This window comes from Microbacterium sp. LWO12-1.2, assembly GCF_040675875.1.
GTDB lineage: Bacteria > Actinomycetota > Actinomycetes > Actinomycetales > Microbacteriaceae > Microbacterium.
On sequence record NZ_JBEGII010000001.1, the window covers coordinates 3,888,611 to 3,944,156 of the forward strand.

The 55,546-nt window shown below is 67.9% G+C and carries 53 protein-coding genes and 4 tRNA genes (2 of these 57 cut by a window edge); 30 read left to right on the plus strand and 27 right to left on the minus strand.

All coding sequences use genetic code 11. From position 1 onward, the window contains the following. Positions 1 to 346, minus strand: the 5' portion of a protein-coding gene (locus tag MRBLWO12_RS18520) for a sugar transferase (protein ID WP_363558157.1). Its footprint begins 1,187 nt before the window's first position; only the first 346 of its 1,533 coding nucleotides appear in the window; its start codon is at positions 344 to 346; the stop codon falls past the left edge of the window. Between the two features lie 357 nt (positions 347 to 703). Here MRBLWO12_RS18520 and MRBLWO12_RS18525 point away from each other — a divergent pair, with 357 nt between their 5' ends. From MRBLWO12_RS18525 to MRBLWO12_RS18540, 4 genes are all read left to right on the plus strand, one after another. After that, positions 704 to 1,849: a low temperature requirement protein A gene (locus MRBLWO12_RS18525; RefSeq protein WP_363558660.1), complete on the plus strand. Its 1,146-nt coding sequence runs from the start codon at positions 704 to 706 to the stop codon at positions 1,847 to 1,849. 86 nt (positions 1,850 to 1,935) lie between these two features. Continuing rightward, a complete protein-coding gene (locus MRBLWO12_RS18530; RefSeq protein WP_363558159.1) occupies positions 1,936 to 2,889 on the plus strand; it encodes an intradiol ring-cleavage dioxygenase in 954 nt (317 codons plus the stop codon). Positions 2,890 to 3,091: 202 nt separating this feature from the next. Beyond that, positions 3,092 to 3,379: a hypothetical protein gene (locus MRBLWO12_RS18535; protein ID WP_363558161.1), complete on the plus strand. Its 288-nt coding sequence runs from the start codon at positions 3,092 to 3,094 to the stop codon at positions 3,377 to 3,379. A gap of 332 nt (positions 3,380 to 3,711) precedes the next feature. After that, positions 3,712 to 4,743 (plus strand): fatty acid desaturase family protein, encoded by a 1,032-nt coding sequence (locus MRBLWO12_RS18540; protein ID WP_414685498.1) that lies wholly within the window; start codon positions 3,712 to 3,714, stop codon positions 4,741 to 4,743. Positions 4,744 to 4,840: 97 nt separating this feature from the next. Here MRBLWO12_RS18540 and MRBLWO12_RS18545 read toward each other — a convergent pair whose 3' ends face one another. The 6 genes from MRBLWO12_RS18545 to MRBLWO12_RS18570 all read right to left on the minus strand — a co-directional run bounded on the left by MRBLWO12_RS18545 (position 4,841) and on the right by MRBLWO12_RS18570 (position 10,554). After that, the gene (locus tag MRBLWO12_RS18545; protein ID WP_363558163.1) at positions 4,841 to 5,464 is read right to left on the minus strand and encodes a response regulator transcription factor; all 624 of its coding nucleotides are present in this window, start codon (positions 5,462 to 5,464) and stop codon (positions 4,841 to 4,843) included. Further along, complete coding sequence (locus MRBLWO12_RS18550) at positions 5,461 to 6,639, minus strand: sensor histidine kinase (RefSeq protein ID WP_363558165.1); 1,179 nt, start codon at positions 6,637 to 6,639, stop codon at positions 5,461 to 5,463. The genes MRBLWO12_RS18545 and MRBLWO12_RS18550 overlap by 4 nt, the downstream gene beginning before the upstream one ends. Positions 6,640 to 6,690: 51 nt before the next feature. Next, on the minus strand, positions 6,691 to 7,530 hold the full coding sequence (locus tag MRBLWO12_RS18555) for an ABC transporter permease (RefSeq protein WP_363558167.1): 840 nt from the start codon (positions 7,528 to 7,530) through the stop codon (positions 6,691 to 6,693). A 2-nt stretch (positions 7,531 to 7,532) separates the two neighbouring features. Then, a complete protein-coding gene (locus tag MRBLWO12_RS18560; protein WP_363558169.1) occupies positions 7,533 to 8,471 on the minus strand; it encodes an ABC transporter ATP-binding protein in 939 nt (312 codons plus the stop codon). A 140-nt stretch (positions 8,472 to 8,611) separates the two neighbouring features. Next, positions 8,612 to 9,988, minus strand: coding sequence for a DivIVA domain-containing protein (locus tag MRBLWO12_RS18565; protein ID WP_363558171.1), 1,377 nt, complete (start codon positions 9,986 to 9,988; stop codon positions 8,612 to 8,614). 260 nt (positions 9,989 to 10,248) lie between these two features. Continuing rightward, on the minus strand, positions 10,249 to 10,554 hold the full coding sequence (locus tag MRBLWO12_RS18570; protein WP_363558173.1) for a hypothetical protein: 306 nt from the start codon (positions 10,552 to 10,554) through the stop codon (positions 10,249 to 10,251). A 113-nt stretch (positions 10,555 to 10,667) separates the two neighbouring features. Between MRBLWO12_RS18570 and MRBLWO12_RS18575 the strand changes: the two genes are divergently transcribed. Both MRBLWO12_RS18575 and MRBLWO12_RS18580 read left to right on the plus strand, forming a co-directional pair. Continuing rightward, on the plus strand, positions 10,668 to 10,976 hold the full coding sequence (locus MRBLWO12_RS18575; RefSeq protein ID WP_363558175.1) for a hypothetical protein: 309 nt from the start codon (positions 10,668 to 10,670) through the stop codon (positions 10,974 to 10,976). 132 nt (positions 10,977 to 11,108) lie between these two features. Beyond that, the gene (locus MRBLWO12_RS18580; protein WP_363558177.1) at positions 11,109 to 12,428 is read left to right on the plus strand and encodes a VCBS repeat domain-containing M23 family metallopeptidase; all 1,320 of its coding nucleotides are present in this window, start codon (positions 11,109 to 11,111) and stop codon (positions 12,426 to 12,428) included. A gap of 10 nt (positions 12,429 to 12,438) precedes the next feature. Here MRBLWO12_RS18580 and MRBLWO12_RS18585 read toward each other — a convergent pair whose 3' ends face one another. After that, a complete protein-coding gene (locus MRBLWO12_RS18585) occupies positions 12,439 to 13,359 on the minus strand; it encodes an AEC family transporter (RefSeq protein ID WP_363558179.1) in 921 nt (306 codons plus the stop codon). 114 nt (positions 13,360 to 13,473) lie between these two features. On the opposite strand from MRBLWO12_RS18585, the gene MRBLWO12_RS18590 reads away from it, so the two are divergent. Next, a complete protein-coding gene (locus MRBLWO12_RS18590) occupies positions 13,474 to 13,956 on the plus strand; it encodes a hypothetical protein (protein WP_363558181.1) in 483 nt (160 codons plus the stop codon). Positions 13,957 to 13,976: 20 nt separating this feature from the next. On the opposite strand, the gene MRBLWO12_RS18595 is transcribed toward MRBLWO12_RS18590, so the two are convergent. From MRBLWO12_RS18595 to MRBLWO12_RS18625, 7 genes are all read right to left on the minus strand, one after another. Beyond that, entirely contained in the window at positions 13,977 to 14,594 is a 618-nt protein-coding gene (locus MRBLWO12_RS18595) for a TetR/AcrR family transcriptional regulator (protein ID WP_363558183.1), read from the minus strand. 27 nt (positions 14,595 to 14,621) lie between these two features. After that, entirely contained in the window at positions 14,622 to 16,802 is a 2,181-nt protein-coding gene (locus MRBLWO12_RS18600; RefSeq protein WP_363558185.1) for a YhgE/Pip domain-containing protein, read from the minus strand. After that, positions 16,799 to 19,684 carry a YhgE/Pip domain-containing protein gene (locus tag MRBLWO12_RS18605; RefSeq protein WP_363558187.1) on the minus strand — a complete coding sequence of 962 codons (2,886 nt, stop codon included), beginning with the start codon at positions 19,682 to 19,684 and terminating at the stop codon, positions 16,799 to 16,801. The genes MRBLWO12_RS18600 and MRBLWO12_RS18605 overlap by 4 nt, the downstream gene beginning before the upstream one ends. 98 nt (positions 19,685 to 19,782) lie before the next feature. Beyond that, a complete protein-coding gene (locus MRBLWO12_RS18610) occupies positions 19,783 to 20,088 on the minus strand; it encodes an NIPSNAP family protein (protein ID WP_363558189.1) in 306 nt (101 codons plus the stop codon). Positions 20,089 to 20,211: 123 nt separating this feature from the next. Then, positions 20,212 to 20,284, minus strand: a tRNA-Phe gene (locus MRBLWO12_RS18615). A 69-nt stretch (positions 20,285 to 20,353) separates the two neighbouring features. Next, a tRNA-Asp gene (locus MRBLWO12_RS18620) sits at positions 20,354 to 20,427 on the minus strand. 28 nt (positions 20,428 to 20,455) lie between these two features. Next, positions 20,456 to 20,528 (minus strand) — tRNA-Glu (locus MRBLWO12_RS18625). Positions 20,529 to 20,737: 209 nt separating this feature from the next. Between MRBLWO12_RS18625 and MRBLWO12_RS18630 the strand changes: the two genes are divergently transcribed. Then, complete coding sequence (locus MRBLWO12_RS18630; protein WP_363558191.1) at positions 20,738 to 22,099, plus strand: M23 family metallopeptidase; 1,362 nt, start codon at positions 20,738 to 20,740, stop codon at positions 22,097 to 22,099. Positions 22,100 to 22,257: 158 nt separating this feature from the next. Here the strand turns inward: MRBLWO12_RS18630 and MRBLWO12_RS18635 are convergent, their stop codons facing one another. Continuing rightward, positions 22,258 to 22,749: an inorganic diphosphatase gene (locus tag MRBLWO12_RS18635; RefSeq protein WP_021198726.1), complete on the minus strand. Its 492-nt coding sequence runs from the start codon at positions 22,747 to 22,749 to the stop codon at positions 22,258 to 22,260. Positions 22,750 to 22,832: 83 nt separating this feature from the next. Beyond that, positions 22,833 to 23,498 (minus strand): TMEM175 family protein, encoded by a 666-nt coding sequence (locus tag MRBLWO12_RS18640; protein WP_363558193.1) that lies wholly within the window; start codon positions 23,496 to 23,498, stop codon positions 22,833 to 22,835. Between the two features lie 75 nt (positions 23,499 to 23,573). On the opposite strand from MRBLWO12_RS18640, the gene tilS reads away from it, so the two are divergent. After that, positions 23,574 to 24,572, plus strand: coding sequence for a tRNA lysidine(34) synthetase TilS (tilS, locus tag MRBLWO12_RS18645; protein ID WP_363558195.1), 999 nt, complete (start codon positions 23,574 to 23,576; stop codon positions 24,570 to 24,572). Positions 24,573 to 24,684: 112 nt separating this feature from the next. Here the strand turns inward: tilS and MRBLWO12_RS18650 are convergent, their stop codons facing one another. Then, complete coding sequence (locus MRBLWO12_RS18650; RefSeq protein ID WP_363558197.1) at positions 24,685 to 25,278, minus strand: DUF937 domain-containing protein; 594 nt, start codon at positions 25,276 to 25,278, stop codon at positions 24,685 to 24,687. Positions 25,279 to 25,416: 138 nt separating this feature from the next. On the opposite strand from MRBLWO12_RS18650, the gene hpt reads away from it, so the two are divergent. From hpt to MRBLWO12_RS18700, 10 genes are all read left to right on the plus strand, one after another. Then, a complete protein-coding gene (hpt, locus tag MRBLWO12_RS18655; RefSeq protein ID WP_141874361.1) occupies positions 25,417 to 25,968 on the plus strand; it encodes a hypoxanthine phosphoribosyltransferase in 552 nt (183 codons plus the stop codon). A 192-nt stretch (positions 25,969 to 26,160) separates the two neighbouring features. Further along, positions 26,161 to 28,161 (plus strand): ATP-dependent zinc metalloprotease FtsH, encoded by a 2,001-nt coding sequence (ftsH, locus tag MRBLWO12_RS18660; protein WP_363558199.1) that lies wholly within the window; start codon positions 26,161 to 26,163, stop codon positions 28,159 to 28,161. A gap of 2 nt (positions 28,162 to 28,163) precedes the next feature. Further along, the gene (folE, locus tag MRBLWO12_RS18665; RefSeq protein ID WP_363558201.1) at positions 28,164 to 28,784 is read left to right on the plus strand and encodes a GTP cyclohydrolase I; all 621 of its coding nucleotides are present in this window, start codon (positions 28,164 to 28,166) and stop codon (positions 28,782 to 28,784) included. Beyond that, positions 28,781 to 29,602, plus strand: coding sequence for a dihydropteroate synthase (folP, locus tag MRBLWO12_RS18670; RefSeq protein ID WP_363558203.1), 822 nt, complete (start codon positions 28,781 to 28,783; stop codon positions 29,600 to 29,602). The genes folE and folP overlap by 4 nt, the downstream gene beginning before the upstream one ends. 166 nt (positions 29,603 to 29,768) lie before the next feature. After that, positions 29,769 to 30,164, plus strand: coding sequence for a dihydroneopterin aldolase (gene folB, locus MRBLWO12_RS18675; protein WP_363558205.1), 396 nt, complete (start codon positions 29,769 to 29,771; stop codon positions 30,162 to 30,164). Further along, the gene (gene folK / locus MRBLWO12_RS18680; RefSeq protein WP_363558207.1) at positions 30,161 to 30,700 is read left to right on the plus strand and encodes a 2-amino-4-hydroxy-6-hydroxymethyldihydropteridine diphosphokinase; all 540 of its coding nucleotides are present in this window, start codon (positions 30,161 to 30,163) and stop codon (positions 30,698 to 30,700) included. The genes folB and folK overlap by 4 nt, the downstream gene beginning before the upstream one ends. After that, positions 30,697 to 31,179, plus strand: a complete 483-nt coding sequence (locus tag MRBLWO12_RS18685; RefSeq protein WP_363558209.1) for a DUF3180 domain-containing protein — start codon at positions 30,697 to 30,699, stop codon at positions 31,177 to 31,179. The genes folK and MRBLWO12_RS18685 overlap by 4 nt, the downstream gene beginning before the upstream one ends. Further along, entirely contained in the window at positions 31,130 to 31,711 is a 582-nt protein-coding gene (locus MRBLWO12_RS18690) for a PH domain-containing protein (RefSeq protein WP_363558211.1), read from the plus strand. The genes MRBLWO12_RS18685 and MRBLWO12_RS18690 overlap by 50 nt, the downstream gene beginning before the upstream one ends. After that, complete coding sequence (locus MRBLWO12_RS18695) at positions 31,708 to 33,606, plus strand: PH domain-containing protein (protein WP_363558213.1); 1,899 nt, start codon at positions 31,708 to 31,710, stop codon at positions 33,604 to 33,606. Before MRBLWO12_RS18690 ends, MRBLWO12_RS18695 begins: the two co-directional genes overlap by 4 nt. Positions 33,607 to 33,610: 4 nt before the next feature. Next, on the plus strand, positions 33,611 to 34,303 hold the full coding sequence (locus tag MRBLWO12_RS18700) for a DUF2520 domain-containing protein (protein ID WP_363558215.1): 693 nt from the start codon (positions 33,611 to 33,613) through the stop codon (positions 34,301 to 34,303). Between the two features lie 45 nt (positions 34,304 to 34,348). Here the strand turns inward: MRBLWO12_RS18700 and MRBLWO12_RS18705 are convergent, their stop codons facing one another. After that, the gene (locus MRBLWO12_RS18705; RefSeq protein ID WP_363558217.1) at positions 34,349 to 36,211 is read right to left on the minus strand and encodes a DUF2207 domain-containing protein; all 1,863 of its coding nucleotides are present in this window, start codon (positions 36,209 to 36,211) and stop codon (positions 34,349 to 34,351) included. Between the two features lie 81 nt (positions 36,212 to 36,292). Here MRBLWO12_RS18705 and lysS point away from each other — a divergent pair, with 81 nt between their 5' ends. Beyond that, the gene (gene lysS / locus MRBLWO12_RS18710) at positions 36,293 to 37,834 is read left to right on the plus strand and encodes a lysine--tRNA ligase (protein WP_363558219.1); all 1,542 of its coding nucleotides are present in this window, start codon (positions 36,293 to 36,295) and stop codon (positions 37,832 to 37,834) included. Here the strand turns inward: lysS and MRBLWO12_RS18715 are convergent. Then, positions 37,827 to 38,960, minus strand: a complete 1,134-nt coding sequence (locus tag MRBLWO12_RS18715; protein WP_363558221.1) for a DUF4192 family protein — start codon at positions 38,958 to 38,960, stop codon at positions 37,827 to 37,829. The two genes, lysS and MRBLWO12_RS18715, sit on opposite strands and share 8 nt — an antisense overlap. Before the next feature lie 124 nt (positions 38,961 to 39,084). Between MRBLWO12_RS18715 and MRBLWO12_RS18720 the strand changes: the two genes are divergently transcribed. Then, the gene (locus MRBLWO12_RS18720) at positions 39,085 to 39,258 is read left to right on the plus strand and encodes a hypothetical protein (protein ID WP_247629042.1); all 174 of its coding nucleotides are present in this window, start codon (positions 39,085 to 39,087) and stop codon (positions 39,256 to 39,258) included. 91 nt (positions 39,259 to 39,349) lie between these two features. After that, the gene (cls, locus tag MRBLWO12_RS18725) at positions 39,350 to 40,810 is read left to right on the plus strand and encodes a cardiolipin synthase (RefSeq protein ID WP_363558223.1); all 1,461 of its coding nucleotides are present in this window, start codon (positions 39,350 to 39,352) and stop codon (positions 40,808 to 40,810) included. 94 nt (positions 40,811 to 40,904) lie between these two features. On the opposite strand, the gene MRBLWO12_RS18730 is transcribed toward cls, so the two are convergent. The 4 genes from MRBLWO12_RS18730 to MRBLWO12_RS18745 form a co-directional block, all read right to left on the minus strand. Further along, positions 40,905 to 42,236 carry an ABC transporter substrate-binding protein gene (locus MRBLWO12_RS18730; RefSeq protein ID WP_363558225.1) on the minus strand — a complete coding sequence of 444 codons (1,332 nt, stop codon included), beginning with the start codon at positions 42,234 to 42,236 and terminating at the stop codon, positions 40,905 to 40,907. Positions 42,237 to 42,301: 65 nt separating this feature from the next. Further along, positions 42,302 to 43,198, minus strand: a complete 897-nt coding sequence (locus tag MRBLWO12_RS18735) for a carbohydrate ABC transporter permease (protein WP_363558227.1) — start codon at positions 43,196 to 43,198, stop codon at positions 42,302 to 42,304. Continuing rightward, complete coding sequence (locus MRBLWO12_RS18740) at positions 43,195 to 44,121, minus strand: carbohydrate ABC transporter permease (RefSeq protein WP_363558229.1); 927 nt, start codon at positions 44,119 to 44,121, stop codon at positions 43,195 to 43,197. The genes MRBLWO12_RS18735 and MRBLWO12_RS18740 overlap by 4 nt, the downstream gene beginning before the upstream one ends. Further along, positions 44,118 to 46,133 carry a beta-galactosidase gene (locus MRBLWO12_RS18745; RefSeq protein ID WP_363558231.1) on the minus strand — a complete coding sequence of 672 codons (2,016 nt, stop codon included), beginning with the start codon at positions 46,131 to 46,133 and terminating at the stop codon, positions 44,118 to 44,120. Before MRBLWO12_RS18745 ends, MRBLWO12_RS18740 begins: the two co-directional genes overlap by 4 nt. Positions 46,134 to 46,279: 146 nt before the next feature. Between MRBLWO12_RS18745 and MRBLWO12_RS18750 the strand changes: the two genes are divergently transcribed. After that, positions 46,280 to 47,296 (plus strand): LacI family DNA-binding transcriptional regulator, encoded by a 1,017-nt coding sequence (locus MRBLWO12_RS18750; RefSeq protein ID WP_363558233.1) that lies wholly within the window; start codon positions 46,280 to 46,282, stop codon positions 47,294 to 47,296. Positions 47,297 to 47,334: 38 nt separating this feature from the next. Next, complete coding sequence (locus tag MRBLWO12_RS18755; protein WP_363558235.1) at positions 47,335 to 48,066, plus strand: hypothetical protein; 732 nt, start codon at positions 47,335 to 47,337, stop codon at positions 48,064 to 48,066. A gap of 15 nt (positions 48,067 to 48,081) precedes the next feature. Here MRBLWO12_RS18755 and MRBLWO12_RS18760 read toward each other — a convergent pair whose 3' ends face one another. After that, positions 48,082 to 49,080: a diacylglycerol/lipid kinase family protein gene (locus MRBLWO12_RS18760; protein ID WP_363558237.1), complete on the minus strand. Its 999-nt coding sequence runs from the start codon at positions 49,078 to 49,080 to the stop codon at positions 48,082 to 48,084. A 70-nt stretch (positions 49,081 to 49,150) separates the two neighbouring features. Between MRBLWO12_RS18760 and MRBLWO12_RS18765 the strand changes: the two genes are divergently transcribed. Beyond that, positions 49,151 to 49,690 carry an RNA polymerase sigma factor gene (locus MRBLWO12_RS18765; protein WP_363558239.1) on the plus strand — a complete coding sequence of 180 codons (540 nt, stop codon included), beginning with the start codon at positions 49,151 to 49,153 and terminating at the stop codon, positions 49,688 to 49,690. Positions 49,691 to 49,724: 34 nt separating this feature from the next. Here MRBLWO12_RS18765 and MRBLWO12_RS18770 read toward each other — a convergent pair whose 3' ends face one another. After that, positions 49,725 to 50,105 (minus strand): YybH family protein, encoded by a 381-nt coding sequence (locus MRBLWO12_RS18770; protein WP_363558241.1) that lies wholly within the window; start codon positions 50,103 to 50,105, stop codon positions 49,725 to 49,727. A 137-nt stretch (positions 50,106 to 50,242) separates the two neighbouring features. Here MRBLWO12_RS18770 and serS point away from each other — a divergent pair, with 137 nt between their 5' ends. The 4 genes from serS to MRBLWO12_RS18790 all read left to right on the plus strand — a co-directional run bounded on the left by serS (position 50,243) and on the right by MRBLWO12_RS18790 (position 53,812). Beyond that, positions 50,243 to 51,565 carry a serine--tRNA ligase gene (gene serS, locus MRBLWO12_RS18775; protein ID WP_363558243.1) on the plus strand — a complete coding sequence of 441 codons (1,323 nt, stop codon included), beginning with the start codon at positions 50,243 to 50,245 and terminating at the stop codon, positions 51,563 to 51,565. After that, positions 51,562 to 52,383, plus strand: a complete 822-nt coding sequence (locus MRBLWO12_RS18780; RefSeq protein ID WP_363558245.1) for an HAD family hydrolase — start codon at positions 51,562 to 51,564, stop codon at positions 52,381 to 52,383. Before serS ends, MRBLWO12_RS18780 begins: the two co-directional genes overlap by 4 nt. 43 nt (positions 52,384 to 52,426) lie before the next feature. After that, positions 52,427 to 52,511, plus strand: a tRNA-Ser gene (locus tag MRBLWO12_RS18785). A gap of 50 nt (positions 52,512 to 52,561) precedes the next feature. Beyond that, positions 52,562 to 53,812 carry an LCP family protein gene (locus tag MRBLWO12_RS18790; protein WP_363558247.1) on the plus strand — a complete coding sequence of 417 codons (1,251 nt, stop codon included), beginning with the start codon at positions 52,562 to 52,564 and terminating at the stop codon, positions 53,810 to 53,812. 12 nt (positions 53,813 to 53,824) lie between these two features. Here MRBLWO12_RS18790 and MRBLWO12_RS18795 read toward each other — a convergent pair whose 3' ends face one another. Next, positions 53,825 to 54,406: a TetR/AcrR family transcriptional regulator gene (locus tag MRBLWO12_RS18795; RefSeq protein WP_363558249.1), complete on the minus strand. Its 582-nt coding sequence runs from the start codon at positions 54,404 to 54,406 to the stop codon at positions 53,825 to 53,827. Positions 54,407 to 54,500: 94 nt separating this feature from the next. On the opposite strand from MRBLWO12_RS18795, the gene MRBLWO12_RS18800 reads away from it, so the two are divergent. Further along, positions 54,501 to 55,546, plus strand: the beginning of a protein-coding gene (locus MRBLWO12_RS18800) for a glycoside hydrolase family 3 C-terminal domain-containing protein (RefSeq protein WP_363558251.1). 1,243 nt of this gene lie beyond the right edge of the window; 1,046 of the gene's 2,289 nt are visible here — the first part of the coding sequence; its start codon is at positions 54,501 to 54,503; its stop codon lies beyond the right edge, outside the window.

Sequence of the window (55,546 nt, forward strand, 5' to 3'; positions counted from 1 at the left end):
TGGCACTCGCACGGAAGAGCGCGGCGTCCCGCGTGTGGAGTGCGCTGAGCATGAGGTACCAGAGCGCGGCGAGGGGGACGCCGGCACGCAGGACCTCAGGCACGGCGACGCCGCTGATCAGCTGGACGGTCGCGGTCAGGCCGACGGCGAACAGGATGACAGCTGCATCCGTGACTCGCAGTCTGATCCGATAGCGACGCTCCCACTGACGGCGTCGTTCCAACGTTGCGGAGGCGCGCGGCGTGACCACGGTGCGCGTCACCGACTTGGTGGCTCTCGGTGCGGCGACCGGCACAAAGCCGGATCCCGTGCGAGTGATGCTCAGGGCATCCTCGACGGAGGTCATGCCCCGGCCCCGAAAGCCGTTGATGTACGCAGAATTCCCCAGTGCGACATGGTTTCCCCAGTGTTTCCCCAGACCGCGAGCAAAACGCTTGCGGCGTTCGTCCGCATTCCCGACCCCTCGGGTTCCCGCTGCCATCTCCGTGATCCCACACCACGGATTGCGATCGCCGTCCCACACGGCGGTGCTTGCAGCGGGCACTGCAGACTCTCGACAGCATAGCGGAACGTTCGCGCGGAGGGAAGATATTTCGTGCGTGTGGATCAATCGGGGGTCAGAGGACTTGTCGCTGTCGACCGCGGGTCTATTCTGGCCCCCGTGATCGACAACACCGCACCCGCGCGTTTCCGGCTCCGACGCATGCTGCCGCGCGATCCTGCACAGCCGCATCGGCCCGCCAGCATGCTCGAGCTGTTCTTCGACCTCGTGTTCGTCGTGGCGGTGAGCATCGCCTCGGCGCAACTGCATCACGCCCTCAGCCATGGGGACTTCGTGCATGGCATCGCCTCGTACGCGATGATCTTCTTCGCGATCTGGTGGGCGTGGATGAACTTCACCTGGTTCGCGACGTCCTTCGACACCGACGACTGGTTGTACCGGGTGACGACGATCGTGCAGATGGGCGGCGTGCTGGTGATGGCCGCCGGCATCCCGGATGCGTTCGAGCACGGCAACTTCACGATCCCGGTCCTCGGGTACATCGTGATGAGGGTGGCCATGATCGCGCAGTGGCTGCGGGCTTCGCGCTCGGCGGGCGCGCTGCGCGCCGCCACGCGCCGCTATGCATTCGGGATCGCGGCGGTGCAGGTGCTCTGGGTTCTGTTCCTCCTTGTTCCCGGCGGGCCGCTGCAGATCGCCGCGTTCGTCGCGTTCGCACTGATCGAGATCAGCGTCCCGGTCTTCGCGGAGCGCCGGCAGCAGACGCCGTGGCATCCTCATCACATCACCGAGCGCTACGGCCTGTTCACCTTGATCGTCCTCGGCGAGAGTCTGCTCGCATCGGCGAACGCGATCGTCGATGCGTTGAAGGACGTCGAGTCCCTCGGGCCGCTCATCGCGATCTCCGTGCTCACCCTGGTCGTCACCGCGTGTCTGTGGTGGATCTACTTCTGGCCGCCGCACCACCGTGCGATCACCACGTTCCGTCGATCGCTGCGCTATGGATACACCCACTACTTCGTGTTCGCGGCGGCGGCGGCGTTCTCCGCAGGTATCGAGGTCGAGATCGACGTGCTCACCGGTGAGAGCGAGCTGTCGAGCGCGGCGGCGTCCTTCTCGGTCACGATCCCGATCGCGATCTTCCTTCTCGGCGTCTGGTGGATCGCCATCCGCGAGAACGCGGATCGTCTGGTGAACACGGTCGTCCCGATCGGGGCGCTCATCGTGCTGCTCGATCCCGTGCTCCCTCTTCCCGTGGCTCTCACCGCCGTCATCCTCGTCGGGATCGTGGTGGTGCTCGTCATCCGCCCGCCCGTCGTGAAGGAGAAGCAGGCCTTCGACTCATAGGCGACGCACAGAGCTCGCAAAGACTCTTGATCGGCCGCGCGGTCACCATGGGGAACACCTCGACGGTTCGCGAAAGGAGCCACATCATGAGCCACATCCCCGAACCGGTCCAGACTCCCGACGGGCCGACCTATGAAGGTCGTCTCCTCGACAGGGCCGGAGAAGAAGTCGTCGACCAGGGCGCGGCATTCGACATCCGCACGCTGATCACCAGGCGCGGGATGCTGAGTCTCGCGGGCATCGGACTCGGTGCGGTCGTCCTCGCCGCATGCGCGCCGGCGTCTTCGACCGATACGGGGGCGACGGCGACCCCCACTGCGAAGGCTTCGACGACCCCGTCGACCGCGACCGTCGACGGGGAGATCCCCGACGAGACCGCCGGCCCGTATCCCGGGGACGGCTCCAACGGTCCCGACGTGCTCGAGGACTCCGGCATCGTGCGCGCCGACATTCGCTCCTCGATCGACGGAGCCGCCAGCGCGGATGGCGTGCCGCTGACCTTCGAGCTCCAGATCCTGGACCTGGAGGGCGGAGGCGTCCCGTTCGAGGGCGTCGCGGTCTACGCCTGGCACTGCACGGCTCAGGGAGAGTACTCGATGTACTCCGAAGGACTCGAGAACGTCACCTACCTTCGTGGCGTGCAGGTGGCTGATGCGGACGGCAGAGTGGCGTTCACGTCGATATTCCCCGGTTGCTACTCGGGACGCTGGCCGCACATCCACTTCGAGGTGTACCCCGACCTGGCCTCGATCACCGACTCGTCGACCGCCATCGCCACCTCGCAACTCGCGCTCCCCGAAGCGGCGTGCAGCGAGGTGTACGCGCAGTCCGGCTACGACGGATCGACGCGCAACCTCGATGCCATCACACTCGCGAGCGACAACGTGTTCGGAGACGACTCCGCCGCGCTCCAGCTGGCGGCCGTGACAGGCGATGCCGCGAGCGGATATGCGGCCGTGCTCGTCGTGGGCGTGGACACGTCCACGACACCGACCGCAGGAGCGGCGCCCGGCGGTGGCGGGAAGGGGCCCGCGAACTGAGGCGAGGGCCGGGACCTGCCCGCCGCCCGCGCGATCTGTTAGACTCTCTGATGCAACGTGAGTGATTCGCCCCTCTCGGCCGTCACGTCGCCACTGATCAGGGCCATTACGGACCGCGCACGTCGATGCGCGCGGGATCCGCCCTCGATCTCACATCAGCGAGGCGCCGACGTGCGCCCGCCCCACAGCAATGAGCATGACCATGAGTATTACGACCTTCCCTCCTACCGACCCGTTGACCTGGAAGCAGGCCGACACCGATGTGCACGTCGCGACCCGCAACGGCGAATTCGCCGGCTTCGTGGAGTTCGACGGCTCCGCCCACCTCGTGCGCGACGAGCGCGGCACCGACCTCGGCTCGTTCGAGACTCTCGACGACGCCCAGGACGCCCTCGAGAACACCCAGCAGTCCCGCGCCGCGTGGCGTCGAGGGATGCCGCTGAGCCTGCCCCTGGCATTCCGCCGCGGGCTGCGGCGCGCTCGCGCCTGACCCCGCTCCGACGCCCGTCGTTCCGCCGGACGAGTCTGTCCGCTGTTTCGTGCGGGCAGGCGGAGGGGATGCTGCCGCCCGGGCGTGTCGAGGCATGAGGCGGTCCTGACGCGGCCATGGTGCAGGACCCCGAAAACACCTCCGTCGTATTCCGTTCGGCGCATGTGGCCGGGGCTACTCTGAGTTAAGCGTTGGGCGTCCGCCTTGGGCTTTCACAGCCGCAGGGCTCCGATCGACGGGAGAACATCATCTCCACTTCACAGGTCGAAAAGACCGCAGCAACGCTGGGACCGGTACGCCAGACGTACGCCGGCAACGCAGACTTCCCCCCGATGGCGCAGGCCTACAAGCAGGTCTCTCAGGTCGTCCGAGAGATGGGACTGCTCCAGCGCGCGAGCGGGTTCTACATCTGGGTCTCCATCGCCATCGCGGTGGCTCTCGCCGGCTGCATCGCCGGCTTCATCCTGCTCGGCGACAGCTGGTTCCAGCTGCTCATCGCCGCAGCCCTCGGCATCGTCTTCACGCAGATCGCCTTCCTGACGCACGAGGCGGCGCACCGCCAGATCCTCAGCTCAGGGCCAGCCAACTTCCGCCTCGCGCGCATCCTCGCCGCCAGCATCGGCATGAGCTACTCCTGGTGGGACTCCAAGCACACCAAACACCACGGCAACCCGAACCAGGTGGGCAAGGACCCCGACATCGAGGTCGACACGATCTCGTTCCTCGAGGAGGATGCGGCGAAGTCCCGCGGCATCATCCGTCTCATCACCCGCAAGCAGGGGTGGCTGTTCTTCCCGCTCCTCACGCTCGAGGGACTGAACCTCCACTACCTCGGCCTCAAGCACCTGACGACCAAGAAGAACGTCAAGGGACGCTGGATCGAGCTGAGCATCATCGCCGCACGTTTCATCATCATCCTCGTGCCGGTGTTCATGATCCTTCCGCTCGGAATGGCTTTCGCCTTCATGGGCGTGCAGATGGCGGTCTTCGGCGTGTACATGGGTGCGTCCTTCGCTCCGAACCACAAGGGCATGCCGATCATCGATCCGAACGCCCGCCTGGACTTCTTCTCGAAGCAGGTCCGCACCTCGCGCAACGTCAGCGGCGGCTGGTGGGTGACCTCGTTCATGGGCGGTCTCAACTACCAGGTCGAGCACCACCTGTTCCCGAACATGCCGCGCCCGAACCTGTCGAAGGCGCGCGAGGTCGTGCGCGACTACTGCATCGCGAACGATGTGCCCTACACCGAGACCAACCTCATCCGGTCGTACGCGATCGTGATCCAGTACCTCAACCGGGTCGGCCTCTCCGCCGGTGCGGACCCGTTCGACTGCCCGGCCGTCTCGCAGTTCGGTCGCGCGTAGTCATCACGCTCTTACCCGAATCGCCCGGATCCTCTTCGCGAGGAACCGGGCGATTCGCTGTTCCGGGGCGGTTCTCCCGGCGACGCGACGCCGCGTCCTAGAGCAGCCCCCACTCCATCGCGAGGGTGACGGCGCGGGTGCGGTCCGACACTTCGAGCTTCTCGAACGCATGCAGAAGGTGCGTCTTCACGGTCGCCTCCCCGATGAAGAGCTCCTTGGCGATCTGCGGGTTGCTGCGGCCCGCGGCGACGAGTCGGAGCACGTCGAGTTCACGGGGGCTCAGCTGCGGTCGGGCGGGCCGTTCCCTCCGCATCCGCGTGACCAACGTGGCTGCGATCGAGGGCGCGAGCACCGTGTGCCCTTCCGCGACCGAGCGGATCCCGGCGACGATCTCCTCCTGGGGCGCCGCCTTCAGCAGGTACCCGCTGGCTCCCGCCTCGATCGCGCCGAGGATGTCGTCGTCGCTCTCATAGGTGGTGAGCACGAGCACGCGCACGCCGGGAAGCTCCTGGGTGATCCGCGATGTGGCCTCCGCGCCGGTCAACGTCGGCATCCGCAGGTCCATCAGCACGACGTCGGGGCGCAGCGCCGTGGCGAGTTCGACCGCTTCGAGTCCGTCGGATGCTTCGCCGACGACCTGCAGCTCCTCGTCGAGCGACAGCAGACCGACGATCCCGGAGCGCACGATCGGGTGGTCGTCCGCGACGAGGACACGGATCATGACACCTCCTGCAGCATGGGGAGAGGCACGCGGACCGTGAGTGTGGTGCCGCAGACCTCGCCGTCGGTCACATCCAGGGTGCCGCCGACGAGCCCGACACGGTCACGCATGCCCGCGAGTCCGAAGCCATCGCCGTGGCCCAGACGCACACCGCCGAGGCCCCGCCCGTCGTCGCTCACGACGAGCACCGCATCTTCGCCCACCAGCAGGGTGACGGAGGCGGAGACGGCGGCGGCATGCTTGCGGACGTTCGCCAGTCCCTCCTGGGCGCAGCGCAGCAGCACGACCTGGATGTCGCGCGGTACTGGCTGCACGGACGTCGTCACCGCGACCGGCAGCCCGGTCTCCCTGCTGAATCGCTCGCCGAGCCTGCGCAACGCTTCGGAGAGCGAGCCGGACGGGTCGGCGGCCGGTGACTCCACGACGACCAGGGCTCTGGCCTCTCGCAGGGCGTCGCGCGCCGCTTCCTCGATCAGGGCGACGGTGTCTGCGGAGCCGTCGAGCCGCCCGCGCTCCGCGAGCATCACGATGCTGGTGAGGCTCTGGGCGATCGTGTCGTGCACGTCCCTCGCGAGGCGCGCTCGTTCGGCCGTTGCACCGGCTTCGCGACTCGCCGCCTCGAGCCCCGCCTGCGCTGCGGTGAGATCGGCGAGCAGGCGCTGGCGCTCCGTGCCCCATTCGGCGATCCGTGTGATCCACAGCCCCAGGGCGAGGCTGAACGCCGCGGACAGCCCGGCGGTGGTGATACCGGCGAGCACGAGTTCCGGCGCGAAACCACCCCAGAACGAGTAGGCGAAGGCGATGACCGTCGCGTTCACGAGCGTGACGATGATCGACTGGGCGGTCGATCGGGACGTCATCCAGATGAGGGGCAGCACCAGCGTCTGCAGCAGGAGCATGTTCGGCTCGATCGACGTGCCGAACGCCATCAGCGCGATCAGGGCGACCTGGATCACCGCCGAGGCGAGTGGGGAGGGGTCCGGCGCCTCGCGGAAGCTCACGTAGCGGCGGGCGCCGAACGCGTAGACCGCGACGAGGCCGCAGGCGGTGGCGACCAGCATCCAGGGCGAGGCGGCGCTGCGCGAGGGCAGGGTGAACGCGAGTACCAGGATCACGACGAAGAGCGCGGTGGTCGCGAGGTCCCAGCCCAGATGTTCCTTGCGGACGGTGCTCATGACGACCACTCTCGCATCATCGTGGCGGTGCTGCTCGTGACGGAGTCGTGCTCACCCGTCGCGGCGGATCCAGCGGAACGTGATCCGACTCAGTATCAGCCCCGCCACGAGCCACACCAGCAGCATCACGGCGATGAGCCCGATGTCCCACGATCCGCTCGTCTCGGCCGTGCGGAACGAGTCGGGCAGGAAGACGGAGCGCATGCCCTGGGCGATCCACTTCACCGGGAGGACGCCGGCCGCGTTCTGCAGCCATTCCGGCAGCATCGAGAACGCGATGTAGACACCGGAGACGAACTGGATCAGCAACACGATCGGGATGACGACCGCCGCAGAGGACTTCCCGGACCGCGGCACCGCGGACAGCGCGATCCCGAGGAGCGTGCAGGCGATCAGGCCGAGTGCGAAGATCCACGCGAATCGCGCCCATGCGGCGGGGTCCGTGGGGAGCTCCACCCCGTACACGACGACGGCGACGGCGATCAGCAGTGCGATCTGCAGGATGGCAGTGACGAAGACCTCGCCGATCTTCCCGATGAAGTAGGTGACGGGGGAGATCGGTGTTCCCCCGAGCCGCTTCAGGGTGCCGTCGCTCTTCTCCATCGCGATCTCGAGGGCGGGGCCCTGCACGCCGGAGAGCAGGATGCCACCCGCGATCAGTCCGGGAAGGTAGTACGTCGCCATGCTGATCTTGTCCGGCCCTTCACCGACGTCACCCGTGAAGATCGTCGCGAACACGACGTACATCAACGTGGGGAACAGGAACGTGAAGAAGACCTGGTCGCCGGCGCGGAAGTACTGGCGCAGCTCGAAGCGGATCCGACGCACGCCGAGACGCAGGGTACGGGTGACTCCGAAGCGTGGGGGAGCAGGGGCGATCGTGGCGGACATGTTCACAACTCCTCAGAAACGGACGCGGTAGCGGATGTGGAGGCGGCGGATGCGGGCGCGGCCGCGGTGATGCGTCCCGATTCTGAGGAGTTGTGCACGTCGAACTCACGGATCAGGTCGAGGTACACGTCTTCGAGCGTCGGCCGGACGATCTTCAGATCCCGCGGCTCGCCGCCGTCACGATGCAGCGCGGAGACGACGGCGCCGGGAGTGGTCGTGCGCTCCTCGCGAGGCGTGCCGTCGGGATCGGTCCATCGCACGAGCGGAGTACGGGACTCTGCGCCGCCGAGTTCATCGATCGCGCCGATGGCCGCGATGGTCCCTCCGGCGATCACGGCCGCGCGATCGCCCAGCTGTGCGGCCTCGTCGAGGTAGTGCGTGGTGAGCAGGATGCTGGTGCCCTCGGCCTTGAGGGAGCGGATCAGGTCCCAGAACTGCCGCCGCGCCTCCGGGTCGAATCCTGTCGTCGGTTCATCGAGGAACAGCAGCTCCGGTCGACCGATGATGCCGAGTGCGACGTCGAGACGCCGTTGCTGACCGCCGGAGAGTCGCGAGGCGCGCGTGCGCTGCTTCTGTTCGAGACCCACGGCCGCGATGACCTCGTCGACATCGCGAGGGCGCGGGTAGTATCCGGCGAACTCGCGCAGCAGCTCGCGCACCGTGAAGGAGCCCGCCTCGCCGGTGGACTGCAACACGATCCCCAGACGCGCCTTCCACTCCAGGTCGCCGTGCTGCGGATCTACCCCGAGCACGCGCACGTCGCCGGAGGACCGGTGCCGATATCCCTCGAGGATCTCGATCGTGGTCGACTTGCCCGCGCCGTTCGGTCCGAGCAGCGCGAAGGTCTCGCCCGCGTGGATGTCGAAGCTGATGCCGTCGACCGCGGCGAAGCCGCCGTACTCCTTGCGGAGGTCGCGCACAGTGATCACGCTGTCTGTCATGCATCCAGCCTGGCCCGACCGCGCGCTCGCCGGTAGTGGCCGCCCGGCGGATCTTCCCCTCCACCGGTCGGTGGAGGGGAAGCGAAAGGGGGCGGGGCACGGATGATCCGTGACCCGCCCCCTTCGTGGGAGCCGCTGGCTCAGCGCTTGCTGCTCTTCTCCGTCTCGACCACGTCGATCGTGATCTTCTCGAGCGGGCCGTCGTCATCGATGATCTCGTCGTCCAGCACCTCGTCGCCGAGGAACTCCTCGACGGGGGTGCCGTCTTCCTCGTCGACGGGATCTGCGATGAGGGCGGGCGTCGACGCAGTGGACTGCTCGTCCGAGAACACGCCGTCAGGGCGGATCAGCTCCCGCACCTCCGCCATGAAGCTCGTGAGCTGCTGCTGCTGCCAGCGCAGCTGACGAGTGCGATCCTCTGCGTCGCGCAGGACGGCCGAGGTGTGATTCGTGACGGAGTCGACGATCTTCTGCGACTTCACGCGGGCGCGGTCCAGGATCTCGCGGGCGCGCACCTGGGCGTCCGCCTCGATGGACTGGGACTGCGAGCGCATCAGACGCTCGTAGTCCTCGGCCTTGGCCGAGATGCGCTGCGCATGCTCGAGGGAGGAGGCGACCTGCTCGTTCGCGTCGTTCGTGATGCGCTCGGCGTGCGCCACAGCCTGATTGTGCAGCACCAGGAACTCCTGCTGGGCGTCGTCCTGGCGACGTGTGAGCGTCTCCTCGAACTCCAGCACGCGCGCGTTCATCTCGCGCACCTCGCGCTCGGCGTCGGCGCGCAGCTGCGTGGTCTCACGGGTGACGAGCGACCGCAGTGCGGCCGCGCCCTTCTCGGCCTCGGTGCGGATGGCCGTCGCCTCCTGGGAGGCCTGGTTCACCTTCTCGGCAGCGTGGCTCGCCTCGCGGTCGAGACGCGCCTCGTGCGCCGTGTACTCGGTGTCCATCTTCAAGCGCACCTGGTCGGCGTCGCGCTGCGCCTGCGAGGTGATCCGCTCGGCGTCGGCGTCGGCTTCGGCGCGCTGCGCGGCGACCTCCTCGCGGGCGGCGGCCATCAGCCGGTCGGCCTGCACTGCGGCGTTCTGGATCAGGACGTTCGCCTGCTCCTCGGCGACACGGAGGATCGCCTCGAACTGCTGACGTGACGGCGCCTCCTGACCTTCGGCCTTGGGGGCGTCGACCAGCTCGGACGTGAGAGTCGCGATCTGCTGCTCGGCTTCGCTGGCCTGCGCCTTGGCGGCGATGAGCTCGCTCTCGACGGCTTCGCGGGAGGCGCGCTCCTCTTCGCGGACGGATTCGAGGGCCGTGGTGTGGCGCTCATCGGCGTCGGCGAGGTCTGCGGTGACCTGCTGGAGCTTGGTGCGCAGCGACGCGAGTGCGGCGTCGACCTCGGCCTTGTCGTATCCGCGGAAGCCCACGGTGAAGGCCGAGGCGTCCTGCGGGTTCGTCTCGATCAGCTGATCGAAGAAGTCAGGCGAGCGCTGACCGTCGCGGTCGGCGGTTCCGGAGGATTCGCTCATGGCGGTTCATGCCTTTCTGGCGGGGCCACGTCGTGAGGAGGAGGCGCCGATCCGCAGAGCGGAACGGCGGGGAACACGCGGGCCGAAAGAATGTCGTGAAGGGACTGATGCCACGACAGCGACCTGCCGGAAGCCGGGCCGAGCGGTGGCGCGCTAACAGCATAGTTGCGTCGGCTGAGAGATGCGCCCTCAGTTTTGGCGGTCTGCGAGGGACGTGCGGGGTGGGAGTCCGAGTACGTGCGGTGAGGAGCTGCCCGCCGTCAGGGAGCGTTGATCAGGTGATCGAGCACCAGTTCGCCGGTGGCGTTGAGCACGCGCATCATCTCGGCGATCAGCTTCGCGTCGATCGGCGGCTGCTCGGGCTCATCGAATCCGAACTGCAGGGGGATCGCCGGGTGGATCCACACGGTGGCTCTCAGGTCTGGACCGTCGCCCAACGGCCGCCACGTCATCATGAAGCTCTCCTGCCGGCGCAGCTTGGTCGAGATGACGATCTTGAGGTGTGCCAGGGTCGCGTCCTCGATGAGGATCGGATCCGAGGTGCCGTCATACCGGAGTCTTCCCATACCCAGAACCGTACAACGAGAACCGCCCGCCCATTCGCACGTGTCCCATGCATTGGAATCGCTCGCGACGCAATCCCCTTCTGAATCGGGGCGCGGCGGCCTAGCGTCACCACATGGACGACACGGACGAGAAGAATGAGACGAAGGAGACGCTGACGATGGTTCGCACCCAGCTCGCGGTCAACGATGTCGGATTCTTCCTGGCGCAAGGCCAGGACGTCCCCGACCTGAAAAGACGCATCGAGTTCGCAGCGCAGGCGGGAGGTCGGTTCGTGGACTTCGTCGTGGTGGGCAACCGGTCGGTGAGCGTGCTGATCTCCTCGTCGAGTCAGATCGTGATCTCCGTGGAGACCGTGGAGTTCGACGCGCGCGACAACGGAGACGACACCGTCCCATTCAGCGGCGCGTTCGACATGCTGTGACGAGGAAGCCTCCGGAGCACTCCCATATCGATGGAGGAGGAGTGCCTTCTCGGCGCTGGCGCAGACGCGCTGGTACGGTGACGGCGGAGGACATTGCGTCCCTGGGGCCAGCCGAGCAAGAGAGAACTCGACATGAAGCGAACGTCACGGTCGCGGCTCGTCCGCGTCGCGATGGCGACCGTGTTGGCGGTGGTGCTCGGCACGATCGCCCCTTCGCTGGTCTCCGCGGTTCCCGCATCAGCGGCAACCGACGGACAGATGGTCTACCCCGCGTCGGGGAACATCCAGTCCAAGGTCGGGGACGGGTGCCGCGGAAACTACCGGGCGCACGACGGCATCGACATCTCCGGCCAGGGCGGAACGCCGATCCTGGCCGCGTATGACGGTGTGATCAAACTGCGAGCGTCGAACGGCGGCTACGGCTTCTACACCGATGTCGAGCACCCGGGCGGATACGTGACCCGCTACGGGCACATGGCCGCACAGGGGATGTATGCCCCTGGTACCAGGGTCGTACGGGGGCAGCAGATCGGTGTGGTCGGCGACACCGGCAGCCCCGGCGCGTACCACCTGCATTTCGAGGTCTGGCGGAACGGCTCGATCTACAGTCAGATCAATCAGGGCTTCACCTGCCTCTCGAATATCACCCGTGGGAACACACTCCCGTTGGTTTTCCCAGGGCTCGCGACCCAGCCCGTTCCGGTTCTCCTCACCGATTTCGATGCCGACGGCCGCGCAGATCTGCTCGGCGTCGCCGCAGACGGTGACCTTCACTTCATCAAGGGGGACGGCAACGGACGCTTCCAGCCGGGAGCCGTCGTCACCACAGCGTGGGGAATCCACAAGCATCTCTCCTCCGCCGACTTCAACCGCGACGGAAGGGCCGACATGCTCGTGGTGCGGTCGGACGGCGCGCTCGAGTTCTACGGCGGAAGCGCCACCGGCGGCTTCGACGATTTCCGCGTCATCGGCTCCGGGTGGTACGGGATGCTTCAGGTGACGTCTGGGGCGGACTATACGGGAGACGGGAAGCATGACATCGTCGCGGTGACTCCGACGGGTGCGCTGCTTATCTATCCCGGTAACGGGGCGGCTGGATTCGCTGGAGCCGAGATCACCGCCGGCAGTGGGTGGCACGGCTTCCGGTTCGTCATCGGCGGCGACTTTAACGGTGACGGCGCGGGCGACCTCATGACCGTCGACAGCAACGGGATCCTCCGGCTCTACCCTGGCCAGTACAACGGGTTCGGAGCCCCCCAGGCGATCAGCGGTGGCTGGGGAGCGCTACGTGCGCTCACGGGCGGCAGCGACTACACAGGCGACGGCAAGGCCGACCTCGTGGGCGTCAACGCATCCGGTGAGATGATCGTCTACGTCGGTACCGGTGCGATCGGCTTCAGCGGTTCGATCTTGGTCGGTGCGGGGTGGGGCGGATACGCCCTGATCGAGTAGCGGGGAATCTTCAGCCCAGCAGCGACATGATCAGTACGAGCACCGGAAGGCAGCCGAGCGTGGTGACGAAGACGGTGTCGCGGGAGATCGGTTCGCCCACACCGTAGCGTTGGGAATAGTTGAAGACGTTCTGCGCGGTGGGGAGCGCCGCCAGGACGGTCACGATCAGCACCTCAGACGATGACAGGCCGAACACCACCTCGGCGACGAACCAGGCGATCGCGGGCATGAACGCGAGCTTCAGTCCGCTCGCGAGGATCACGTCTCTGCGGTGCCCGCGTGCGCCGAGGACGCGCTGTCCATGCAACGACATGCCGTAGCTGATCAGCAACACCGGCACGGCGGCGTCCGCGATCAACTGCGCCGGATCCATCACGATCGCCGGAAGGGCGATTCCGCTGAGCGAGACGATCGTGCCGAGCAGAGCGCCCAGGATGATCGGATTGGTCGCCGTGCGACGCAGTGTGCGCATGAGGGAGACGTGTTCGCTCGTGACAGCATCCAGGATCGTCAGCGAGATCGGGGTGAAGATCAGCAGCTGCAGGAGGATGACGGGCGCGGGAAAGGCGGCGCTACCGAGCAGATACAGCGAGAGAGGGAGACCGATGTTGTTGGAGTTGACCTGTCCGGCGGACAGCGCTCCGATCACGGTTTCGGCGATCGAGCGGTGCCAGACGAACCGGGCGACGAGGACGTAGACGGCGATCACGGCGACGGCCGCGATCGCTGACACCGGGAGGAGCGAGGAGAAGAGCATCTTCGCATCCGCGTGCGCGAGCACCGAGAACAGCAGGAACGGCGAGAGCACGAAGAAGATGAGTCGTCCCAGCACATGCCGGGCGTGCGGCCCGAGCAGGTCGACGCGGGCGATGACGTAGCCGATGACGATCGCGACAGCCACCACGGCGAATCCGGTGAGCGTGTCGAGCATCCCCTGAGCGTATCGAGCGATCGGTGCGCGCGGGGCGAGCCTGACGGGGCGGATGGCGGCCGATGCCCGAAGAGGGGACAGCCGCACTCGTTCGTACTTCTCTACGATGAGGTCATGACCTCAGCTCGGAAGGCCCGCTCCCTCGCCGCCGCCCTCGCCCTGCTCGCCGGGGTGACGCTTGCCGGATGCGCCGCATCGCCGGAGAGCACGGGGGAGGGGGCAGGCCAGACGCCGGCTCCGGAGCAGACCTCGACGCCGACTCCCGCGCAGACCACGGCGCCCGTCGAGCCGACGGAGAGTCCGGCCGCGTTCACCGAGAGCGAGCTCGCGCAGATCTGCATCGACGCCACCACGTCGGCGTTCGATCCCGATGTCGAGTTCGACGCATCCGGCGTCCGTGTGGAGCAGCGGACGGTCACCCCCGAGTGGCTGGTCCTGGTGCCTGCCCTCACTCTGGGCTACAGCGGCGAGGCGCAGTGCACGATCGGCGGCTCGCCGACGGATCCGGAGGTCGACATGGCGGCCGCCTCGATCGAGCGTCTCCCGGAGGAGCAGATCCAGCGGCTCATCCGCGGAGAGAACGAGGGCACCGGGTAGGGGGAGCTCCGGCGGCGTGCTCAGTCCTGGGCGAAGATCTCCGGGTGCGCGCCGATGAGATCGGCCTGTTCCGTCCACGAGAGCCCCACGATGCTGAGCACGACGCGGACGACGGTCGAGTCTGCGTCGGTCGTGGTGAGCCGCAGCTCGCGCAGCGTGGCCCTGGCCGTCTCCTCGATGAGGAAGGCGAGGAGTTCGGCCGGCATGTCTCCCCGGAACGCCCCCGAGTCCACCCCCGCCCTCGTCAGGTCGCGGATGCGTTGACGCAGCGGAGCCAGAGCGAGCACGGTGTCGGCCAGATGTGCGTCGTCGAGGGCGATGTTGGCCGAGGCGCGCACGGCGGAGGCCTCCCGCCACAGACGCGTCGCCATCCGCGCCAGGGTCACCCGGGGGTCGGACTCATCGGTCGTCTCGGCGATCGCGTTGAACCGCTGAGCACCGACCGCGATCACCTCGCGCAGCAGGCTGTCGCGGTCGGCGAAGTGACCGTAGACGGCTCGCCGGGTGAGACCGGCGGCCTGCGCGATCGCGTCGAGTGACGCGTACGGGTTCGTGGCGAGCATCGACTGCGCGGCGCTCAGCAGCGCTTCCCGGTTGGCCAGGGCATCGCGTCGACGTCGCGGGCTCGGTGCGGTCACTTCGGGTCCTTTCGCAGGGCGCTGTGGTCAGGACATCAGCTTGGTCGATGCGAGCGCCTCGACCAGTTTGCGGTTGTAGGTCATCAGGGGGCGCCGCAGCACGAGGCCGAGGAGCAGCGTGGGAATGATGAACAGCGCGAGTGCGCCGAGCGCCCACCAGAAGTCGGCCTGGTACACGCCGGCGATCGCGGATCTCACCATGTTCACCGCATAGGTCGCGGGAAGGAAGGGGCTGATGCTCTGGAACCAGTCGGGAAGCAGCTGCAACGGGTACGCGCCGCCCGAACCCGAGATCTGGATCACGAGGAGCAGCACAGAGAGCGCTTTGCCCGCGTTCCCGAACGCGACCACCGCGGTGTAGACGATGAGCGTGAAGACGGTCGAGATCGCCCATCCGGCAAGGACCAGCAGGAGCGGATGCGCGGGCTCGATCTGGACGAAGAGGATCAGTCCGAGGGTCAGCAGCGTGCTCTGCGCGAGACCGGCCAGACCGAAGATGCCGTAGCGGCCGAGGTACTTCTGCGTCGGACTGAGCTCCGGACGATCGGGGAGCGTCTCGGCGTTCACATCGACACGGATCGTCACGGTCATCAGAAGCGCGCCCACCCAGAGGGCGAGGATCATGTACAGCGGCGCCATGGCCGCACCGAATCCTGCCACGGGGAAGACCGCGGTGCGGTCGAGGCGCACGGGCTCAGCGAGGGAGGTGGCGAGCACGCCGGGGTCGGCGCCGATCAGCTCGCTGAGATCACCGGTGTCCGCGGCCTTCGCCATCGACTGCTGGACGGCGTCGAATCGATCGGCCATCGTGTTCAACGATGCTGACAGCTGCGTCGTGGCCTCCTGCGCGCGGGACAGCGTCGAGAGGACGGAATCGGATGCTCCGGACAGACCTGATGTGATGCCGGACAGGTCGGATCGGATCGCCGAGACATCGGATCCGATCTGCGTGAGCGTCGAAGAGAGGGAGTTCAGCTGCGCTTTCAAGCCGTTGTCGTAGGTGCTCCGGGCGTCGGCGAGCGCCTTCTTGGCTTCAGCGATCGCCGCGGAGATCTCCTGGTGGGTGCTCTGTGCCGCGTCGTTGCCGGCCGTGATGTCGGTCGCCGCTTTCTGGAGGCGATCCTGCAGCGCCTGTTGCCGGGCGATCGCTTCGTCGATCCGGCTGATCACGGCGTCGAAGTCGGGCTGCGCAGATTCCGGGAGGTTGGGTCGGACCTCGGTCTCCAGCGTGTTCTTGACCGCGGTGTACTGATCGACCTGCTGCTGCACGCGCTCCGCGAGAGTGGTGATCGCCTGCACCTGGGTGCCGCTGAGCGTATCGCCCGCGGCGTACAGCTCGTCGATGCTCTCGCCCACGGCGTCGTAGCTGCTCGAGGTCGCCGCGAGGGCATCCGCCAGTGATTGCGCTGCCGTCTGCAGGGTCGACCTCAGCGTGCTCGCCGCATCCACGCCGCTGCCGAGGGCACCGGAGGTGTCCGTGAACGCGTCACCGGCTGTGCCGACCAGAGCCGAGGCGCTGTCGAGCAGGGGGCGGCTCGCCTCGAGCAGAGCCGTGAACGTGTCGGCCGTGTGTGCTCCGGAGCGCAGCTGGTCACCCACGCTTCCCAGGCGCGCCTCGACGCGCGTCAGGGCCGCCTGCGTGTCTTCATCGGTGAGGTAGTCCGACATCGACGAGACGAGGCCGAGCGCGACGTCGCCGAGCGTCTGGGCGAACGTGTCGCTGATCTCGGAGGACACCCCTTCGGCGCCCTGGCCTGTGATCTTCGGTGCCAGGGCGTTCTTCTTCTCGTTCGTGTAGAGCGCGATGTGCGTGCGGTCGCCGCCATCGGCGTAGAACGTCAGCATGTCCGCGCTGAAGGTCTCGGGCAGCACGATCGCGGCGTAGTACTCGCCCGAGCTGGTCCCGTCGATCGCGTCGTGCTCATCGGTGATGACCCAGTCGAGCTGGTCGTTCCCGCGGAGCTGGGAGAGCACCTGTTCTCCCACGTTGATGCGGATCGGGACGAGGTCGCTCTCGTACCCGGCATCGGTGCTCGCGACCGCGATCTTCAGGTCCTTCGTGTTCGCGAACGGATCCCAGCTGGCGATCACGTTGAACCAGGTGAACAGCGACGGGATGACGACGAGTCCGAAGAGCACGATGCACGCCATCACGTTCTGGGTGGCGTGACGCACGTCGCGGAGCGTCAGGTGCAGGATGTCCTTCACGCGCGGTCCTCTCCTTCTGCGGTTCGCTCTTCGTCTGTCCGGTCTTCTTCCGTCCGCTGGTCTTGCGCTGTCCCGTCGTCGTCTTCCGGGGCTGCCGGCTCATCCGGAGTCGTAGCGATGCCCGCCTCCTCGGTCACCGCGGATTCCGCCGGCTCCGCGTCCATTGCGGCTCCCGATTCCGGGTCGGTGTCGGGATACGGTTCCGGGCCGAACCAGTCCATGAGCAGGGCGTCGGCATCAGCACCGGAGGCCGGTGCATCCGGTACGTCTGCCGTGATCACGGAGACCGGAGGGTGCGGGGCCGTGTCGAAGGAGTCCTCCGCCGTGGCGGACACGACCGCGGCACGACCGGCGGGCCCGGCGAGGGCGAGCTGGCGCAGTTCGGCGTCGTCGAGAGCAGCGACCTCCGCGCCGTTCTCGAAGCTGTGCTTGATGTACTCGATCGTCACGAGGAATCCGATGACCAGCAGGATCCAGAGCGTCCACAGGCCGAGCAGGAGTGCTTTCGAGCCGGGGAGCGCCCAAGTGAGGACCCCGAGCACGACGAGGCCCGCGACCCCCGTGAGCACCGTCGCCTTCAGCAGTGTCGGGTAGCGGTGCGTGAACGGCTCTGCCCGCCGAGCGAGGTCCTCGCGGTACTCGGCACGGGTCGACAGGGCCCTGATCATGTCGGTGAGGCGGTATCCGCTGCCGACGACCTGCACCTTCTCGCCGACCAGGAGGTCGGTCGAGAGTACCTGGCGGTTGAAGAGCTGGCTGAAGTTCGCGAGACGGCGGCGCAGGACGAGCCCGAGGAGGAACGCGAGAGCGACGAACGCCGCGAGGGCGCCCAGGAAGCGCCAGTAGTGGCCGCCGTAGAAGCCCCCGATCGTCTCCCGCATCGCGTCGATGCCGTAGGAGAACGGCAGGAGCGGATAGATCGCGCGGAAGAACCCGGGCATCAGCTCGATCGGGTACAGGCCGGATGCGCCGGGGATCTGCATGATCACCAGCAGGATGCACAGGCCGCGGCCGACGTGGCCGAATGCGACGCAGAGGGCGTAGATGATGCTCACGTAGGCGAGGGCGATGAGCACGCCGGTGCCGACGAAGGCTGCGGCGCTGACGGTCTGCACGCCGATGATGAGATTCCCGATGCACACGATCAGCGCCTGCCCGATGGCGAGCGTCGCGAAGAGGAAGAAGCGGCCGAAATAGGCCTGGCGCACGGTGACGTCCTCGACGCCCTCCGTGTCGACCTCGACGCGGAAGATCACCATGAGCACGAAGGCGCCGATCCACAGCGACAGATTCGTGAAGAGCGCGGCCATCGCCGACCCGTAGGTGTCGACAGGGAACACGAGGTGCTCGTCGACCTCGACGGGGGAGGAGATGAACTGGGCGATCTGCTCGGGCTCGAGATCGGTCAGGGTGCCGAGCAGGCCCCATTCGGATGCGGCCTTGAGGGCGACGACGTCAGTGCGCGACGTCTGCAGGCCCTGCTCGATGCCGGCGAGGTCGTTGTCGAAGCTCTCCAGGGCGGACGAAGTGGCGACGAGCTGCGAGTCCAACCCGGCCAGAAGCTGATCGGCCTGCGCAAGGACGCCCTTCTGCGAGTCCAGCGCCGCCGACAACGATCCGACGCTCGCCGACAGCTGCGACATCGCGCTGTTCAGCGAGGGGACGGTGCGGGTGAGGATGTCGCGCATCGCCGACGAGGCATCCCGGGTGTCCTGCATCGCCTGGTTCACAGCGTCGGCGGTCGCCCGAACGGAAGCCACGGTGTCGGAGGCCCCGGCCTTGAGGCCCTTCAGGTCCGTGAGCAGCTGCTGGTCGGTGGCATTGCGCTGTTCGAGCGAGGCGATGACCTCGGTCAGACGCTGCTTCGTGTCGTCGCTGAGGTCGGTGTTGTCGAGGAGCGTCTGCAGCCGGGCGACCGCCGCCTCGTTCGCCTTCAGCACGTTCGCGACGTCGTCGATCCCGGCATCGATGCGCACGCCCGCCTGCTCGAGGCTCTGGGTGAGACGGGTGATCGAGACGTTCGCCTTGGCGGAGGCATCCGCGAGCAGGGTCGTGCCCTTCAGGAACGCGGTGGTGGCGCTGTCGGTGAACGCGATCACCTCCTTCTGCGTCTCGGCGATGATCGACTGCGTCTGGGAAAGTGACCTCTGCACGTCGCCGAGCGTCTTGTCGACGTCGCCGAGCGTGTTCCGTGCGGAGGAGAGCGTGCCGCGTGAGGAGGTGAGCCCGTCCTGCGTCTCGGCGAGGTTCGCGCGCGCCGAGGCCAGTGTCTGCGTCGCCTGGTCGAAGGCGTCGAGGGTGTTGTCCCTGGCGTTCAGCAGCCGCAGCTCTGTGGAGTCGCCGACGTCCTTGAGCGCGTTCGTCGCCGCGAGCGCCACCTGCTCCTTGAAGGCGGTCGTGACCTGCTTGTCGAGCTCGGAGGCGCCGACGTCGGTGATCTTCGGCGCGATCGCCCCGGCCTTCTCATTGACGTAGTACTGCAGTGCCGGCTGGGTGAAGTCGCCGCTCGTGATGCTGAGCAGATCTTCGCTGAACTGTGCGGGGATGACGATGGCGGCGTAGACGTCGCCGTTCTTCACCGCCTCCTGAGCCTCGCCCTCGCCCATGAAGGTCCAGCCGAGCTGATCGTTGTCCTGGAGCTGTTCGGTCACCTGCTGGCCGATGTCGATGTGACCGGTGAGATCGGAGGTGGCACCCTCGTCGAGATCGACGACCGCCACGCGGATGTTCGCGGTGTTGGCGTAGGGGTCCCAGAACGCGTTGATGTTGAACCACGCGTACAGGGCAGGGGTGATGAGCACCCCGATGATGATGATCCAGGCTTTGGGGACGCGGGAGAGTCTCTTGACGTCGCGCTTGTAGATCCGCCAGCTCTGTTTCACAGGACGAGTTTACACAGTACGTGCACACTCGCGTGCAAGTTAGCTGAGTGACGGCAGCTGCGAGGATCGCCGAAGCGCGGTGATGCCGCGGACGCGTCCTACTCGAAGACCGGCGTGAGGAACCGGCGCTCGTAGCGGCGGATGCACTGAGTTCTTCGTGCGAACTCGAACGCCTCGACGCATTCGGGGTCGGTGCGCGAAGCCGTCCGATAGATCTCGTAGGCGGCGAGGGAGGGGAATGTGAACAGCGCGAACGCTTCGTCGCTGTCGCCTTCGCTCGGCATGAAGTAGCCGTGGTGCGTTCCGCCGTGCTTCTCGACCAGGCGGATCCATGCCCGTCCGTAGTCGGTGAACTCGTCCAGCTTGTCCGGGTCGATCTCGTAGCGCAGGTGAACGGTGATCATGCCGACGATCCTCGCAGATACGAACCGGCGGCAGCGGCAACCGCCTCCCACCAGGGCAAAGCAAAACCCCCGCCATGTAGAAGCTAGGCGAGGGTTTCTAAGGTGATTGTAATGATCACCCTGTGGCTCCGACGGGCGTCGATCCCGTGACCTCACGATTTTCAGTCGTGCGCTCTACCAACTGAGCTACAGAGCCGCGCGACCGGCGAACCTGTCGCGTCCTAGACGAAGGGCCCTCTCCGAAGAAAGAGCCCGTCGCACGGAGCGACCCTGACGGGACTTGAACCCGCGACCTCCGCCGTGACAGGGCGGCACGCTAACCAACTGCGCTACAGGGCCATAGTTGTTTTCAATTGTATCGGACGAGTGACCCCAACGGGATTCGAACCCGTGCTACCGCCGTGAAAGGGCGGCGTCCTAGGCCGCTAAACGATGGGGCCGAGTCAGTCCCGGGGGACTTCCTTGCCGACGCTCAAGCATAAGGGATGTCTGAGGCAAATCGCGAATCGAGGGCGCGGCGCCTTCCGCCCGGGCGTGTTCGGGAGGACGATGGAGACGTCACCCATGCGCGCACACACTCGATCTGACCTGTTGCGGATGTGAAAGTTGTTGTTAGTGTGACATGTGTGAAACCGGCGGAAGGGGCCGCGTGAACGATAGGACTGCGCTGGATGCTGCGATGGCGGCATCCGACGATTGCGGCTGCGCACCGACTCCAGCCGAGAGCCGAAGCTTCTGGAAGAACGAGGGAGTGTCCCGTCGTGGTGCCCTCGGGCTCGGAGTGCTCGGCGTCGTCGCCCTCAGCGCATTCGGCGTCGGCTCGGGCGTCACCGCCGCGTATGCCGCGTCGTACCCGAGCTGGGACGACGTGCAGAGGGCGAAGAACAACGAGGCGGCCAAGGCCGGCGAGGTCTCGCGCATCGAAGGCCTCATCCAGTCGCTGACCCAGAAGGTCGCCGAGACGGAGGCGGCCGCGAAGGTCGCATCCGACGAGTTCTACGACGCGCAGCAGAAGTACTTCGCCGCGGCCACAGAGGCCGACACCCTGCAGGCCAAGGCTGACGAGCAGGCCGCAGCTGCAGATGAATCCGCCCGCAAGGCCGGCCAGGTGGCTGCCCAGCTCTACCGCAACGGAGGCGACGACACCTCTCTGGAGCTGCTGTTCACCGGCTCCGCCCAGAACGCCGACGAGCTGCTCGCGCGCCTCGGCACGATGGACAAGCTCTTCGAGTACAACCGCTCCGTCTACGACAACGCGGTCGCCGCACGCAATTCTGCCCAGTCCCTCAGCGACCAGGCGCTCGTCGCCCGCGACGAGCGCGACCGGCTGCAGAAGATCGCCGAGGAGAAGATGGTCGCGGCGCAGAACGCCGCCGACGCTGCTCAGGCCGCGCTCGACGAGCAGTCCGCGAACCTCGCCACGATGCAGGCACAGCTGGCAGCTCTCAAGGACACGACGACGAAGACAGTCGCCGGCTACCAGGCAGGCGTGGAGGCCGAGGCGAAGGCCAGGCGCGAACGCGAGGCCGCAGAAGCAGCCGCGGCCGCAGCCGGCGGTGGCGGCGGAGGCGGCGGTGGAGGCAGCCAGGGCAGCGGCGGCTGGCGCCGACCGCACGGCGGCGGCAAGAGCTCGGGTTACGGCCCGCGTTCCGTGCAGTGCGGGTCGCAGGGATGCTCGTCGAGCTTCCACTACGGCACTGACTTCGCGAACGGCTGCGGGTCCGCGATCTACGCCGCGCAGTCCGGAACGGTGGACTACGCGGGCGGCAACGGCGGCTACGGCAACTACATCCGCATCCAGCACGGCGGCGGCATCGGAACCGGCTACGCGCACATCCGCAACGGAGGCATTCTGGTGCGCTCCGGCCAGTGGGTGAACTCGGGGCAGGTCATCGCCTACGCCGGCAACACCGGCCGTTCCTTCGGCTGCCACCTGCACTTCGAGGTCTATGTCAACGGGAACGCCGTCAACCCGGTGCAGTTCCTCGCGCAGCGCGGTGTCTCCGCCTGAGCATCCGCCTCACACGCACGAAAAGACCCCCGGCCGCTCTGCGGAACCGGGGGTCTTCGCTTCGACAGGCTCAGCGACCCATCGGGGACGGATCAGCGACCCATCGGGGACGGATCAGCGACCTATCGGGGACGGATCAGCTGCCCATCAGGGACGGCTCAGTGACCCTGTTCGCCGAAGCGGACGATGGCCTCGTCGAGGATGCGCTGCGCCTCAGCGGCGTTCCCCCACTCGTCGACCTTGACCCACTTGTTGGGCTCGAGGTCCTTGTAGTGCTCGAAGAAGTGCGAGATCTCCTTCTTCGTGTACTCGGCGATGTCGTCGATGTCCTGGATGTGCGCCCAGCGCGGGTCCTTCGAGAGCACGGCGACGAGCTTGTCGTCTCCGCCGGCCTCGTCGCTCATCTTGAGGACCGCGACGGGGCGCACCTCGACGACGACGCCAGGGTAGATGGCGTGGTCGAGCAGCACGAGCACGTCGAGCGGGTCGCCGTCCTCGCCGAGCGTGTTGTCGAAGTAGCCGTAGTCGGCCGGGTATCCGAAGGTCGTGTAGAGCACGCGGTCGAGGTGCACTCGTCCGGTCTCGTGGTCGACCTCGTACTTCACGCGGCTGCCGCGCGGAATCTCGATGACGGCGTCGTGTGCGCCCATGCGTGTGCTCCTCAGGAAAAGTTCGGTTGGATGCCGCGGACTAGCCTAGTCGCGGCTGCTGCACGCCAGCGGGCGAGGTCTGATCAGGCACCGCTGGGCGCGGTCGCTGGAGGGTCATCCGGGGTGCGCTGCCGGAACAGGCGATTCAGCAGGCGGCTCATCGGGTCGCTCAGCAGCAGGAGCAACAAGCCCCAGTAGCCGTTCGGGGATGCCGCGACGGCGATCGCGAGCGCTGCGGCGAACAGCACGATCGCGGCGAGGTCGCCGATCACCCCCGCGCGGATGGTCTGAGGCAGCGCGGTGGTGAGTTCGGGGTGGCGCCCCAGATACAGCCATCCGGCCAGGGTCGTGACCTGCGTCATGATGAGCGTCCCGATGTAGACCACCGCCTGCAGCGAGTCGGAGTCCATCTGACCGATCATGGCGGTGGGGACCGGCAGCCACACGATGGTCGCCATCCACGCGACGTTGATCCACAGCAGCGGACCAGTGATCCACTCCACGTCCCGGTACTGGCGGTGGTGTCCCATCCAGAACGTCGCGATGAGCAGGAAGCTCAGCCCGAAACTCAGCAGCTGGCCGGCGTGCTCGGCGAGGAAGTCGGCGGTTCCGATGTTCCCCGAGGCGGCATCCGACACGGATTCCATGAGCGGCAGGATCAGCAGCGTCATGGCGATCGCCACCACGGCATCGACGAACGCCTTGAAACGTTCGGTCCGGAACGGTCGTGCGTCCGAGTGTTCTGCCACGGCGCCAGGATAGACCGCCCGCCATCTGTGGTCGATCGTGCACGCCGAACACGGTGCGTGTCCTACCGTGGAGGGGTGCCGTCGCTCTCACCCGTCATCGCCGAGATCCGCCTGGCCGTGCGCACTGCGCTCGCCGGACTGCCCGAAGGATCGACCGTCCTGGTCGGACTCTCCGGCGGGGCGGACTCGCTCGCGCTGACCGCCGCCACCGTCTTCGAAGCGCGGAGTCGCGGCATCCACGTGCTGAGTGCGACAGTCGATCACGGACTGCAGGAAGGCTCTTCCCTCATCGCGAGCACGGCGGCGGTCGCGGCAGAGGGAGTCGGTGTCGAGGACGCGCTGCAGACCCGTGTCGAGGTCGACCGGTCATCCGGTGCAGGCATCGAAGCGGCCGCGCGCGACGCCCGGTACGCCGCACTCGCCGGCATCGCACGCGCGGAGAAGGCAACGGCTGTGCTGCTCGGCCACACACTCGACGACCAGGCGGAGACCGTGCTGCTGGGCCTCGCCCGCGGCTCGGGCGCGACCAGCCTGCAGGGGATGGCTCCGATGCGCGAGGACGAGGACGGACTCCGGTGGATCCGCCCGCTGCTCGGCGTGCGCCGGGAGACGACCCGAGCGTTCTGCGCCGCATCCGTCCTCGAATTCTGGGATGACCCCCACAACCTCGACGACCGCTTCGCCCGCGTGCGCGCACGTGAGACCGTGCTGCCGGTGCTGGAGGCCGAGCTCGGCCCTGGCATCGCCGAGGCGCTCGCCCGCACGGCCGAGCAGTTGCGGGAGGACGCCGAGGCGTTCGACGAGATGATCCACGAGACGATCGAGGACATCGTCGAACACGCGGAAGCCGGCATCTCGGTCAGCGTGGCCGCGCTCGCCGCGAACCCTGCGGCGCTGCGGAACCGCATCATCCGTCTCGTGGTCGACAGCGAGTTCGGCGTGAGTCTCACCCGCGCGCAGACGCTCGAGGTGGCGCGTCTCGTGACGGACTGGTCGGGCCAGGGGCCGATCGACCTGCCAGGATGCTCCGCCGCACGCAGCGGCGGACAGGTCGTGTTCGCCGCGCGCAGCTGACTCCCTCGCTCACACTTTTGCGGCCCAAGACGACTTCTGCGGCCCCTCGTGTGTGAGGAGGCCGCAGAAGTTGAGGATGGCCGTCGTCGTGGCGACCCCGGATGAGTGGTGGTTACTTCTTGCCGCCGAGGAGGCCGCCGAGCAGCCCGCCCAGGTCGATGCCGCCGCCGGAGCTGCTGTTGCCCCCTCCGAGCAGACCGCCGAGCACGTCGCCGATGCCGCCGCCGGAGCCGCTGTTGCCGCCGCCGCCCAGCAGACCACCGATGAGGTCGCCGATGCCGCCCGAGCTCTCGGAGCCGGCATCCGCCTTCTCCGCCTTGCCCTTGTTGGCGTTCGCGATCAGACCCATGACGATGGGCGCGAGGATCGGGAGCAGCTTGCCGAAGTCGATACCGGCGGTCGCCTTCGACTCGGTGAGCTGCTGAGTGACCTGCTTCTCGTTCGCTCCGAGGATGTGGCTGACGATCTTGCCGCCGTCGGCCTCATCGATGTCGTCGACCGTGGAGACGCTCTTGGCGCCCTCGTGCTTCTTCAGAGCCGCCTGGATCGCGGAGGAACCTTCGTCGGTCTCTGCGTTCTTGGCCAGACCGCCCAGAAGCACGGCGCCGCCCTGCTCGACCGCGGCCTTGGCGACGTCGGGGGAGACGCCGAGCTTCGCGGCGATGTCGTCGATCGGCACCTGCTTGAGGATGTCGTCAAGGGCCATGGTGAATCCTTCCGTCGGTGGGCGCGAGCCCGTCTCACCGCTCACAGTAGTGCGGATGCTTGGGGTGCGGGGGAGCAGATCAGGGGGATCCCCCACACCGAGGACGGAGCATCCGATCCTGTCGCCTAAAATCGATCCATGCGCGCCGCGGAGATCCAGGATGACCTTGCACAGATCCTCGTCACAGAGGAGGAGATCCTCGCCAAGCTCGACGAGCTGGCGACGCAGGTCGCCGCGGACTACGCCGGGAAGGACCTGATCCTCGTCGGCGTGCTCAAAGGCGCGGTCATGGTGATGGCCGACTTCGCCCGGGCGCTCCCGTTCCACGCGCCGATGGACTGGATGGCCGTGTCGAGCTACGGTGCCAGCACGAAGTCGAGCGGCGTGGTGCAGATCCGCAAGGACCTCGACACCGATCTCAACGGCAAGCACGTGCTGATCGTCGAAGACATCATCGACTCCGGCCTGACCCTCAGCTGGCTGCTGGAGAACTTCGAGTCCCGCGGCGCCGAGTCGATCGAAGTGCTCGCCCTGCTGCGCAAGCCCGAGGCAGCGAAGGTCGTGATCGACTGCCGCTACGTCGGCTTCGACATCCCCACGGACTTCGTCGTCGGCTATGGCCTCGACTACGACGAGCGCTACCGCAACCTGCGCGACGTCGCCGTGCTCGCCCCGCACGTCTACAGCTGACGCTTCGACAGGCTCAGCGACCCAGAGGTCTGCCCAGCGACCCAGGGGTCGGCATAGCGACCCAGGGGTCGGCATAGGCGCCCCGGAGCGAGAACCGAGCCCCTGCACGATGGGCCCCTGAGCGTGTCGAAGGGTACGCCGTGGGCGAATCACAGCAAGCGGCAAAGAAGGGCGCGATACGCTGATCCGATCATGGATGTGAAGAAGATCACCAGGAACCCCCTGATCTACGTGGCGCTGATCGGTCTGCTGCTGTTCGGCGGCTTCCTGCTGATCTCGAACCTCGGTGCGCCCAAGCAGATCACCACCCAAGAGGGTCTGAAACTGCTCGCCGGCACCACGGTCACCGAGGTCGTCACCACCGACGGTGATCAGCGCGTCGACATGACGCTGTCGAAGGCGTTCGAGGGCTCCGAGAACGTGCAGTTCTACTACGTCGACGCCCGGGCCGACGAGGTCGTCGCGGCGATCAACGACGCCGACCCCAAGGATGGCTTCAACGACGCGGTGCCGCGTGCCACCTGGTTCGACGGCTTCATCTCTCTGCTCCTCCCGCTCGTGCTGCTCGGCCTCCTGTTCTGGTGGCTGCTGTCGTCGATGCAGGGTGGTGGCGGCAAGGTCATGCAGTTCGGCAAGTCGAAGGCGAAGCTCGTCAACAAGGAGACGCCCACCGTCACCTTCGCCGACGTGGCCGGCGCCGACGAGGCGATCGAAGAGCTCCACGAGATCAAGGAGTTCCTGCAGGACCCCGCGAAGTTCCAGGCGATCGGCGCCCGCATCCCGAAGGGCGTGCTGCTGTACGGCCCTCCCGGAACCGGCAAGACCCTCCTCGCCCGCGCCGTCGCCGGTGAGGCCGGAGCCCCCTTCTACTCGATCTCCGGATCGGACTTTGTCGAGATGTTCGTCGGTGTCGGCGCCTCGCGTGTGCGCGACCTGTTCAACGTCGCCAAGGAGAACGCGCCCGCGATCATCTTCATCGACGAGATCGACGCCGTCGGTCGTCACCGCGGCGCCGGCATGGGCGGCGGCAACGACGAGCGTGAGCAGACCCTGAACCAGATGCTCGTCGAGATGGACGGCTTCGACCCCAACGCAAACGTCATCGTGATCGCGGCGACGAACCGTCCCGACATCCTCGACCCCGCGTTGCTGCGTCCCGGTCGTTTCGACCGTCAGATCGGCGTCGACGCCCCCGACCTCAAGGGCCGCCAGAAGATCCTCGAGGTGCACAGCAAGGGCAAGCCGCTCGCGAAGAGCGTCGACCTCGAGGTCGTCGCCCGCAAGACCCCCGGATTCACGGGTGCCGACCTCGCGAACGTGCTGAACGAGGCCGCGCTGCTGACCGCGCGCTCGAACGCACAGCTGGTCGACAACCGCGCCCTCGACGAGGCCATCGACCGCGTGATCGCCGGCCCGCAGCGGCGCACCCGCGTGATGAAGGACAAGGAGAAGCTCATCACGGCCTACCACGAGGGCGGACACGCTCTGGCGGCGGCGGCGATGAACTACACCGACCCTGTGACCAAGATCACGATCCTGCCGCGTGGCAAGGCCCTCGGCTACACGATGGTGCTGCCGCTGGACGACAAGTACTCGATCACCCGCAACGAGCTGCAGGACCAGCTGACCTACGCCATGGGTGGCCGTGTCGCGGAGGAGATCATCTTCCACGACCCCACCACCGGCGCCTCGAACGACATCGAGAAGGCGACGTCGATCGCCCGCAAGATGGTCATCGAGTACGGCATGACCACACAGGTCGGCCCGGTCAAGCTCGGTACCGAAGGCGGCGACATGTTCGTCGCCCGCGACATGGGGCGTGGCCGCGAGTACTCCGAGAAGGTCGCCGAGCGCGTCGACGCCGAAGTGCGGGCGCTCATCGAGCAGGCGCACAACGAGGCGTACACGGTGATCAGCGAGAACCGCGACATCCTCGATCGTCTCGCGCTGGCCCTGCTCGAGGAGGAGACCCTCGACCACAACCAGATCGCGGAGATCTTCACCGAGATCAAGAAGCTCCCCGAACGTCCGCTGTGGCTGTCGAGCGAGGATCGTCCGGTGTCCGAGCGTCCTCCGATCGAGGTGCCCAAGAAGGACGTCTCGCTCGCCGCCTCCGTCGAGGCGCCTGCCGCGGCCGCCCGCACGCAGACGGGATCGGCCGGCGCCGGTCAGGCACGTCCAGCGACGGCCTGAGCGTGGCCGTCGACAGAGGTCGCGTCGAACGGCTCACCAGAGAACTGCTCGAAGCGATAGGGGAGGACCCCGACCGCCCAGGGCTGAAGCAGACGCCCGCACGCATGGGCGAGCTCTACTCGGAGTTCTTCTCCGGGGTCGGTGAGGATGCCGCGGAGCCGCTCGCGCGCACCATCAGCGTCACTCGTGGTCCCGCCCCCGACACGCTCCCCTCCGGAGCGGTGCTGCTGCGCGACATCCGTTTCCGCTCGGTGTGCGAGCACCATCTGCTGCCGTTCGCCGGTCGCGCACACCTCGCCTACCTCCCCGGTGAGCAGGTCGTCGGGCTGGGGGCGCTCGTGCGTGTCGTCGAGATCCTCGCCTCGCGACCGCAGGTGCAGGAGCGGCTCGGCGAGCAGATCGCCGACACGATCGCGGAGCACCTCGACACCCGAGGCGTGCTCGTCGTGCTCGACGCCAGCCACGGCTGCGTCACGATGCGCGGCGGACGCCAGCCCGAAGCCTCCACCCTCACGATCGCAGCGCGGGGGGAGTACACCGACCCGATCGCGAGGGCCGAGCTCATCGCGCTCATCGGCGCTTCGGCAGTGGCGGGGACTCAGGGTTCCGGGTTCCAGGGATGACCGGGATCTGGGGGATCGTCAACGTCACCCCTGACTCGTTCAGCGATGGCGGGCGCTACTTCGACGTCGACCGCGCGGTCGCACAGGGCCTGCAGCTTCGCGCCGACGGTGCCGCCGTGCTCGATATCGGCGGAGAGTCGACCCGTCCCGGAGCGGAACGTGTCAGCGCGGACGTCGAGCAGCAGCGGGTGCTCCCCGTGATCGAGCAGCTGGTCGCGGCAGGGGTGCCGGTGAGCATCGACACGATCAACGCCTCCACTGCTGCCGCCGCCGTGCGGGCAGGGGCGAGGATCGTGAACGACGTATCGGGTGGTCTCGCCGATCCGGACATGCGCGCTGCCGTCGCCGAGTCCGGCGCCGATTTCGCGATCGGGCACTGGCGCGGCTTCTCGGACGACATGTACGCGCACGCGGAATATCGCCGTGCCGCCAGAGAGGTCGCGGGTGAGCTGCAGGAGCGCATCGGCGAAGCCGCGGCATCCGGTATCGCCCCCTCCCGGCTGATCATCGATCCGGGTATCGGCTTCGCGAAGGCGGGGGACCAGAACTGGGATGTGCTGCGCGGGCTCGACGAGATCGTCGCGCTCGGACCTCGGGTGCTGATCGGCACCTCGCGCAAGCGCTTCCTCGCCGAGACCCTGCGGCAGTCGGCCGGCGATACGCCGGTCGATGCCGATGTGTCGGAGCGACGGCGCGATCTCGCCACCGCTGTCACCAGTGCGCTCGCGGCGCGTGCAGGGGTATGGGCGGTGCGCGTGCACGACGTCGCCTCCACCCGCGATGCCCTCGCGATCACCCACGCCTGGGACGGCCGCTGAGTCGTCCTCTCGGTGCGGTCGGCGGGTCGCGCGTCCACAACTCAGGACGATTCGGGCGGGGCGGCGGGGCGGCGCGCGTGCTTCTGCGGAGGGGCCCAGCGCGGCTGCGGCTCTTCCTGAGTTGCGAACGGGAGCGGTGGCCGGGGGGCCGCCGTACGCTAGGGGCATGGACTCCCTCGACCAGATCGAACTGACCGGCCTCACCGTGTTCGGCCGACACGGTGTCTACGACCACGAGCGCGAGAACGGGCAGGAGTTCACGGTCGACCTGCGGTTGTCGCTGTCGCTGGAGCAGGCCGCAGCGACCGATGATGTGAGCGACACCGTGCACTACGGAGAGCTGGCCGAGAAGGTCGCAGCCGTCGTCGCGGGGGAGCCGGTGGACCTCATCGAGACCCTCGCCTCGCGGATCGCCGACGTCACGCTGGAGGACCAGCGTGTGCAGTTCGTGACGGTCACGGTGCACAAACCGCATGCCCCGATCCCGCTCACATTCACCGACGTCGCGGTCTCGGTCCATCGAGGGCGCAAGCCCGCCGCACTGGAGGACATCACCGCATGAGCCGCAACCTGACGATCCCGCCGAACATCCCGCCGTCCCGCGGGGGCCGCACGGAGACGGTGGCCGTCGTCGCACTCGGGGCCAACCTCGGCGATCGGAAGGCGACCATCCGTGCAGCGGCGGAGCGCATCGCCCGCCTCCCGTTGGTCGCGGACGTGCGCCTCTCGAGCCTCTTCGAGACCGTCGCCGTGCGTCTCGACGGTCCCGACCCGGATGCCCCCGGCTACGTGAACGCGGTCGCCCTCGTCACCACAAGGCTCGCCCCCGAGATCCTGCTCGGGATGCTGCACGCCATCGAAGACGAGAACGGTCGGGAGCGCCACCAGCGCTGGGGTGACCGCACGCTCGACCTCGACCTCATCACGTACGGCGATGTCGTCTCAGACGATCCCCGTGTGCAGCTCCCGCACCCTCGTGCGGCCGAGCGCCTCTTCGTGCTGGAACCCTGGTTGGACCTCGACCCCGACGCCGAGCTGCAGGGCCACGGCCGGGTGGCCGACCTCGTCGAGGAGCTGCGGGCTCGGGGCGACGGATGAAACGCACGTCGGCGGGGCTGCTCGTGGTGCTGGCGATGTTCGCAGCCGGGGGCGGGTATCTGCTCGATCAGCTGCTCACCGCGGGCGGACGCGCAACGTTCACTCCCTCCCTCCTGCTCCCGGTGCTGCTCCTGCTGATCGCGGCCGCAGCGCTCGGCGTCTCGTGGCCGGTGCGGCACAGCGTGCGCTCCGGCATCCGCATCGATCCGTTCCGCGCGCTGCGGGCGGCGACACTCGCTCGGGCATCGAGCCTGGTCGGCGCGCTCATGGCCGGCTTCGGCGCCGGGCTCCTGGTGTTCCTGCTCTCCCGCCCCATCGATCCCCCGGTAGGGTCGACAGTGGCCATGCTGGCCCTGATCGGGAGTGCGATCGTGCTCGTGATCGCCGCGCTCATCGCCGAACAGTTCTGCACCCTGCCGAAGGATCCTGATGACTCAGAACCCAGAGACCTCGCCCCTGAACCCGGCGGAGGGCACTGACCTCGCCGCGCTCGACGAAGGCACGTACACGCAGTTGCGGACGGCTCGCAATGAGGCCCGACTCGAGCTCGACGGTACCTGGCACCAGATCTCGCCGCGCTACGTCGTGTCGCAGTTCGTGCAGAACGCGATCTTCCTGGTCTTCGTGGTGGTCGCCGCGGTCGTGCTCAACGTCGTCCTCTCACAGGACTGGGTCTGGATCCCGGCCGGGGTCATCATCCTGATCACCCTCGTCACGTTGATCATCCTGCCGCGGCAGGCGAAGGCGATCGGATACATGCTCCGCGCCGACGACATCGTCTTCCGCAAGGGAATCCTGTGGCAGCGGATGATCGCCGTGCCGTACGGGCGCATGCAGCTCGTCGACATCACGCAGGGACCGCTCGACCGAGCCTTCGGCATCACCCAGCTCAAGATGGTGACAGCGGCCGCCACCACCGGCGTGCAGATCCCGGGCCTCACCCAGCGTGCGTCCGAGGCGCTGCGCGACACCCTGATCGAAGTGGCCGAGACCCGCCGGACCGGCCTGTGAGCGAGCAGTTCCCGGCGCCGCCGACGCCCTCCGCCGCGCAGGGTGCGCCGGCCGCAGAATCTCTGACGCTCGCCGACGGCGAGTGGCACCGCATGCACCCGCTCACCCCGCTCTTCAAGGGCGGGCTGGTGCTGATCGTCGTCGCGGGTATCGTGATCGCGAACATGCGCGACCGGGTCATCGCCTGGGTCGTCGACATCTTCGAGCCCGACGCGCATTACGGCGACTACACCGGCGGCGACCCCGTCGACTGGGTCCTCGAGAACAACCTGATCCTGATCGCGCTGCTCAGCGTGCTCGGGCTGCTCATCGTCCTGATCCTGGTCTTCTGGTTCATCTGGCGCTTCCACCAGTTCCGCATCACCGGCGATCACGTCGAGGTGCGCAAGGGCATCGTCTTCCGGTCGCACCGACGGGCCCCGCTCGACCGTGTGCAGGGGGTCAACCTGACCCGGCCGTTCCCCGCCCGCATCATCGGGCTCGCCAAGCTCGAGGTCGTGGGAGCCGGCAATGACGCGAACGTCGAGCTCGAGTACCTGGCGACCGGACGGGCGGAGTCGGTCCGCTCCGACATCCTCCGCCTCGCCTCTGGTGCGCGCGCCGCGCGGCAGACCGCGGTGGCTGCCGCCTCCGGCGTTCCGGCCGCACCCGGCGCCCCGGCGACGGCCCGCGCCCAGCTCGTCGGGTCGATGAACGACGGCGTCACCGGGATGATCGCGGGCGTCGACCTGGCCGATGTCGCTCCGGAGAGTGTCGTCAAGATCCCCACCGGTCGCCTGGTCGGCTCGCAGCTGATCTCCGGCGTGCTCTGGATCGTGTTCTTCGGAGTCATCTTCGCCGTCGCGATCGGAGGCATCTCGATCGGCGCGCTGATCGACGGCCAGGCCGCGAGCGGATTCATCGGACTGGGACTCCTGCTCGGCATGGGCATCCCGTTCGTGATCGCTGTCGTGGGTATCACCTGGGCGCAGATCTCGAAGTCGCTGCGCTACTCGATCGCACCGACGCCCGACGGCGTGCGCATCACCTACGGTCTGCTGACCACGGTGACCGAGACGCTCCCGCCCGGACGCATCTTCGCGGTCGAGGTCTCGCAGTCGCTGCTGTGGCGGCCGTTCGGCTGGTGGACGATCAAGATCAACAGGATGAGCGGCAAGAGCGCGTCGCAGCAGCAGTCGGGCAGCGCCCAGCAGTTCAACGTGGTGCTCCCCGTCGGCAAGCGCCCCGATGTCGAACGTGTGCTCGGGCTGATCCTCCCCGACGTGCCTGCGAGCGACATCCCTCTCATCTGGGAGCACGGCGTGCTCGGACCGGTCGACGGAGATCCCTATCGCACCATCCCGAAGCGCGCGTGGTGGCGTCGTCCGGTGTCGTGGAAGCGCCACGGCTTCGCGGTCACGGACTTCGGTCTGCTGCTGCGCCGCGGCATCGTGTGGCGCAAGCTCGCGGTGTTCCCGCTCGCGCGTCTGCAGGGCGTCTCGCTCGCGCAGGGCCCGATCGATCGCGCGCAGCGCGTATCGGGAGCTCAGGTGCACACGGCGCCCGGACCCATCACGGGATTGCTCTCCGGCCTCGAGCGTGACGACGCGCTCTCGCTGCTGGATGAGGTGAGCCGTGCCGCCGCTGCCGCTGCCGCGCGCGACACCACGCATCGCTGGAGTGCGGCGGCGACCGCGACCGCGGCTCCGGTCGCGCCTCCTGCGCCTCCCGCGCCTCCGCTTCCCGGCGGGCAGGTTCTGCCGCCTGCGCCACCTGCGGCGCCGTATGGGGGAACGCCGATGCCGCCCGCGCCTCCGGTCGCCCCGCCGGCGGCAGCTCCTGCTCCGCCGGTGCTGCCGCCTGCTCCGCCGGCAGCGCCGCCTGCGCCACCGGTCGTGCCTCCGACGGGGGACTGACCGCATGGTGAGGGACGGACGCCTCGGCGTCGGCATCATCGGTGCAGGTCGGGTCGGGCCGGTGATCGGTGCGGCACTCGGAGGTGCCGGTCATGCCGTCGTCGGCATCACGACCGGCTCGGACGACGAACGTGCGTCGGCCGTGCTGCCGGATGTGCCGGTGCTGGACGCGCTCGAGGTCGTCCGTCGTGCCGAGCTCGTCATCCTCGCCGTGCCGCATGACCAGCTGCCCTCGCTCGTCGCGGGCATCGCCGAGGTCGGCGGATGGCAGATCGGCCAGCTCGTGCTGCACACCGATCCGGCTTATGGCATCGAGGTCCTGCGTCCCGCGGCCGAGCGCGGGGCGATCCCTTTGGCGGTCCACCCGGCGATCACCTTCACGGGAACGTCGATCGATCTCCGGCAGCTTCCCGCGAGTTTCGCGGCCGTGACTGCGCCGGCAGCCGTGCTGCCGATCGCGCAGGCTCTCGCCGTGGAGATGGGATGCGAGCCGGTCGTCATCGCCGAAGAGGATCGTGCCGTCTACGCCGACGCCATCCAGACCGCGGCGGACTTCTCGCGCTCGATCATCGGGCAGTCCACGGCGCGACTGCGGGAGATCGGCGTGGAGAATCCGGGCGGTTACCTCTCCGCGCTGGTGCAGTCGACGGTCGAGCGGGCGCTGCGCGAAGCCTCGGAACCGCCGCCGCTCCTCTGATCCGCGGCTGCTGGCCGCGCCAGAGGTCCGCAGCCGGCTGGCACGTCAGCGGCCTCCGGAGAAGCCGCCTCCACCGCCGCCGCCGGAGAATCCTCCGCCGAAGGATCCTCCCGAACTCGACGAACTGCTCGCCGAGGGAGCCGTGTAGGTGGCCGCCTGGTGCGACGTCATCGCGAACGCGGCGAGCTGCATGCGCAGGTAGGGAGAGGTCGGGTCGCCGATCCAGCCGGGACCGCGCCGCTCCACGGAGTATGCGTGCTCGAGCACGCGTCCCCACTCGTCTTCCATCCCGAACAGCATCGCGTAGGGGAGCAGCCGCTCGTAGACCAGGATCACGTTCGCTGAGCCGTCCTGACGCCGCTCGGCACCACTGTAGGACTGGAGCATACGGAGTCGGTCTTCTTCGGCGACGCGGATGAACTCCTCTACGCCCTTCAGATACTCGAGCTGCCTCGCGCCCTCGACCGTCAGCACGGTGTGCTTCGAGAACGTGTAGAAGCTCGAGATCAGCACGACAACCACGCCGAAGCCGATCGCGACCATCGCGGGAATCGCGGAGATCCGCCCGCTGATCACGCCGGACAGTCCGAGGGCGAGGCCGACCGCGCCGATGGCGATCGCGCACCACTGCAGGATCATCGCGCCGCGGCTGCGCGCCCTGGTGGTGTACCCGCGGGTTTCCGCGGCCGCCTTTCCGCTCTGCTGCAGGGCCGCCATCCGTCCGGCAAAGCTCTCGCTCGACGAAGGGAGCACCGCGACGCCCTCGCTGTCCGCGCCGACGAACAGCGCGTCGAGAGCTTCGACGTCGAGCTGGTCGGGGATCCGCGTGCCGGGCAGTCTCCGCAGACGCGGCTGCTCGACATCCGATCCCTCCTCGATCCGGAGCGTGCCGCGCACGGCGAGATGCACGATCTCGGCGGGGATCGGGTCCTTCGCGCCCGGGACGATCGCGGCCGCGAGCAGCGGGGGCATCGAATCGGGCACGTCGTACTGCGCGACGATGATCCCGTCCGCCGTGCGGCGTCGTCGTGTCGTGGCCGTCACCGCGACCCATCCGGCGACCGAAAGTCCCACCGCTCCGACGGCAGCGACCGCAGGGCCGATGTCAGTCCCCGCGTTCGGCTGCCGTGCAGGGGCCTGGGTCGCCGTGCCCTGCTCGAACCCGATCGCGACGGTCACGCCGTCGCCGGCCGCGCGTTCGCCGGATTCGACGTGGAACACCGCGGTGTCGCCGTCGAACTCCGGCTCCTCGATCGGGCACTCCGTGGACGAGCCGGAGAACCCGGAGTAGCAGCGGGCCGATCCGGTCAGGTGGGCGCTCAAGGTGGGGTCGACGACGATGTCGGCGCTGAACGATTCGATGGCCTGCGTGCTGTCGAGGGGGAGGAGATCCCAGTAGAACTCATCGACGCCGTTCTCGGCGGCCAGGATGACGTCGCGCATCGAGTATTCGATCACGTAGGTGTTCAGGCCCTGCACGTAGTCGTCCGTGCCGGTGAGGATGTAGAGCACGCCGTCGTCGTTCTCGGTCTCGAACGGCACATCGGCGCCGGTCTCGTCGGTCACAGACAGCACCGCGGTGTCGGTCCACGCGCCTTCGTAGCTGGTGGGAAGGCCGCGGACGATCCCGCGGTTCTGGTCGAAGTCGGGGAATCGCGCGACGAGGGTCTCGGTGACGTGCATCCGGGAGCGGCCGTCGTCGTCCAGTCCGATCTCGTATCGCGCATCCCACGAGGCGTAGGAGAACGCGTCGACGTCCTCTTCGGCGACGGCGACGGCGACGGCGGCGGAGGCGAGGGCAGGCGCAGTGCCCGGCGTGGAGGCCGCTGCCGCGGACGGCATCAGCGCGAGGCCGGAGACGGCGAGAGCGAGCGCGGCGAGCGAGCGGGCGATCCGTGTGGCGACCATACTTCGAGGCTACCCAGGCGACGCCCATGAGTCGGCACCCGACCTCGGTAAACTGGACACGACTTTTCAAGGAGCCCCGCAATGACTGACGCGTCCGCCGCGCCCGAGCAGAACCCGAACGACCCTTCCACGGGCTCGGGTGACGACGACATCCACGAGCAGAAGGCCGTGCGGCTCGCCAAGCGCGAGCGCCTGATCGAGAAGCGTGCGGATGCGGCGGGCGGGGCGTTCCCTGTGGCCGTCCCGGTCACGCACGCGATCCCGGCGCTCCGCGCCGAGTACGGCGAGCTCGAGGCCGGTGCCGAGACCGGCGTCGTGGTGGGCATCGCCGGCCGCGTGGTCTTCAGCCGGAACACCGGCAAGCTCTGCTTTGCGACGCTGCAGGCCGGCGACGGCTCGCGTATCCAGGCCATGATCTCGCTCGCGAACGTCGGCGACGAGTCGCTGGCGGACTGGAAGGAGTACGTCGACCTCGGAGATCACGTCTTCGTGCACGGAGAGGTCATCTCCAGCCGCCGTGGCGAGCTCTCGATCATGGCGGACGCCTGGGCGATCGCCTCCAAGGCGATCCTCCCGTTGCCGAACGCGTACTCCGAGCTCAGCGAGGAAGGTCGCGTCCGCAGCCGTTACCTCGACCTGATCGTGCGTGAGCAGGCCCGCACCACCGTGCGTGCCCGCGCTGCCGTGAACGCGAGCCTGCGGGAGACGTTCACGTCGCACGACTACCTCGAGGTCGAGACCCCCATGCTGCAGGTGCAGCACGGCGGCGCCTCGGCGCGCCCGTTCGTCACCCACTCGAACGCCTTCGACACGGAGCTGTACCTGCGTATCGCTCCGGAGCTGTACCTGAAGCGCGCCGTCGTCGGCGGCATCGAACGGGTCTACGAGATCAACCGCAACTTCCGCAACGAGGGCGCCGACTCGACGCACAGCCCCGAGTTCGCGATGCTCGAGGCATACCAGGCCTACGGCGACTACAACCAGATGGCTGCGCTCACGCAGGAGCTCGTGCAGAAGGCCGCGATCGCGGTCTCCGGCTCGACCACCGTGACCTGGGCCGACGGCACCGAGTACGACCTGGGCGGCGAGTGGGACCGTATCTCGATGTACGAGTCGCTCTCGGCCGTATCGGGTCGCACCGTGACGCCGCAGGACGCGGTCGAGGACCTGATCGCCTTCGCCGAGGCGAACGGCGTGGACGTGCCGCCGCAGGCCACGCACGGAAAGCTCGTGGAAGAGCTGTGGGAGCACTTCGTGAAGGGCGACCTCGTCCGGCCGACCTTCGTGATGGACTTCCCCGTCGACACCTCGCCGCTGGTGCGTGAGCACCGCTCGATCGACGGTGTCGTGGAGAAGTGGGACCTGTACATCCGCGGATTCGAACTCGCCACCGGATACTCGGAGCTCGTCGACCCCGTGATCCAGCGTGAGCGCTTCCTGGAGCAGGCGAAGCTCGCCGCCCGTGGTGACGTCGAGGCCATGCCCATCGATGAGGAGTTCCTGCGGGCGCTCGAGCACGGCATGCCGCCGTCCGGCGGAATGGGAATGGGCATCGACCGACTGCTCATGGCGATCACGGGACTCGGCATCCGCGAGACGATCCTCTTCCCGCTCGTCAAGTAGTCGTCCCTTCGGGGGGAGTCGCATCGCGCCGGAACGTCCATTCCGGGAGCATGGTGGCTTCGACGATCGTGCGCAGAAGCGCGGCGAGACCGTACTGCGGATCGATGTCGTGCACGAGGTCGAGATAGTGTCCGGCATGGCTGGAGCGCCCCAGCGCCCACGACAGCCATGCCGCGGCCGTGAGCGGTCCCGGTCGCGAGGCACGAGGCGCGGCGGCGGCCGCATGCCGCACGACCCCGAGTGCCAGCCGTAGACGATCGGCATCGGGTGCCGGCCCCATGCCCAGGAACACCGCTCCCAGCTCGTCCGAGATCATGCGGCCGTCCCGCGCGAACGACAGCTGCGCCTGGAGCGTGCGGATTCCCGCGTCGACGCCCGTGGCCCACTGTGCGAGGGCGACGTCACGGAAGACCGGGCGATCCAGGCACCAGAGCAGAGCCGCCGTCACGTAGGTCGGCGCGTCCTGCGGGTTCTCGAGCACCGACTCGAAGAACGCCGGGATGTCGGCGAGTGCAGCGATCGCGGCGAGCACGGCCGGACTCTCGTCGCCGGTCAGCGGGCCGATCGCATCCTGGTCGAGTACCTCGCCGATATCGCGCAGAGCGCGGGCGACGCGCTCCTTCCTGGCGAGGTCCGCCGCCGGAAGGGCCGTTCCCGCCAGCTGGTCACCTGCCACGTCGCCGAGTCCCGGTACTTCCGGAACCGCGAGCTCGTCGAGACCGCCGAGGCGAGGTTCATCGGCCAGATAGCTCGACCAGCCGCGCGGTGTCACGCACAGGGCGTCGACGATACGCAGGCCTGCGTCCTCGGCACACCACAAGAGCTCGTCGACCGCGACCGCGACCGGCAGCACGAGCCCGTCGGCCGTGCTCTCCGGACCCTCATCGGAATAGACCACGACGGCGACGGCATCCGTTCCGGTCACGCGGGCTATGAGGCCGACCGCCGCGTCGGCGTAGGCCTCGAGGTCGGTGTCGCCCGATGGGAGGTCGAGACGCATCGCTCCGTGTGTGCGGGAGCCCTGGAAAGGCAGGAGCACGACGCTGCGGCGAGGCGTGAACCCGGCGAGGGCCGGAACGATGCCGAGGAAATCGGCGGAATCTGAGGCGCGGAGAACTGTGGTCATGACCCGAGTGTCGGGGCGGTGGCGCTGCCGCCGGGGCGAAATCGAGCGATGTGGATGGAATCCGTCGATGGCCGCGGGTGGGGACGAAGAGTCGGGGAGAGCGATCGCCGCGTACCATGGGGGTATGGAGAACTTCTGGCTCGCAGTGGCATGGTCGCTCTTGCCGACCATCGGTGTCAGCATCGTCTTCTTCATGGTCGTCCGCGGAATCCTCCGTTTCGACCGCACCGAGCGCAAAGTGCACGCGCAGATCGAGGCAGAAGAGCGCGCAGCGCGAGGCCTCCCTCCGCGCTCCTGAGCGGGGTCGCACCCATCGGCTACTGTGTAGCCAGCGCACGGGAGACCGTGCCGGCCTGCCGCGATCGTCGACGCAGGGGTGAGGGGACACGATGACCGCGGAGACCTGGGGCTGGTGGATCGCCGCATTCCTCCTGTTGCTCGACCTCGTCATCCGTGCGACGGCGATCATCGTCATCCCACGAAACCGTCGACCCACCGCAGCGATGGCCTGGCTACTCGCGGTGTTCTTCATCCCGTTCGTCGGCGTCTTCCTGTTCCTCCTGATCGGAAATCCTCGCCTCCCGCGCGCGAGACGGCGCAAGCAGGATCAGATCAACGAGTACATCGCCGAGACCAGTGAGAACCTCCACTTCGGCACCCTGCGTCCGAACGCCCCCGCCTGGTTCGGACCGATCGTGCAGATGAATCAGAAGCTCGGGGCGCTGCCGCTCTCCGGAGACAACGGTGCGCACCTGATCTCCGACTACCAGGAGTCGCTCGACGAGATGGCCGAGGCCATCCGCACTGCGCAGGAGTACGTGCATGTCGAGTTCTACATCCTGCAGGCCGACGAGGCGACAGACAACTTCTTCCGGGCTCTCGAGGAGGTCTGCGCGCGCGGCGTCGAAGTGCGCGTGCTCCTCGACCACTGGGCGAACCGGTGGAAGCCGCGCTACCGCGAGACGGTACGCCGACTCGACGCGATGGGGGCCGACTGGCACCTGATGCTGCCGGTGCAGCCGCTGAAGGGGCGCATGCAGCGTCCCGATCTGCGCAACCACCGCAAGCTCCTCGTCGTCGACGGGACCATCGCATTCCTCGGTTCGCAGAACGTGACGGACTCGACCTACAACCTGCCCAAGAACATCAAACGCGGTCTGCACTGGGTCGACCTGATGGTCCGCCTCGACGGCCCCGTGGTGCTGAGCGTCAACGCCATCTTCGTCGCCGACTGGTACAGCGAGACCGATACGGTGCTGGAAGGCATCGACATCACGCACGCGGACATCGGCTCCGGCGACCTCGACTGCCAGGTCGTGCCCTCAGGCCCGGGGTTCGAGGTCGAGAACAACCTCCGCCTTTTCCTCGGACTGCTGTACGCGGCGAAGCAGCGCATCATGATCGTCAGCCCGTACTTCGTGCCCGATGAGGCCCTGCTGCTGGCGGTCACCGCGGCGGTCGATCGCGGCGTCAGCGTCGAGCTCTTCGTGTCGGAGGAGGGTGACCAGGCGATGGTCTACCACGCCCAGCGGAGCTACTACGAGGTGCTGCTCAAGGCGGGCGTGCGCATCTGGATGTATCGGAAGCCCTACATCCTGCATACCAAGAGCCTGACGATCGACGACGAGGTCGCCGTGATCGGGTCCAGCAACATGGACATGCGCTCGTTCGGTCTGAACCTCGAGGTCTCGATGCTGGTCCGCGGTGAGGAGTTCGTCACGGAGATGCGCGAGGTCGAGGACAAGTACCGCTCTCTGAGCCGTGAGCTGACCCTGGAAGAGTGGATGCAGCAGCCGCTGCGCTCGACCGTGCTCGACAACCTCGCGCGGCTCACCTCCGCCCTGCAGTAGGGCTGCACCCGGGACGCCGCCGCACACCGGATACGACGATGCCGCGGGAACCAGCGCTGGGCTGACTCCCGCGGCATCGGGCTGGCGGATCAGATCACTCGGCGACGGGGATCGCCTGTGCCTTCAGCGTCGAGATCGTCGACTCCTGTGCGGACTGCAGCGACTCGAGCAGCGTGCCCTGACCCGTGACGGCCTTCTGGAAGCCGTCCGACACGTCGGCGTAGGTCTGCGTCATGGTCGGGCCCCACACGAAGTCGGGGTTGACCTGCGACGCCGCCTCGGCGAACACGTCGTAGATGGGCTGGCCGCCGTAGAACTCGACGCCCTCCTTGAGCGACGCGAGGTTCAGCCCGTCGGTGGTGGCCGGGTAGATGTTGGCCGACTTGTTCAGCGCGGTCAGCGCCTCATCCGAAGTGTTCAGCCACAGCGCGAACTTCGTCGCCTCGTAGAGGTGCTCTGTGCCCTTGAAGACCGCGACCGAGGAACCGCCCCAGTTGCCCGAGCTCGTGCCGCCCGCTTCCCACTGCGGGGATGCCGCGACGGACCACTTGCCTGCGGTGTCGGGAGCGCCGCTCGCGATGGAGTTCGCACCCCACACGGCAGAGTTCCACGACCACACCTCGCCGGAGTTGTAGGCGTTGTTCCACTCCTCGGTCCAGGCAGGGTAGGTGGACACGAGGTCCTCGTCGAGGAGCTCCTGCCAGTAGTCGGCGACCTGGGTGGTCGCGTCATCGGTCAGGTCGACGGTCCACTTCTCGCCGTCGTTCGCGAACCATCCGCCGTTGTTCTGCCACACGAAACCGGCGAACTGGTTGATGTCCGCGGTGGAGAAGTTGGTGATGTAGCCACCGGCTGCGCGGACCTTCACCGCAGCGGCCTTGTACTCCTCCCAGGTCGTGGGGACGTCGATGCCGTTCGCCTCGAACAGGTCGGAGCGGTAGAACAGCGCCATGGGACCGGAGTCCTGCGGGATGCCGTACACGCCGTCCTCGCTGCCGAGCGTGACCTGACCCCAGGTCCACGGGATGAACTCGTCCTCAGCGGCGACGACGTCTTCGCACGCGGAGAGGTCGGCGAGGCCGTCCTGCACGCGGAAGCTCGACAGCGCGTCGTACTCGATCTGGCCGAGGTCGGGGGCGTTGCCTGCCTTGAGCTGGCTGAAGAAGCTCTGGTAGGTGCCGGAGTTGCCGTTCGGTCCGGTCTGGACCTTCACCTGGATGTCGGGGTTCTCCTCGTTCCACATCGCGGCGACATCTTCGATGCCGGGGATCCACGACGTGAACTCGAGCGTGACCTTGCCGTCGGCGGGGGTGCACGTGGCAGCATCCGCGCTGCCGTCCGTGCCGCTGCCTGCCGCGCATCCCGCCAGCGCGATGGCGCTGAGCAGTGCGACGCCGGTGGCGACTGCCCTCTTGGTGTGCTGCATGATCTTCCTCTTTCGGTGGGGTGTTTCGGGTGTACAGGGAGACCGCCGGGGCCCGGCGGCGTAGGTCATTTCACAGAGCCGTTGCCGAGGCCGCTCTGCCAGAACCGCTGCAGCATCAGGAAGGCGATGATGAGCGGGATGATCGACAGGAACGATCCGACGAGCACGTAGGTGCGCAGCTCGGGGATCTGGTTGAGCTGCGTGTTCCACGCGAACAGTCCGTAGGTGATGGGGAACAGCTCCTGGCTGCGCAGCATGATCAGCGGCAGGAAGAAGTTGTTCCAGATGGTGACGAACTGGAACAGGAACACGGTGATCAGCGCCGGGGTCATCAGTCGGACCGAGATCGTGAAGAAGGTGCGCACTTCGCCGGCGCCGTCCAGTCGACCCGCCTCGATCAGCTCGTCCGGCACCGACGCCGAGGCGAAGATGCGCGTCAGGTACACGCCGAACGGACTCACGATGCTCGGCAGCAGCACGGCCCAGAAGGTGTTGGTGAGATTCACCTGGCTGAACAGCAGGAACAACGGCAGTGCGAGTGCGGTGGCCGGGACCAGGACGCCGCCCAGCACGACGTTGAAGAACAGCTCGCGACCCGGGAACCGGTACTTCGCCAGCGCGTAGCCGCACATGCCGGCGAACACCGTCGCGAGCAGGGCGCCGAGTCCGGCATAGCCGAGGCTGTTGAGGATCCAGCGCAGGTAGATACCGCCGTCGTAGCTGATGAGGTCGCCGATGTTCTCGAACAGGTTCCAGTCCGCGAACCAGAGCGGCGCCGTAGTCAGCAGGTCGCCGCGGTCCTTCGTGGAGGCGATGAAGAGCCACCAGATCGGGGTGAGGAAGTACAGGGTGAAGACACCCATGATCAGCATCGCCGCGCCGCGGGAGATGAGGCTCTCGCGAGGCCCGCGCGGGGTCAGATCGTCGGCGGTCGCGCCGCGCTTCAGAGTCAGCATGCTCATTGCTCAGCCTTCCGCTGGGAGATCTTCAGGAATGTGAACGACAGGATGAACGTCGCCAGAGCCAGCACGACGGAGAATGCGGCCGCGAGGTTCGTGTTCGGGATCGAGTTGGTGGCGTAGATGGTCATGTTCGGCGTGAAGGTGCTCGATACCGCGGCGCTGAAGGAACGGAACACCTGGGGCTCGGCGAGGAGCTGGAAGGTGCCGATGATGGAGAACACCGTCGTGAGGACGAGGGCCGGTGCGACCATCGGGATCTTGATGGACCAGGCGATGCGGATCTGTCCGGCGCCGTCGAGCCGAGCAGCCTCGTAGACCTCGGCGGGGATCGCCAGCAGCGCGGAGTAGATGATCAGCATGTTGTAGCCGACGAAGACCCAGGTCACGACGTTCGCGATCGACCACAGCACCATCTCCGGCGACAGGAAATCGATCGAGCGGGTGACGTCGGTGAACGGCGACAGGTTGGGGGAGTACAGGAAGCCCCACATGATCGCGGCGATCACACCGGGAACCGCATACGGTGCGAAGAACGCGAGGCGGAAGAACTTCTTGCCCTTGAGCACGGGGGAATCCAGCAGCAGGGCGAACAGCAGTGCGAGGCCGAGCATCACCGGCACCTGGACGACGCCGAACAGCAGCACACGGCCCACGGACTCCCAGAACGGGGCGTTGGCGAACACGTTGGCGTACTGCGTGAATCCGCCGAACACCTGCTGCGGCTGACCGTACGTGCCCTCGCGCTCGACGACGAGCAGCGACTGGTAGATCGCGTAGCCGATCGGGATCAGGTAGAAGAGCAGGAACAGCACGCCGAACGGGCCGGCGAAGAACGTGATCGCCCCCTTGTGCGGGGTGAATCGACGACCCGGCTGCTTTCGCCCCCTTCCCGACTCGGTGACGAGCAACTCTGTGGCGGTCATGCGATCGACTCCTCTCGAATGATGCGCACGGCTCCGGCGGGCACGACGACGTGCCCGCTCACCGCGGTCGAGGTGACCAGGTCGACGCCGGTGGCTTCGACGGTCACCTCCGCGGCGCCGTGGTTGACGATGAACAGATAGGACTGATCGGTGCTGCGGCGGCGCACGAGCTCGAGCGCGCTGAGATCGCCGACGACGGATGCCGGAGGCGTGAGATCCACCTCGGCCACGAGGCGCGCCATCAGGTCGCGGTAGGCGTCCGCGTTCGGGAGCGTGGCGAGGTACCAGGCCGTGCCCTCGCCCCAGCTGTTGCGCGTGATCGCGGGGGAGCCGTCGGCGGCGCTTCCCGTGAACGAGGCCACGACGTCGGCGGTGGTCGCCCGCCCGCGCTCCGCCCACAGACGCGCGTCCGAGCCGTCGCTCAGGTGCACGATGGTTTCTGCCGGGACCGGGGCGAACTCCTCGATGCGCACGCCGAGGGCGTCGCGGAACGGACCGGTGTAGCCGCCGGTGAAGATGCGATCCTGCTCGTCGACCGTGCCGCTGTAGAAGGTGACCAGAGCCGTTCCTCCCGAGGCGATCCAGTCGGTGATCACCGCGGCGTCCTCGGTGCGCACGAGGTGCAGACCGGGCACGACCACCAGGCGGTAGCCGTCGAGATCGCTGCCGGGGCGCACGACGTCGACCGTGATGCCGAGGTCGTGCAGTGCCTTGTAGGCGGCGTGCATCTGGTCCAGGTAGCCGATGGAATGGCTGGGGCGGGCATCCGCATCGGTCGCCCACCAGGACTCCCACGAGAAGACGATGGCCGCGTGTGCCTCGACCCGGGAGCCTGCCACCTCCGACACGCGCCCGAGGGCGGCGCCGAGCTCCGAGACCTCGCGCCAGACGGCGGTGTCGGTGCCGGCATGCGGGAGCATCGCGGAGTGGAACTTCTCGCTGCCCTGCACCGAAGCGCGCCACTGGAAGAAGCAGATGCCGTCCGCGCCGCGCGCGACGTGGGTGAGGGAGTTGCGCAGCAGCTCGCCGTCCCCCTTGGCGAGGTTGAGCGGCTGCCAGTTCACGGCACCGGTCGAGTGCTCCATCAGCAGCCACGGGGCGCCCTGGGCGAGCCCGCGCGTGAGGTCGGCGTTGAAGGCGAGCTCGGAAGTGGGGTCGGCGAGGCGGTGGTCGAGATAGTGGTCGTTCGCGACGATGTCCATGTCATCGGCCCACGACCAGTAGTCGAGGTTCTCGATGTGAGTGGTGACCATGAAGTTGGTCGTGATCGGTCGCGGGCTGAGCGGGCGGATGACCTCGGCCTCTGCCCGGTAGTAGCCGATCAACTGGTCCGAGCTGAAGCGGTGGAAATCGAGCGTCTGCCCGGGGTTGCGCAGTGACAGCGTGGCGCGCGGCGGGAGGATCTCGGCCCATTCGCGGTACGTCTGGCTCCAGAACGACGTGCCCCACGCTGCGTTGAGGGCGTCGATGTCCTGATACCGCTCGCGCAGCCAGAGGCGGAAGGCCGCGGCGCTCTCGTCGCAGTAGCAGAGGGCGTTATGGCATCCGAGCTCGTTCGACACGTGCCACAGCTCCACGGCGGGGTGATCGCCGTAGCGGCGGGCCACCTGCTCGACCAGCGCGAGCGCTGCGGTGCGGAAGATCGCCGAGCTGGGGCAGAACGCCTGACGCCCGCCGGGGTAGCGCCGCGTGCCGTCTTCGATCATGGGCAGGATCTCGGGGTGCGCAGTGGTGAGCCAGGCCGGGGGAGATGCGGTGCCGGTGCCGAGATTGATGCGGATGCCGCCGGCGTGTAGTCGCGCGACGATGTCGTCGAGACGGGAGAAGTCGTACTCGCCCGCGCGGGGTTCGATGTGCGCCCAGCCGAAGATGTTGATCGCCACCAGGTCGACGCCGATCTCCCGCATCAGCGCGATGTCCTCGTCCCACACCTCGGGAGTCCACTGCTCCGGGTTGTAGTCGCAGCCGAAGGCGATGCCGTCGTGGGTGAAGGGCCGTGCGGGGGTGGTCATGCGCTCCTCGGATCTGTGAACGTGCACAGTCCTGAGCGCCAATTCTCCGCACTGAGATTCTGTGAACGTGTACAGAGTAGACATCCCGCCTTCCCGCTGTCAACAAAAGCCGTGCCGCTGTGTGCGTGCACATACGATGGGTGCTGATGAGCAGCGAACGCAGACACCGGGCGACGGTCAAGGATGTCGCGACCGAGGCTGGAGTGTCCCGGGGCACGGTGAGCAGGGTCCTCAACGGCCAGCCGTACGTGTCGAGCGAGGCCCGGGCCGCGATCGAGGCCGCCATCGCGAAGGTCGGTTTCGTGCCGAACCGGGCGGCCAGGAGCCTGGTGATGCAGCGCACGCAGGCCATCGGTCTGATCGTGCACGAGCCGCATTCCCTCTTCATCGAAGACCCCAACATCGGTGCGATCCTGCTGGGCGCCAATGCCGCGCTTTCCGAGGCGGACTACCAGCTCTCCTTCCTGATCGCCGATTCGGCACGAGACATCGAGCGCCTCGCCCGCTATCTCACCGGCGGCCTGATCGACGGAGTCATCGTCGTGTCCGCGCGGGAGGGCGACCCGATCACCAAGGCGATCGCACAGCTCGACCTTCCCGCGACCTTCGTCGGACATCCGCACGACATCGGCGATGCGGCCTACGTCGCCATCGACAACCGGGGAGCGGCGCGCGAGATCACACGACGGCTCGCCGCGACCGGTCGCCAGCGCATCGGAATGATCGCCGCCGCGCTGGATCGCGACTCGGGTGCCGACCGCCTGGCAGGGTTCGTCGATGCCAGAGGCAACGACTTCGACCCTCGCCTCGTGCAGCGCGTGCCGTTGTACTCCTACGCCGACGGGCAGGCAGGCATGCGTGCGCTCCTGGAAGCGTGTCCCGACATCGACGGTGTGTTCGCCGCGAGCGACGCCGTGGCGGCGGGAGCGATGGACGTGCTGCAATCGGCGGGGAAGCGCATCCCCGAGGACGTCGGCGTGGTCGGGTTCGACGACAGCTCCTGGGCTCTGCGCTGCGACCCTCCGCTCTCCACCGTGAGGCAGCCGGCGAACGAGCTGGGCCGTGCTGCCGCCGAATCGGTGCTGGCGCAGCTGCGCGGAGAGCAGCCATCGACCGAGAGTCGGATCCTCGAGTGCGCCGTGGTGTGGCGCGAGTCCGCCTGAGGGATGCGCAGACGACACCCCGCCAGTACCCTGGGGGCATGACTTCCCCGCTGCGTGTCCTCACATCTGTCGCCGGTGTCTTCGCGGCGGCGCTGCTCGTCGCCGGTTGCACGGCCGGCCCCGGCTCACAGACCCCGACCAGCTCGCCGGCGCCGAGCGCGGACAGCAACGACGACGCGAATGACATCGAGGGCACGCTGCTCGACGACGGCCGCATGTTCGCCGTCGTCACGTGGGGATCGTCGACCTGCGTGCCGCAGGTCGACGCCGTCTCCGCATCCGGTCAGAACGTGACGGTGACGCTGGTCGAGCCGGAGGGCGACGACGGCGCCGAGAAGGCATGCACCGCTGACATGGCCCCGCGGGCGAGTGTGGGCGCACTGCCCGAGGGTGTCGACCCGACGGCCGACGTGACGCTGCAGGTCACCTACGGCGACATCTCCGAGGACGTCGACCTCGACGGCAACGCGGCCTTCGCCGGCACGCCCGGCTCGTCGACCGAGTACGCGCCGTCGGCCGGGTGGTTCGACGACAGCAGCCTCGTGCTGCTGACCTGGGGCTCGTCGTCGTGCCCCCCGGTGGTGGAGTCGCTGGAGGGTTCAGGCAGCGCGGGAACGGCGACCTTCGTCACTGACGAGGACCAGGTATGCACCATGGACATGGCTCCGCGCGCCACACTGATCAGCTTTGGCGATGACGAGATCGATGACGACGGCTTCACCCTCACCCTCGTCGGCGGTGGACTCGAAGGCGACGTCAAGGTCAGCTGACCTCGCTGCGCGCTTTCAGAATGAGATGATCCGGTGCCCGGCCGGCAAGGCCAGCAGCAGGGCACCGGGATCGACCCGGCAGGTGATGCGGCCGGCCTCGCCGAACTCGTCTCCGTCGAGTTCGATGGGGATCGGAGTCGACGCCGCGGCTTCGGCGGCGATGCCCTGGAAGTAGTGCACCGATGCGTCCTTCCCCCGGCGCTCCAGCACGCGGCGCCCGGCCCTGAACCGGCGCAGCACCGAGTTGTCCCACCAGATCTTGCGCCACACCCCGAGCCAGCCGAGCATCCCGGTCGGCTGGATCACGGCGACGTCGAGCGTGCCGTCCGTGATCGACCCGTCCGGGATCAGCGCGATACCCGCCGGGAGCGTGCCGCAGTTCGCGAACAGGATGCTGTGCACCTTCGTGCTGTGCAGGCGTCCCTCATCGATCTGGTAGACCGCGCGGAAGGGCTTCGCGCCGGCGAGCGACCGTGCAGCGCCGTCGACGTACGCGATCCAGCCGACCGACTTCTTCAGATCAGACCGGGTGTTCGCGATCATGTCGGCATCCAAGCCCATGCCGGCGAGCACCACGAAGGCGTGCTCGGACTCGCTGCCGTCTTCACGGGTGATCTGCGCCCAGCCGATGTCGATGGGGAGCCGATAGTCCCCGAGCGCCGCGCGGATCATCTCCGCGGGGTCGGCGAGGGGCAGGCCGAGGTTGCGGGCGAGGAGGTTGCCCGTGCCGCTGGGCAGGATCGCCAGGGGGACCCCGGTGTTCGCGATGGCCTCGGAGACCGCGCGCACTGTGCCGTCTCCGCCGGCGACGAGCACGACATCCACCCCGCGGGCGAGCGCCTCGGCGGTGGCAGCCTGCCCCGCATCCTCGATCGTCGTGGTGTAGAAGGCGGGATGCTCCCACCCGGCCTCACGGCTCAGATCCCGCACGGCAGCGCGCAGGTGCTTCTCGTCGACCTTGATGGGGTTGTAGACGAGCGCCGCCTGGCGTCGAGCGGAAGTGCGCTTCGTCATGGCGCTACTCTAAACCCGCACCCGACCCCCACCGTTCACGGTCGGCCGGACGCCGCACGAGGAGAGGCAGATGCACGAGGAGACACCGCACGCGGCCGCCGATCAGGGGCGCACGCTGCTCTCGGCGATGATCGCCGACGAGCCGCAGCGGCTTCGACGCCGCAGCATCTCGCTCGGGGTGCCGGTGGATGACGCCGATGATGCGGCGCAGACAGCGCTGATGCGGGCCTGGCGCTCGATCGAGCACCTCGAGATGCCCGAACCGGGGCGCCTGTGCTCGTGGCTCGACGCGATCGCCCGCAACGTCGCCATCGACCTCGCACGGCACCGGGCGCGACACCCGGAGGCCGTGCTCGATGACGCTGCGCCCGACCCGCGCAACGTGGCGGGCGTCGTCGAGATCAGGGTGCTGCTCGACGGAGCGCTCTCGGCGTTGCGTGCCCTGCCGGACTCGCTGCGGACTCCGCTGCTGCTGACAGTGGTGGACGGATTGACGACGGCCGAGGTGGCGGACCGGCTCGGCATCGAGCCCGCAGCCGCGCGGCAGCGGATCTCCCGCGCTCGCAAGGCGATGTCGGCATGCCGGAAGTCGGGAATGGGCGAGGACTGAGGGAGACCGACCGGCCGGCCGGTCTCCCTGCACATCACGCGGTGCCGAAGGGGTTGTCGATCGCGTAGCGCCATCCGTGGGTCTCGTCGTGCACGGCGACATCGGCGGTCGTGCCGGCGAGAGCGATCGGCGAACCGTCGGGAGCGGTGCCGTCGATCGTCCAGTCGGCGACGGCGAGGCCGACCCCGTCGCTCTCGAACACGTGGCGGACGGTCATGACGATCGGCAGGTTCAGACCGAGGAACTGCTCCAGGGCGCCGCGCACCGCGTCCTCGCCGGTGACGGGCTGGCCGGGGGCGGGGACGAAGACGACATCGGGGGTGTTCAGCGCCATCAGCCCGTCGAGGTCACGGGCGTTGAACCGGTCCGCGAATGCCAGGTTCAGCTGGTCGAGGGAGGTGACGGGAGTGCTCATGGGTTTCCTTTCAGAAGGGTCGGCGGGATGACGACCTCTGTGGAGAAAGACGTCGTCGCGACGAAGGTGTGACATCGAGGGTCGATCCGGCTCCCTCCGCCGGGGATTCGCCTCAGGCGGCACCGTAGAATCGATGGATGATCGACCTCGCACTCCTCCGCGAAAACCCGGAGATCGTCCGCCGTTCACAGGCAGCCCGTGGCAACGACCAGGGCTCCGTCGACGTCGCACTCGAGGCCGATCGATCGCGTCGCGCGGCGCTCGCCGCGTTCGAGGAACTGCGGGCAGAGCAGAACGCCTTCGGCAAGCAGGTCGCCAAGGCTCCGAAAGAGGAGAAGGCGGCGCTCGTCGCGCAGGTGAAGGACCTCGCTGAGCGCGTCAAGCTCGCCCAACAGGCTGCCGGAGCGGCGGCGGATGCGGCCGCGGCGGCGCTCGGACGCATCGAGAACGTCGTGATCGACGGTGTTCCCGCAGGGGGCGAGGCGGACTTCGTCGAGCTGCGGCGCGTCGGCGACGTGCCGGCTTTCGACTTCACGCCCCGCGATCACCTCGAGCTGGGAGAGATCCTCGGCGCGATCGACATGGAGCGCGGGGCCAAGGTCTCCGGCGCCCGGTTCTACTTCCTCCGCGGCATCGGAGCGCGCCTCGAGATCGCTCTGATGAACCTCGCGCTCGACAAGGCGCTGCAGAACGGTTTCATCCCGATGATCACGCCGACGCTGGTGCGCCCCGAGATCATGCAGGGGACCGGGTTCCTCGGTGAGCACGCCGACGAGGTCTACCACCTCGACAAGGATGACGACCTGTACCTGGTCGGCACCAGCGAGGTCGCGCTCGCCGGCTATCACAAGGACGAGATCGTCGATCTGTCGGAGGGCGCCCTGCGCTACGCCGGCTGGTCGACCTGCTACCGCCGTGAGGCGGGTTCGCACGGCAAGGACACCCGCGGCATCATCCGCGTGCACCAGTTCAACAAGCTGGAGATGTTCGTCTACATCGACCCCGCCGACGCGGAGGCCGAGCACCTGCGCCTCGTCGCGCTGCAGGAGGAGATGCTGACTTCGCTCGGGCTCGCCTACCGTGTGATCGACGTGGCCGCCGGAGACCTGGGGTCGAGCGCCGCACGCAAGTACGACATCGAGGCCTGGGTTCCGACCCAGGGGGCGTTCCGTGAGCTCACCTCGACCTCCAACTGCACGACCTACCAGGCTCGTCGTCTCGATGTGCGTCACCGCCCGGCCGCTGACGCGTCGACAGGCTCGGCGACCCCGCGTGAGGCGAAGACCCAGCCGGTCGCCACGCTGAACGGCACGCTCGCGACCACGCGTTGGATCGTCGCCCTGCTCGAGACGCATCAGCAGGCGGACGGCTCGGTGCGTGTTCCCGAAGTGCTGCGCCCGTACCTCGGCGGACTCGAAGTGATCGAACCGGCGAATCGACCGGCACAGGGGTCCAGATGACCGCTCCGTGGTTGGTCGGGCTCGACGTCGACGGCACGATCCTGCTGCAGGACGAGACGATGAGCCCCGGTGTGCCCGAGGCCGTCGCCCGCGTGCGCGATGCCGGTCATGAAGTGACGATCGCGACCGGACGCAGTTGGATGGCCACCCGGCGCTACGTCGAGGAGCTCGGTCTGACGGCGGAGTACGTCGTGTGCTCCAACGGTGCCGTCACCATGCGGCGGGTGGGCGATGAGTGGGAGCGCTGGAACGTCGAGACCTTCGACCCGTCCCCGGTGCTCGCGCTGCTGCGCGACCGTCTTCCCGAGGCCCGCTACATGGTGGAGCTCGCTTCGGGGCAGCGTCTGTACACCGAGCAGCTCGATGACTGGACGCTCGACGGTGGTCGCCGCGTGAGCTTCGACGAACTCGCCGCGGAGCCGGTCTCGCGCGTCGTGGTCGTCTCACCGGGGCACGACGAGGAGGACTTCCACCGCTTGGTCGCCGATGCCGGCCTCAACGAGGTCTCCTACGCGATCGGCTGGACCGCATGGCTCGACATCGCCCCGCAGGGGGTCGACAAGGGGACGGCGCTGGAGCAGGTGCGGGCCGAACTCGGCCTGGCGGAGGACCGGGTCCTCGTCGCCGGTGACGGGCGCAACGACATCGGGATGTTCGGCTGGGCGCGGGCGCTCGGCGGACGCGCGGTGGCGATGGGACAGGCGCCCGACGTGGTGAAGGATGCCGCCACCGAGGTCACCGGCGATGTCGCCGATGGAGGCCTCGCCGTGGCGCTGGACACGCTTCCAGCACCCGCTCAGGTGAGCGCGGGACAATAGAACTCGGCTAGACTCACGCCTTGTCGACAGATGCGTCTGTCGAGGAGGGTTGTCCGAGCGGCCGATGGAGCTGGTCTTGAAAACCAGTGGGCAGAGATGTCTCGTGGGTTCGAATCCCACACCCTCCGCATTCTGAGCACGGTGACCCCGCACCGCACGCTGATCCGAAAGGCCCCGAGTGAGCGAATCCACCCGACGCCGTCGCACCATCGCGCGGCACGGCCAGCTCCGCACGCCCGGACCGGTCAGCCAGCTGCTCCAGTTCATCGCGATCGGCCTCGCGGTCGTCCTCGTCAGCGGTGTCAGCGTGGCGGCGTACATCGCTTACGACTTCTCGAGCACCGTCGCGGCGAACGCCGTCGACCTCGATGGGCAGGAAGCCGTTCCGCCGAACATCGGCGAGTACGAGGGCGGATTCAACCTGGTCCTCGCGGGTGTCGACACCTGCGAGGAGGACTACGCCGCCCTCTTCGGCGAGCGGTGCAGCGGCAGTGATTCCGAGGGCTCGCTCAACGATGTGAATCTGCTGGTGCATGTCTCCGAGGAACCGCGCCGGATCACCGTCGTCAGCTTCCCCCGCGACCTCATGATCCCGATCCCGGAGTGCACCGACGATGAGGGCAACGTCCACTCCGCGATGAGCAAGCAGCCGCTCAACGTGGCGTACACCGACGGTGGTCTCAACTGTGTCGTGCAGACCATCTCGCAGCTCAGCGGCCAAGAGGTGCAGTTCGCGGCATCCGTCACATTCGGCGGCGTGATCGAGATCACCAACGCGATCGGCGGTGTCGACGTCTGCCTGGCGAACCCGATCAGGGACCGGTACACGGGTCTCGACCTGGCCGCGGGAAACCACACGGTCGAGGGCCTGCAGGCGCTCCAGTTCCTGCGCACGCGTCACGGCGTCGGCGACGGCAGCGACCTGGGTCGCATCGGCAACCAGCAGCAGTACATGTCGAGCCTGGCGCGCAAGCTGATCAGCGGCGAGGTGCTGGGCAACGTGCCCGTCATGCTCAAGCTGGCCAACACGGCGCTCAGCAACCTCGAGACGAGCACGTCGCTCGCCAACAACCCGATGACCATCGTTCAGATCGCTCTCGCGGTCAAGGAGATCCCGTTCGAGGACATCGTCTTCGTCCAGTACCCGACCGGTGCGGACTACGCCGACCCGAACAAGGTCGTTCCGAACACCGAAGCGGCTGCTGCGCTCTGGGATGCGATCGAGGCCAACGCGCAACTGCAGATCACCCACGAGAACACCAGCAACGACGGTGTGGTCGTCGAGGAGCCGACGGCTCCCGCGGAGGAGCCGACGGAAGAGGTGACGCCGGATCCCACGGCGACTCCCGACAACGTCGTGGCACTTCCCAACACGATCAAGGGCAACTCGGCTGCGCAGCAGACCTGCTCGAACGGCAACGTCCGCTAAGCCGCTCGGCGGTCAGCTCGGGGGCGCGGGCGGATAGAGCGCGCCGATCAGGGCCTCCATGATCGCCGGCATGTCGACGGTCGGGTCGATCATCCACTGCAACTGCAGGCCGTCGGATGCCGCCTGGATCACGCGCGCGAGAGTATCGGGGTCGAGCGCGGGCCGCCCGTGGCCGCCGGGGCCGAAACTCCCCGCGAAGGTCTCACGCAGGCGCTCGCTGCGGTCGAGGAAATACTGGTGGGCGGGATGCTCGGGGTCGGCGGCGTCGACCGACAGTCGGGAGAAGAGGGCCACGAGGCCGGGGACCTGGGTGTTGTGGCGGATGACGTCGATGAAGCCGGCTCTGGCGTCGTCGGGGTCGAGGAACGCGGGGTTCAGCCCGTCGTGCTCATCTCGCTTGCGCAGCACCTCGGTGAACAGCTCCTCCTTCGAACCGAAGTAGTGCAGCAGTGCGGCGGGGGTCACCCCGACGACCTCGGCGATCTCCTTGAGGGAGGCGTTCTGGTATCCCTTGCGCCCGATCACGTCGAGGGCGCTCTCGAGGATCTCCTCGCGTCGAGCGACGCCTTTCGCGTATGAGCCACGTCGTGCCATGTCTCGAGACTAATCCTGAACACCGTTTGAAATCTAATACTGAAGCGCATATAGTTTTCGCAGAGACACCGCCGTCGCCCGCGAAAGGAAGACCATGACCGACATCTCGGCATCCGATCTGACCCTCGAGGAGAAGGCGTCGCTCACCAGCGGCGCGGACTTCTGGACCACCAAGGCCGTGGAGCGGGCGGGTATCCCGTCGGTGATGATGACCGACGGTCCGCACGGACTGCGCAAGCAGGCCGGCGGCACCGACCACCTGGGGCTCGCCAGCAGCGTCCCGGCCACGTGTTTCCCGCCGGCCGTCGGCATCGGCTCGTCGTTCGACCCCGAGCTCATCGCGCGCGTCGGCGCCGCGATCGGTGTGGAGGCCGCGATCGAAGACGTCGCCGTGGTGCTCGGCCCCGGCATCAACATCAAGCGCTCGCCGCTGTGCGGACGCAACTTCGAGTACTTCTCGGAAGATCCCCTCGTCTCCGGTATCCTCGGCGCCGCATCCGTGCGCGGGGTGCAGTCGCAGGGCGTGGGTACCTCGCTCAAGCACTTCGCCGCGAACAACCAGGAGTTCGACCGCATGCGCGCGAGCTCCGACGTCGATCCTCGCCCGCTGCGCGAGATCTACCTGCGCGGTTTCGAACGCGTCGTGAAGGATGCATCGCCGTGGACGGTCATGTGCTCGTACAACAAGCTCAACGGGGTGTGGACCTCGGAGGACCCGTGGCTGCTCACCAGCGTGCTGCGCGACGACTGGGGCTTCGACGGTCTCGTGGTCTCGGACTGGGGCGCCGTGAACGACCGTGTCACCGGCGTCGCAGCCGGCCTCGACCTGGAGATGCCCGCATCGGGCGGCCGGACCGACGCCCAGCTGGTGGATGCCGTGCGCGCCGGGACTCTCGCCGAGAGCGTGCTCGACACCGCCGCCGCCCGGGCGATCGACCTGGTGCGCAAGGCGGGGGAGCGCCCGGCCGTGACCGGCCCGCTCGACGTGGACGCGCACCATGCCCTCGCCCGTGAGGCAGCCGGCCGCTCGATCGTGCTGCTGAAGAACGACGGGGGAGTGCTGCCCTTGGCCGCGACGCAGAAGGTCGCCGTGATCGGGGCCTTCGCGACCGAGCCGCGGTTCCAGGGCGCCGGTTCCTC

Bases quoted from the DNA above. Each gene is read 5' to 3' on its own strand.
- MRBLWO12_RS18525 (WP_363558660.1), top strand. From the start codon at position 704: ATGCTGCCGCGCGATCCTGCACAGCCGCATCGGCCCGCCAGCATGCTC.
- MRBLWO12_RS18530 (WP_363558159.1), top strand. From the start codon at position 1,936: ATGAGCCACATCCCCGAACCGGTCCAGACTCCCGACGGGCCGACCTAT.
- MRBLWO12_RS18535 (WP_363558161.1), top strand. From the start codon at position 3,092: ATGAGTATTACGACCTTCCCTCCTACCGACCCGTTGACCTGGAAGCAG.
- MRBLWO12_RS18540 (WP_414685498.1), top strand. From the start codon at position 3,712: ATGGCGCAGGCCTACAAGCAGGTCTCTCAGGTCGTCCGAGAGATGGGA.
- MRBLWO12_RS18545 (WP_363558163.1), bottom strand. From the start codon at position 5,464: ATGATCCGTGTCCTCGTCGCGGACGACCACCCGATCGTGCGCTCCGGG.
- MRBLWO12_RS18550 (WP_363558165.1), bottom strand. From the start codon at position 6,639: ATGAGCACCGTCCGCAAGGAACATCTGGGCTGGGACCTCGCGACCACC.
- MRBLWO12_RS18555 (WP_363558167.1), bottom strand. From the start codon at position 7,530: ATGTCCGCCACGATCGCCCCTGCTCCCCCACGCTTCGGAGTCACCCGT.
- MRBLWO12_RS18560 (WP_363558169.1), bottom strand. From the start codon at position 8,471: ATGACAGACAGCGTGATCACTGTGCGCGACCTCCGCAAGGAGTACGGC.
- MRBLWO12_RS18565 (WP_363558171.1), bottom strand. From the start codon at position 9,988: ATGAGCGAATCCTCCGGAACCGCCGACCGCGACGGTCAGCGCTCGCCT.
- MRBLWO12_RS18570 (WP_363558173.1), bottom strand. From the start codon at position 10,554: ATGGGAAGACTCCGGTATGACGGCACCTCGGATCCGATCCTCATCGAG.
- MRBLWO12_RS18575 (WP_363558175.1), top strand. From the start codon at position 10,668: ATGGACGACACGGACGAGAAGAATGAGACGAAGGAGACGCTGACGATG.
- MRBLWO12_RS18580 (WP_363558177.1), top strand. From the start codon at position 11,109: ATGAAGCGAACGTCACGGTCGCGGCTCGTCCGCGTCGCGATGGCGACC.
- MRBLWO12_RS18585 (WP_363558179.1), bottom strand. From the start codon at position 13,359: ATGCTCGACACGCTCACCGGATTCGCCGTGGTGGCTGTCGCGATCGTC.
- MRBLWO12_RS18590 (WP_363558181.1), top strand. From the start codon at position 13,474: ATGACCTCAGCTCGGAAGGCCCGCTCCCTCGCCGCCGCCCTCGCCCTG.
- MRBLWO12_RS18610 (WP_363558189.1), bottom strand. From the start codon at position 20,088: ATGATCACCGTTCACCTGCGCTACGAGATCGACCCGGACAAGCTGGAC.
- MRBLWO12_RS18635 (WP_021198726.1), bottom strand. From the start codon at position 22,749: ATGGGCGCACACGACGCCGTCATCGAGATTCCGCGCGGCAGCCGCGTG.
- MRBLWO12_RS18650 (WP_363558197.1), bottom strand. From the start codon at position 25,278: ATGGCCCTTGACGACATCCTCAAGCAGGTGCCGATCGACGACATCGCC.
- hpt (WP_141874361.1), top strand. From the start codon at position 25,417: ATGCGCGCCGCGGAGATCCAGGATGACCTTGCACAGATCCTCGTCACA.
- ftsH (WP_363558199.1), top strand. From the start codon at position 26,161: ATGGATGTGAAGAAGATCACCAGGAACCCCCTGATCTACGTGGCGCTG.
- folP (WP_363558203.1), top strand. From the start codon at position 28,781: ATGACCGGGATCTGGGGGATCGTCAACGTCACCCCTGACTCGTTCAGC.
- folB (WP_363558205.1), top strand. From the start codon at position 29,769: ATGGACTCCCTCGACCAGATCGAACTGACCGGCCTCACCGTGTTCGGC.
- folK (WP_363558207.1), top strand. From the start codon at position 30,161: ATGAGCCGCAACCTGACGATCCCGCCGAACATCCCGCCGTCCCGCGGG.
- MRBLWO12_RS18685 (WP_363558209.1), top strand. From the start codon at position 30,697: ATGAAACGCACGTCGGCGGGGCTGCTCGTGGTGCTGGCGATGTTCGCA.
- MRBLWO12_RS18690 (WP_363558211.1), top strand. From the start codon at position 31,130: ATGACTCAGAACCCAGAGACCTCGCCCCTGAACCCGGCGGAGGGCACT.
- MRBLWO12_RS18700 (WP_363558215.1), top strand. From the start codon at position 33,611: ATGGTGAGGGACGGACGCCTCGGCGTCGGCATCATCGGTGCAGGTCGG.
- MRBLWO12_RS18705 (WP_363558217.1), bottom strand. From the start codon at position 36,211: ATGGTCGCCACACGGATCGCCCGCTCGCTCGCCGCGCTCGCTCTCGCC.
- lysS (WP_363558219.1), top strand. From the start codon at position 36,293: ATGACTGACGCGTCCGCCGCGCCCGAGCAGAACCCGAACGACCCTTCC.
- MRBLWO12_RS18715 (WP_363558221.1), bottom strand. From the start codon at position 38,960: ATGACCACAGTTCTCCGCGCCTCAGATTCCGCCGATTTCCTCGGCATC.
- MRBLWO12_RS18720 (WP_247629042.1), top strand. From the start codon at position 39,085: ATGGAGAACTTCTGGCTCGCAGTGGCATGGTCGCTCTTGCCGACCATC.
- cls (WP_363558223.1), top strand. From the start codon at position 39,350: ATGACCGCGGAGACCTGGGGCTGGTGGATCGCCGCATTCCTCCTGTTG.
- MRBLWO12_RS18730 (WP_363558225.1), bottom strand. From the start codon at position 42,236: ATGCAGCACACCAAGAGGGCAGTCGCCACCGGCGTCGCACTGCTCAGC.
- MRBLWO12_RS18735 (WP_363558227.1), bottom strand. From the start codon at position 43,198: ATGAGCATGCTGACTCTGAAGCGCGGCGCGACCGCCGACGATCTGACC.
- MRBLWO12_RS18740 (WP_363558229.1), bottom strand. From the start codon at position 44,121: ATGACCGCCACAGAGTTGCTCGTCACCGAGTCGGGAAGGGGGCGAAAG.
- MRBLWO12_RS18745 (WP_363558231.1), bottom strand. From the start codon at position 46,133: ATGACCACCCCCGCACGGCCCTTCACCCACGACGGCATCGCCTTCGGC.
- MRBLWO12_RS18750 (WP_363558233.1), top strand. From the start codon at position 46,280: ATGAGCAGCGAACGCAGACACCGGGCGACGGTCAAGGATGTCGCGACC.
- MRBLWO12_RS18755 (WP_363558235.1), top strand. From the start codon at position 47,335: ATGACTTCCCCGCTGCGTGTCCTCACATCTGTCGCCGGTGTCTTCGCG.
- MRBLWO12_RS18760 (WP_363558237.1), bottom strand. From the start codon at position 49,080: ATGACGAAGCGCACTTCCGCTCGACGCCAGGCGGCGCTCGTCTACAAC.
- MRBLWO12_RS18765 (WP_363558239.1), top strand. From the start codon at position 49,151: ATGCACGAGGAGACACCGCACGCGGCCGCCGATCAGGGGCGCACGCTG.
- MRBLWO12_RS18770 (WP_363558241.1), bottom strand. From the start codon at position 50,105: ATGAGCACTCCCGTCACCTCCCTCGACCAGCTGAACCTGGCATTCGCG.
- serS (WP_363558243.1), top strand. From the start codon at position 50,243: ATGATCGACCTCGCACTCCTCCGCGAAAACCCGGAGATCGTCCGCCGT.
- MRBLWO12_RS18780 (WP_363558245.1), top strand. From the start codon at position 51,562: ATGACCGCTCCGTGGTTGGTCGGGCTCGACGTCGACGGCACGATCCTG.
- MRBLWO12_RS18795 (WP_363558249.1), bottom strand. From the start codon at position 54,406: ATGGCACGACGTGGCTCATACGCGAAAGGCGTCGCTCGACGCGAGGAG.